This window comes from Natrinema limicola JCM 13563, from assembly GCF_000337475.1.
Taxonomy (GTDB): Archaea; Halobacteriota; Halobacteria; order Halobacteriales; family Natrialbaceae; genus Natrinema; species Natrinema limicola.
Genome location: NZ_AOIT01000017.1, coordinates 56,692 through 114,362, shown reverse-complemented (window position 1 = coordinate 114,362; position 57,671 = coordinate 56,692). Strand labels below are relative to the sequence as shown.

The 57,671-nt window shown below is 63.0% G+C and carries 50 protein-coding genes, 1 tRNA gene and 1 pseudogene (2 of these 52 only partly in view); 31 read left to right on the top strand and 21 right to left on the bottom strand.

All coding sequences use genetic code 11. The features are described 5' to 3' along the window. The 3 genes from C476_RS03925 to C476_RS03910 form a co-directional block, all read right to left on the bottom strand. Positions 1-672: the 5' portion of an RNase P subunit p30 family protein gene (locus C476_RS03925; protein ID WP_008010074.1), read on the bottom strand. Its footprint begins 33 nt before the window's first position; 672 of the gene's 705 nt are visible here — the first part of the coding sequence; the start codon lies at positions 670-672; its stop codon lies beyond the left edge, outside the window. 292 nt (positions 673-964) lie between these two features. Further along, the gene (gene tbsP / locus C476_RS03920) at positions 965-1,783 is read right to left on the bottom strand and encodes a transcriptional regulator TbsP (protein ID WP_008010071.1); all 819 of its coding nucleotides are present in this window, start codon (positions 1,781-1,783) and stop codon (positions 965-967) included. Positions 1,784-2,492: 709 nt separating this feature from the next. Next, positions 2,493-4,640, bottom strand: coding sequence for a hypothetical protein (locus tag C476_RS03910; RefSeq protein ID WP_008010069.1), 2,148 nt, complete (start codon positions 4,638-4,640; stop codon positions 2,493-2,495). Between the two features lie 282 nt (positions 4,641-4,922). Here C476_RS03910 and glyA point away from each other — a divergent pair, with 282 nt between their 5' ends. Then, positions 4,923-6,170: a serine hydroxymethyltransferase gene (glyA, locus tag C476_RS03905; protein WP_008010066.1), complete on the top strand. Its 1,248-nt coding sequence runs from the start codon at positions 4,923-4,925 to the stop codon at positions 6,168-6,170. 199 nt (positions 6,171-6,369) lie between these two features. Continuing rightward, complete coding sequence (locus C476_RS03900; protein WP_008010063.1) at positions 6,370-7,263, top strand: bifunctional methylenetetrahydrofolate dehydrogenase/methenyltetrahydrofolate cyclohydrolase; 894 nt, start codon at positions 6,370-6,372, stop codon at positions 7,261-7,263. Here the strand turns inward: C476_RS03900 and C476_RS03895 are convergent. Then, entirely contained in the window at positions 7,260-7,982 is a 723-nt protein-coding gene (locus C476_RS03895) for a DUF7117 family protein (RefSeq protein WP_008010062.1), read from the bottom strand. The genes C476_RS03900 and C476_RS03895 overlap by 4 nt on opposite strands. 401 nt (positions 7,983-8,383) lie before the next feature. On the opposite strand from C476_RS03895, the gene C476_RS18860 reads away from it, so the two are divergent. The 4 genes from C476_RS18860 to C476_RS03880 all read left to right on the top strand — a co-directional run bounded on the left by C476_RS18860 (position 8,384) and on the right by C476_RS03880 (position 12,055). Continuing rightward, positions 8,384-8,530, top strand: a complete 147-nt coding sequence (locus C476_RS18860) for a hypothetical protein (protein ID WP_008010059.1) — start codon at positions 8,384-8,386, stop codon at positions 8,528-8,530. Between the two features lie 449 nt (positions 8,531-8,979). Next, positions 8,980-9,255: a PadR family transcriptional regulator gene (locus C476_RS03890; RefSeq protein WP_008010057.1), complete on the top strand. Its 276-nt coding sequence runs from the start codon at positions 8,980-8,982 to the stop codon at positions 9,253-9,255. 103 nt (positions 9,256-9,358) lie between these two features. Next, positions 9,359-10,657, top strand: a complete 1,299-nt coding sequence (locus C476_RS03885; protein ID WP_008010056.1) for an MgtC/SapB family protein — start codon at positions 9,359-9,361, stop codon at positions 10,655-10,657. 39 nt (positions 10,658-10,696) lie between these two features. Continuing rightward, positions 10,697-12,055, top strand: a complete 1,359-nt coding sequence (locus C476_RS03880; RefSeq protein WP_008010053.1) for an aminotransferase class III-fold pyridoxal phosphate-dependent enzyme — start codon at positions 10,697-10,699, stop codon at positions 12,053-12,055. Positions 12,056-12,075: 20 nt separating this feature from the next. On the opposite strand, the gene purD is transcribed toward C476_RS03880, so the two are convergent. Beyond that, on the bottom strand, positions 12,076-13,368 hold the full coding sequence (purD, locus tag C476_RS03875) for a phosphoribosylamine--glycine ligase (protein WP_008010052.1): 1,293 nt from the start codon (positions 13,366-13,368) through the stop codon (positions 12,076-12,078). Positions 13,369-13,641: 273 nt separating this feature from the next. Here purD and C476_RS03870 point away from each other — a divergent pair, with 273 nt between their 5' ends. The 7 genes from C476_RS03870 (at position 13,642) to C476_RS03840 (ending at position 23,852) form a co-directional block, all read left to right on the top strand. After that, the gene (locus C476_RS03870; protein ID WP_008010050.1) at positions 13,642-14,484 is read left to right on the top strand and encodes a hypothetical protein; all 843 of its coding nucleotides are present in this window, start codon (positions 13,642-13,644) and stop codon (positions 14,482-14,484) included. 62 nt (positions 14,485-14,546) lie between these two features. Beyond that, positions 14,547-15,563 carry a thymidylate synthase gene (gene thyA, locus C476_RS03865; RefSeq protein WP_008010048.1) on the top strand — a complete coding sequence of 339 codons (1,017 nt, stop codon included), beginning with the start codon at positions 14,547-14,549 and terminating at the stop codon, positions 15,561-15,563. Next, on the top strand, positions 15,560-16,102 hold the full coding sequence (locus C476_RS03860) for a dihydrofolate reductase (RefSeq protein WP_008010046.1): 543 nt from the start codon (positions 15,560-15,562) through the stop codon (positions 16,100-16,102). The genes thyA and C476_RS03860 overlap by 4 nt, the downstream gene beginning before the upstream one ends. Positions 16,103-16,790: 688 nt before the next feature. Next, on the top strand, positions 16,791-17,225 hold the full coding sequence (locus C476_RS03855) for a hypothetical protein (RefSeq protein ID WP_008010043.1): 435 nt from the start codon (positions 16,791-16,793) through the stop codon (positions 17,223-17,225). 738 nt (positions 17,226-17,963) lie between these two features. Continuing rightward, positions 17,964-18,563, top strand: a complete 600-nt coding sequence (locus C476_RS03850) for a twin-arginine translocation signal domain-containing protein (protein ID WP_008010041.1) — start codon at positions 17,964-17,966, stop codon at positions 18,561-18,563. A 246-nt stretch (positions 18,564-18,809) separates the two neighbouring features. Further along, positions 18,810-21,545 (top strand): aconitate hydratase AcnA, encoded by a 2,736-nt coding sequence (gene acnA, locus C476_RS03845; RefSeq protein WP_008010040.1) that lies wholly within the window; start codon positions 18,810-18,812, stop codon positions 21,543-21,545. Between the two features lie 111 nt (positions 21,546-21,656). After that, entirely contained in the window at positions 21,657-23,852 is a 2,196-nt protein-coding gene (locus C476_RS03840; protein WP_008010038.1) for a thioredoxin domain-containing protein, read from the top strand. Positions 23,853-23,885: 33 nt separating this feature from the next. On the opposite strand, the gene C476_RS03835 is transcribed toward C476_RS03840, so the two are convergent. Next, positions 23,886-24,272 carry a TlpA family protein disulfide reductase gene (locus tag C476_RS03835; protein WP_008010036.1) on the bottom strand — a complete coding sequence of 129 codons (387 nt, stop codon included), beginning with the start codon at positions 24,270-24,272 and terminating at the stop codon, positions 23,886-23,888. An 83-nt stretch (positions 24,273-24,355) separates the two neighbouring features. Next, positions 24,356-25,984, bottom strand: a complete 1,629-nt coding sequence (locus C476_RS03830; RefSeq protein WP_008010034.1) for a globin-coupled sensor protein — start codon at positions 25,982-25,984, stop codon at positions 24,356-24,358. Between the two features lie 271 nt (positions 25,985-26,255). On the opposite strand from C476_RS03830, the gene C476_RS03825 reads away from it, so the two are divergent. Together C476_RS03825 and C476_RS03820 are read left to right on the top strand one after the other, a co-directional pair. Next, positions 26,256-27,239, top strand: a complete 984-nt coding sequence (locus C476_RS03825) for a PLP-dependent cysteine synthase family protein (protein ID WP_008010032.1) — start codon at positions 26,256-26,258, stop codon at positions 27,237-27,239. 101 nt (positions 27,240-27,340) lie between these two features. Next, positions 27,341-28,099 (top strand): hypothetical protein, encoded by a 759-nt coding sequence (locus tag C476_RS03820; protein ID WP_008010030.1) that lies wholly within the window; start codon positions 27,341-27,343, stop codon positions 28,097-28,099. Between the two features lie 35 nt (positions 28,100-28,134). Here the strand turns inward: C476_RS03820 and C476_RS03815 are convergent, their stop codons facing one another. From C476_RS03815 to C476_RS03805, 3 genes are all read right to left on the bottom strand, one after another. Beyond that, the gene (locus tag C476_RS03815) at positions 28,135-28,650 is read right to left on the bottom strand and encodes a DUF5804 family protein (protein ID WP_008010029.1); all 516 of its coding nucleotides are present in this window, start codon (positions 28,648-28,650) and stop codon (positions 28,135-28,137) included. Positions 28,651-28,966: 316 nt separating this feature from the next. Continuing rightward, positions 28,967-29,050: transfer RNA gene (locus tag C476_RS03810), tRNA-Ser, on the bottom strand. Between the two features lie 41 nt (positions 29,051-29,091). Then, the gene (locus C476_RS03805) at positions 29,092-29,832 is read right to left on the bottom strand and encodes a hypothetical protein (protein WP_008010027.1); all 741 of its coding nucleotides are present in this window, start codon (positions 29,830-29,832) and stop codon (positions 29,092-29,094) included. 110 nt (positions 29,833-29,942) lie between these two features. On the opposite strand from C476_RS03805, the gene C476_RS03800 reads away from it, so the two are divergent. After that, positions 29,943-30,161 (top strand): hypothetical protein, encoded by a 219-nt coding sequence (locus C476_RS03800; protein WP_008010025.1) that lies wholly within the window; start codon positions 29,943-29,945, stop codon positions 30,159-30,161. Positions 30,162-30,183: 22 nt separating this feature from the next. On the opposite strand, the gene C476_RS03795 is transcribed toward C476_RS03800, so the two are convergent. The 3 genes from C476_RS03795 to C476_RS03785 form a co-directional block, all read right to left on the bottom strand. Continuing rightward, positions 30,184-30,786 carry a uracil-DNA glycosylase gene (locus C476_RS03795; protein WP_008010023.1) on the bottom strand — a complete coding sequence of 201 codons (603 nt, stop codon included), beginning with the start codon at positions 30,784-30,786 and terminating at the stop codon, positions 30,184-30,186. Between the two features lie 129 nt (positions 30,787-30,915). Next, a complete protein-coding gene (locus C476_RS03790) occupies positions 30,916-31,989 on the bottom strand; it encodes an Mrp/NBP35 family ATP-binding protein (RefSeq protein WP_008010022.1) in 1,074 nt (357 codons plus the stop codon). Positions 31,990-32,162: 173 nt separating this feature from the next. Next, the gene (locus C476_RS03785) at positions 32,163-32,483 is read right to left on the bottom strand and encodes a hypothetical protein (protein ID WP_008010020.1); all 321 of its coding nucleotides are present in this window, start codon (positions 32,481-32,483) and stop codon (positions 32,163-32,165) included. Between the two features lie 115 nt (positions 32,484-32,598). Between C476_RS03785 and C476_RS03780 the strand changes: the two genes are divergently transcribed. Then, entirely contained in the window at positions 32,599-32,922 is a 324-nt protein-coding gene (locus tag C476_RS03780) for a DUF5783 family protein (protein ID WP_008010018.1), read from the top strand. 81 nt (positions 32,923-33,003) lie between these two features. Continuing rightward, complete coding sequence (locus tag C476_RS03775; protein WP_008010016.1) at positions 33,004-33,855, top strand: translation initiation factor eIF-2B; 852 nt, start codon at positions 33,004-33,006, stop codon at positions 33,853-33,855. On the opposite strand, the gene C476_RS03770 is transcribed toward C476_RS03775, so the two are convergent. Then, positions 33,852-34,547 carry a ThuA domain-containing protein gene (locus tag C476_RS03770; RefSeq protein ID WP_008010014.1) on the bottom strand — a complete coding sequence of 232 codons (696 nt, stop codon included), beginning with the start codon at positions 34,545-34,547 and terminating at the stop codon, positions 33,852-33,854. The two genes, C476_RS03775 and C476_RS03770, sit on opposite strands and share 4 nt — an antisense overlap. A gap of 289 nt (positions 34,548-34,836) precedes the next feature. On the opposite strand from C476_RS03770, the gene C476_RS03765 reads away from it, so the two are divergent. Continuing rightward, positions 34,837-35,961: a Gfo/Idh/MocA family protein gene (locus C476_RS03765; RefSeq protein ID WP_008010012.1), complete on the top strand. Its 1,125-nt coding sequence runs from the start codon at positions 34,837-34,839 to the stop codon at positions 35,959-35,961. A gap of 146 nt (positions 35,962-36,107) precedes the next feature. Here C476_RS03765 and psmB read toward each other — a convergent pair whose 3' ends face one another. Both psmB and C476_RS18855 read right to left on the bottom strand, forming a co-directional pair. Then, positions 36,108-36,839 (bottom strand): archaeal proteasome endopeptidase complex subunit beta, encoded by a 732-nt coding sequence (psmB, locus tag C476_RS03760; RefSeq protein ID WP_008010010.1) that lies wholly within the window; start codon positions 36,837-36,839, stop codon positions 36,108-36,110. Between the two features lie 161 nt (positions 36,840-37,000). Further along, on the bottom strand, positions 37,001-37,171 hold the full coding sequence (locus tag C476_RS18855) for a hypothetical protein (protein ID WP_169319053.1): 171 nt from the start codon (positions 37,169-37,171) through the stop codon (positions 37,001-37,003). A gap of 307 nt (positions 37,172-37,478) precedes the next feature. Between C476_RS18855 and C476_RS03755 the strand changes: the two genes are divergently transcribed. The 4 genes from C476_RS03755 to C476_RS03740 all read left to right on the top strand — a co-directional run bounded on the left by C476_RS03755 (position 37,479) and on the right by C476_RS03740 (position 39,744). After that, the gene (locus tag C476_RS03755; RefSeq protein ID WP_008010006.1) at positions 37,479-37,832 is read left to right on the top strand and encodes a DUF555 domain-containing protein; all 354 of its coding nucleotides are present in this window, start codon (positions 37,479-37,481) and stop codon (positions 37,830-37,832) included. Positions 37,833-37,899: 67 nt separating this feature from the next. Then, entirely contained in the window at positions 37,900-38,439 is a 540-nt protein-coding gene (locus C476_RS03750; RefSeq protein ID WP_008010004.1) for a CBS domain-containing protein, read from the top strand. 90 nt (positions 38,440-38,529) lie between these two features. Continuing rightward, positions 38,530-38,772 (top strand): hypothetical protein, encoded by a 243-nt coding sequence (locus C476_RS03745; protein ID WP_008010003.1) that lies wholly within the window; start codon positions 38,530-38,532, stop codon positions 38,770-38,772. 75 nt (positions 38,773-38,847) lie between these two features. Then, positions 38,848-39,744, top strand: a complete 897-nt coding sequence (locus tag C476_RS03740; protein ID WP_008010002.1) for a universal stress protein — start codon at positions 38,848-38,850, stop codon at positions 39,742-39,744. A 30-nt stretch (positions 39,745-39,774) separates the two neighbouring features. Here C476_RS03740 and C476_RS03735 read toward each other — a convergent pair whose 3' ends face one another. Then, the gene (locus C476_RS03735) at positions 39,775-40,749 is read right to left on the bottom strand and encodes an aldo/keto reductase (protein WP_008010001.1); all 975 of its coding nucleotides are present in this window, start codon (positions 40,747-40,749) and stop codon (positions 39,775-39,777) included. A 289-nt stretch (positions 40,750-41,038) separates the two neighbouring features. Next, positions 41,039-42,880 carry a formate/nitrite transporter family protein gene (locus C476_RS03730; RefSeq protein WP_008010000.1) on the bottom strand — a complete coding sequence of 614 codons (1,842 nt, stop codon included), beginning with the start codon at positions 42,878-42,880 and terminating at the stop codon, positions 41,039-41,041. 195 nt (positions 42,881-43,075) lie between these two features. Here C476_RS03730 and C476_RS03725 point away from each other — a divergent pair, with 195 nt between their 5' ends. Next, on the top strand, positions 43,076-43,498 hold the full coding sequence (locus C476_RS03725) for an SRPBCC family protein (protein WP_008009999.1): 423 nt from the start codon (positions 43,076-43,078) through the stop codon (positions 43,496-43,498). 313 nt (positions 43,499-43,811) lie between these two features. On the opposite strand, the gene C476_RS03720 is transcribed toward C476_RS03725, so the two are convergent. Genes C476_RS03720 through cobN form a run of 3 tightly spaced genes read right to left on the bottom strand, consistent with a single transcriptional unit; the run spans position 43,812 to position 49,280 of the window. Beyond that, entirely contained in the window at positions 43,812-44,651 is an 840-nt protein-coding gene (locus tag C476_RS03720; RefSeq protein WP_008009998.1) for a cobalt-precorrin-7 (C(5))-methyltransferase, read from the bottom strand. Next, the gene (locus tag C476_RS03715) at positions 44,648-45,397 is read right to left on the bottom strand and encodes a precorrin-8X methylmutase (protein WP_008009997.1); all 750 of its coding nucleotides are present in this window, start codon (positions 45,395-45,397) and stop codon (positions 44,648-44,650) included. Before C476_RS03715 ends, C476_RS03720 begins: the two co-directional genes overlap by 4 nt. After that, positions 45,390-49,280: a cobaltochelatase subunit CobN gene (gene cobN, locus C476_RS03710; protein WP_008009996.1), complete on the bottom strand. Its 3,891-nt coding sequence runs from the start codon at positions 49,278-49,280 to the stop codon at positions 45,390-45,392. The genes C476_RS03715 and cobN overlap by 8 nt, the downstream gene beginning before the upstream one ends. A gap of 34 nt (positions 49,281-49,314) precedes the next feature. Between cobN and C476_RS03705 the strand changes: the two genes are divergently transcribed. The 7 genes and pseudogenes from C476_RS03705 to C476_RS03680 form a co-directional block, all read left to right on the top strand. Then, on the top strand, positions 49,315-51,510 hold the full coding sequence (locus tag C476_RS03705) for a VWA domain-containing protein (protein WP_008009995.1): 2,196 nt from the start codon (positions 49,315-49,317) through the stop codon (positions 51,508-51,510). 80 nt (positions 51,511-51,590) lie between these two features. Further along, positions 51,591-53,168, top strand: coding sequence for a uracil-xanthine permease family protein (locus C476_RS03700; RefSeq protein ID WP_008009994.1), 1,578 nt, complete (start codon positions 51,591-51,593; stop codon positions 53,166-53,168). A 178-nt stretch (positions 53,169-53,346) separates the two neighbouring features. After that, positions 53,347-54,192, top strand: coding sequence for an alpha/beta fold hydrolase (locus C476_RS03695; RefSeq protein ID WP_008009992.1), 846 nt, complete (start codon positions 53,347-53,349; stop codon positions 54,190-54,192). Beyond that, a pseudogene (locus C476_RS19745) lies at positions 54,164-54,322 on the top strand (hypothetical protein); the annotation flags it as partial. The gene C476_RS03695 and the pseudogene C476_RS19745, both read left to right, overlap by 29 nt. Positions 54,323-54,849: 527 nt before the next feature. Beyond that, positions 54,850-55,869 carry a carboxypeptidase regulatory-like domain-containing protein gene (locus C476_RS03690; RefSeq protein WP_008009990.1) on the top strand — a complete coding sequence of 340 codons (1,020 nt, stop codon included), beginning with the start codon at positions 54,850-54,852 and terminating at the stop codon, positions 55,867-55,869. Between the two features lie 665 nt (positions 55,870-56,534). Next, positions 56,535-57,572: an alpha/beta hydrolase family protein gene (locus C476_RS19330; protein ID WP_049911575.1), complete on the top strand. Its 1,038-nt coding sequence runs from the start codon at positions 56,535-56,537 to the stop codon at positions 57,570-57,572. A gap of 68 nt (positions 57,573-57,640) precedes the next feature. Next, positions 57,641-57,671: the beginning of an ArsR/SmtB family transcription factor gene (locus tag C476_RS03680; RefSeq protein ID WP_008009986.1), read on the top strand. The gene runs 260 nt beyond the window's last position; only the first 31 of its 291 coding nucleotides appear in the window; its start codon is at positions 57,641-57,643; the stop codon falls past the right edge of the window.

The following is a 57,671-nucleotide window of genomic DNA, read 5'->3' as shown; positions in this document are numbered from 1 at the left end:
GCCGGGCTCAATGAACGACTCGGAGTGGATGTGGCGGTTTCGCTCGGCGAGCCGTCCCCACTCTGCGAGCCCGTCTTCGATGAACTCGCGTGTGAAACCGATCTCTTCGCCGAGTGCCTTGAGTTCGCGGGGGGCCCGCACCTCGAGATGTGAGGTCGGCTCGGCGCTGACGACATACGGCGCGTCGTAGTGGTCGACGATCTCCCGGAGCTTTCGCAGTGACTGGAGGGTTCGGACGCGGCGACCGCCGCTTTGCCGGAGGGCTCCCGAGAGGTCGAACTCGAGGCGGACGCCGTTTTCGACCGCGGCTTTCACGAGGACGTGATTGATATCGCCGTCACCGGCCATCGGGTGGGCGAGCACGTCGACTTTCGCCTGTTCGACCGCAAACCGGTTCATGGCGTTCGTCCCGCCGTGGACCGCGACGATTGTTTCGGTGGTCCGGTAGTTCCCCACCGCACCGCTGGCTGATTGTCGATCGTCGGTCCGAATCTCGACACCCTCGACGACATCGATCCCGTACTCGTCGCGAATTCGCTCGGGGTCATAGTCGGCTCGAGCGTCGGAATGATTGCGCACGACCACGCCCTCGAAGCCGTAGTCGGCCGCCGTTTTCGCGAGCCTGGCGACCGTACTCTGTCCGTCGGGGTGGGCGTGGACGGCCTCGTACATACTCGAACCGTCTCACGGGGTCGACTTGGGGTTTGCGCCATGCGGTAGCGCAAACGAACAGCCGAATTCAGAACGCCGTGGCCGGGAGCGTGTCCGAGTGAACGCGAGGACGCGCGACCCGGGGAAGGGCAGGCTGTTACCCGACCTCACCGCGAGCGAAGCCGAAGGCTGAGCGAGCGGGCCGACGACCGACCCGTAGGGGAGGGAGGAGTGCTTTTGATCGAAATTTTACCGAGGGACATCGCGGTCGCGACGGTATTGCGACCGCGATAGACCGCAGCGTAAAATTTCGTTAGTTGAGAATCGACTGCGCCACCGTCGCGAGCTGACCGTTGTCGGCCTCTTTGAGACGGTCGTCGCCGATCTTGAGTCGGAGCCGCGGGCGGCCAACGTCGATCGGGACCTTCTCGGTGTCGATCAGGCCCATGTCCTCGAGTTTGGTCTTCGTCCGCGAGAAGGTCGCCTTGGAGGCAATGCCGACGTCTTCGCCCCACTTGCTGATATCGTAGAGCAGGGCCTCGTTTTTGGCGGCAACGAGCAAGGAGATCGTGACCTCGTCTAAGCCATCGCCGTCGCCGCGGGCGGTCTCGAGCGAGTCGAGGATCGCCGTGAAGTCGCCTTCGGCGTCGGGGCTGATCTCGTCGGCGAGCGTTTCGCGGACGTCCGTGATCGGCGGCGTCCGAAGATTGAATTCAGATGCGTCGGCCCAGCGGTCCTCGTAGGTCGCGTAGGTATCGGCGACGAAATCCTGATCGTCGGTGACGAGGCCGCCGACACGGTCGCCGGCGTGGACAACGGCGACGACCCGGTCCTCGGTGATCAAAAGCGAGTTTTCGGGGGCCTGCTCGAGCGTTCGCAAGGCGAGTGCGCCCTCGCTGATAAGGTCGGCGGCGTTCGAGGCGACGATGAAATCGTCCATGATGTCTTTCAGCGTTCGCTCGTCGGCGAGCATCTGTACTGCGGGAAGGTCGCCGTCGAACGTGGTGGCGACGGAGACGAACTCTTCGATGGCATCATGCGATGGATTTACCATGAAGATATCACCGCTTGCATCCTCGAGCACTGACTCGAGAATATCGTCAATCTGATGGTTGAGTAAATTCGAGGTCATGCCTATACAGAAGTAATTGAGAGCACAGTACTTAATTTTGGCGGCCATCTGGGCAGCAGAACTTCTCGTACCGTACCGAAACGGTAATTTTTGTCCAAGAACACGTTAGTTCGCCAACGAAACATCGCTATCTCTTATACAGATATGGGTTGATAGAGGTGCAATTGGAAACGGGGATTGGTAATAGAGCGGCTGAGGGTAGGTTTTCGTTACTAGTACCAATAACTATAAACAACAAACGTGTTACTCTGCTATCGTATGTGCGTTCGACAGAACCTATGGTGGGGCGTTCGAGCGGTCATTGCTCGAGGGAATCTCGAGTCTGACCAGACTCGATCGTCACGTAGTACTGTGCGGACAGAACGGGTCAGCACGTACGGCGGTCCTTGAGATCCGTCCGCGCCGAAAGTCACGGGAATCCCGACCGTGTTGGGATAGTATCGGTCGCGGTTGACGACCTGTTCGCGTCCAGTCAAGACAAGTGGCCTCGCGAGATGAGGGACCACTACACTTCAGCTTCTGTTTTGCGAAGTGGGATTCGTCCGCTTTGCGTGTGCCGCCGGATCCAACACGGATTCACCACCGACCGAGACGGCGGCGAAGTTGCAACTCCCGAGATCGACACCAGCTACTTCGTCTTCCGGTGGTTCCGAGTCGAGAGTGGTTCGACAGGCGAACTGAAGCTGTCACTCATCGTCCGCGTCGACGGTTACCGATCGAATCGTGGCCAGAGTGCGTCCGACCAGTACACGTCCCCGTCGTAGATCACGGCTGCATCCGTCTCTTTGAGCATCGTCACCAGTTCCGATCGTGTCAACGTAAACGTCGAGTCGTTCCCGCAGAGATAGGCGTACTCGTTGGTCTCGGTGTGTGGGAAGTAGTATGAGCCGGCTGCTCGCATCGAGTAACAGTCGAGACACAAGAGATATTGCGTTTCACGGCCGTCGGCTTCGAGTTCCTCGAGTCGCGCAGTAGTCGGTGGCTGGTCGCCCTGCGTGAGCGAGTGGGTGCCGTCGCCGACGACAGTGTAGTCTTTACCCATCATGATGCGCCGGCGGGCGAGATCTATCGCTCGCTCGATGCTGAAGCCGTGAACCAGCAGTTTGGCGAACGTCGAGCCGACCTTGATGGCGTGGTCGTTCAGGACTTGGGTGAACGTCACCGCGCCGGCGACGCTGCCTTTCTCGATCAGGGTCTGTCCCTCATGGAAGGAGCCACACGCGTTGAGAAAGAAGGTCTGGACATTACAGCACTCGAGGCTCGAGGCTGCGAGCGTGCCATCGGGACAGCACAGCCCGCCGGTTTCGCAGTGGCCGATGTAGTGGACGAAGTCGTGGTCGCTCTCGAAGACGCGGGCGAGTGTGGCCGTCTCGAGTGATTCCGCGACGGAGAGGTCGATCGTCAGTTCTTCAGAGCGCTGGCGGTAGATCTCGGCAACGCGGTCGTGTTCGCCGGCCATCTCCGGATCGTTGAGGACGACATAAATCGAGATCGCGTCGTTCGCTCGCTCGAGATAGTCGAGGCGGTTGTCGTAGGCCTCGGGTGCGGATTTGAAGGCGTCGATCGGGACGCCGTCGGCCAGCCAGCCATGGGTCCGGCCACTCCGGAGGTCGGGTTTGAGGATGTCGACTGAGGCGACCTGCCCGGTGGTAGCTCTGGTCGCAGACGGAGCGCACGGCTGCTCGGTCCAGCCGTGGCCGGAATCGGGGCCACGATAGAAATCCTCGAGCGAGCGTTCGACCAGTTCTCGTCCCTCGAGCTCGGAGCTGCGCGGGGTATAGATCATGCTCAGCCGGTCGAGCAGGAACGGCAGCGTTTCGACGCTCTCGTACGCGGGTGTGACGTACGTCGAGAGGTGCCACTCGGGGAGTCGGTGTTTGATAGCCGCGTCGGGCACGTCGAGATAGGCTGCAAGGCGATCCTGCGGTGAGGCGTCGTACAGCGTGTCAGCGTCGAGGTCGAGGGACTCGAGCAGACTGTATTCGGCGAGGGTCGTCCCGTAAGGGCCGGCATTGCGGACGAGACAGTCGAGGAAGAACGTTTTCCGGAGCAGCCGTGCGACGTCGTGCTCTAACTCGGGCATCGGTGAGAGCGCCACGTCGTGCCCCCGGTCGATGAGTCGGAGTCGTGGACGGTCTGGACCCGAACTGGATGAGACGTGACGGCAGTCGTCGGTCGTCCGGACCGTTGCCTGAAGATAGTAGGCAAGCGGCGCAGTGACGAACAGCGACTCGTAGTTGGGTGGCACGACGAGTTCGATCCCGTGGTCAGGGGTCCCAGACCGGATGCAGTCAGTGATCTCGAGGGAGTCACCGTGCTCGATCAGTGCCGGATGACCCCGGAGTGTGGGATACGAACGATCGGGGCCGTCGGTCTTGTGTGAGGCAGCCATATGTGTGATGGCGTCGGCGATCGCAGACGGGCGGTCGGGAACGGTAATCGTTCCCACAGGGAACTCGTGTCGACACCGGAGGCCGAGGACGACACGCGTTCGCGTCGGAAAGGAGATGATGACCTCCTCGTAATCGGGCGTCCGTTCGATCGTCGCTGCGCCGGAAAACCGGAGGTAGGACTTGATCTCGGTGTCGACGTCGACGATGTACTCGCCGGGCGGCAGTGACAGCGGCTCGCCACCAGGGTCGAGTTCGCGGTGATCATCGCATTGGAGTGAGAACGCGTACACGACCGCATGCGGGAAACGAAGTTCACTAGTCGTTACGGCGACAGTCTCGTCAGCGGGACGCGGGATGTCGACGCTAGCGCTATCGACGGCGATATCAACCCCCTCGACTGTCAACTCGGCGTTGTCAGCGTCGGTGACGTGGAGGACGTCGCCATCTACCTCCCACCAAATCATTTAGTTAGCTGAATGTCACTCGAATAAGTTAGTTGTATCGGGTTGTTATGAGTATATAAATCCGTCAGTGGGGCTGGTCCCTCCAGCAGCCGGACTCTAACGCCCGGCGCTGTCTGCGTCTCCGCGGGTCCGACGACGAGCCGTGCGCTCCACTCGAGTGAGCGGTGCCTATCGGCTGACAGTTGCTCGGCCGCCGGGTCGGCCTCGTCGTGATGGAGCCAGTAGTGGCTCGACTTGCCGGGGAAGGGTACACTTATACAGCCGCCAGACCGCAATTCGGATATGGACCACGACAAGGTACGGGACGTCGATCCCGCCGTCGCCGACGCCCTCGAGGGCGAGGTACAGCGCCAGCGCGAGACGCTCCAGATGATCGCCAGCGAGAACCACGTCAGCGAGGCCGTCCTCGACGCACAGGGCAGCGCCCTGACGAACAAGTACGCCGAGGGCTACCCCGGCGAGCGCTACTACGGCGGCTGTGAGTACGCCGACGAGGTCGAGCAACTCGCAATCGACCGTGCCACGGAGCTGTTCGGCGCAGAGCACGTCAACGTCCAGCCCCACTCGGGTACGCAGGCCAACCAGGCCGTCTACTTCGCGATGCTCGAGCCGGGCGACAAGATCCTCTCGCTGGATCTGACCCACGGCGGCCACCTCAGTCACGGCCATCCGGCGAACTTCACGGGCCAGCTCTACGAGGTCGAACAGTACGAGGTCGACGCCGAGACGGGCTATCTCGACTACGACGGCCTCGCCGAGCACGCGGCCGAATTCGAGCCAGACATTATCGTTTCGGGCTACTCCGCGTACCCGCGTGAGGTCGAATGGGAGCGGATTCAGGACGTCGCCGACGACGTCGACGCGCTCCACCTCGCTGACATCGCTCACATCACGGGGCTCGTCGCTGCCGGCGTCCACCCCTCGCCGGTCGGTGTCGCCGACTTCGTCACCGGCAGCACGCACAAGACGATCCGCTCGGGCCGGGGCGGCATCGTCATGTGTGACGAGGAGTACGCCGACGACATCGACGCCGCCGTCTTCCCTGGCGGCCAGGGCGGCCCGCTCATGCACAACGTCGCCGGCAAGGCCGTCGGCTTCAAAGAGGCGCTCCAGCCCGAATTCGAGGAGTACGCCGAACAGACAGTCGCGAACGCGAAAGCGCTCGGCGACCGGCTCTCGGAACACGGCTTCTCGCTGGTCTCTGAGGGCACCGATAACCACCTCGTGCTTGTCGACCTCCGCGAGAGCCACCCCGACACGAGCGGTGGCGACGCCGAAGAAGCGCTCGAGGAAGCCGGCATCGTCCTCAACGGGAACACGGTGCCCGGCGAAACGCGCTCGGCGTTCGATCCCAGCGGCATCCGTGCCGGCACACCGGCACTGACCACGCGTGGCTTCGACGAGGACGACTGCCGACAGGTCGCCGACTTGATCGCCCGCGTCATCGACAGTCCCGACGACGAGAGCGTCCTCGAGGAGGTTCGCGAGGAAGTCGCGACGCTGTGTGACGAGAACCCACTGTACGAATAGCTGACGACCGACCCGTTTTCGCTGCTGACGGTTCGCTGCCAGTCCTCGCAAGCGGTAGGTACTCCTGCCGACACGACCGACTGAGTCGACGGGCAGTCCGGCGACGAGTATTCACAAACGTGTACATTCGGGCCAAATTGAGGGCGATTCTACGCACGAATCCGGGGATTAATGAGTCTCGCGGTCGCCCACTCGAGTAATGACCGAGATCATCGACGGCAACGCGGTTGCGAGTAACATTCGAGACGAGTTGACCGAGGCGATCGAGACACTCGCTGATGCGGGTGCACGGCCGGGACTGGCGACGGTTCTCATGGGCGACGACCCTGCAAGCCAGACGTACGTGAACATGAAACAGCGCGACTGTGAGGAGGTCGGCATCGAGAGCCACCACGTCGACGTCGACGGCGACGCCCCAGCCGAGGAACTGTTCGACACTATCGCGGACCTCAACGACAACGACGACGTCCACGGCTACATCGTCCAGGCACCCGTCCCGGACCACGTCGACTACCGCGACGTGATCCGCCGAGTCGATCCCGCAAAGGACGTCGACGGCTTCCATCCCGAGAACGTCGGCCGACTCGTCGCCGGTGACGCTCGCTTCCGACCCTGTACGCCCCACGGCGTCCAGAAGTTACTCGAGTCGGCCGGCGTCGACACCGAAGGCAAGGACGTAACGATCGTCGGCCGCTCGGACATCGTCGGCAAGCCGCTGGCAAATCTGCTGATCCAGAAGGCCGACGACGGCAATGCGACGGTGACGGTCTGTCACTCCCGGACCGAGAACCTCGCCGAAAAGACCCAGCGTGCGGACATCGTCGTCGCTGCCGCCGGCGTCCCGGAACTCGTCGACGGCTCGATGATTTCGGAGGGAACGGTCGTGATCGACGTGGGCGTCAACCGCGTCGACGCGGACACTGAGAAGGGGTACGAACTCGTCGGCGACGTCGAGTTCGAGAGCGCAAAGGAGAAAGCGAGCGCAATTACGCCGGTTCCCGGCGGCGTCGGCCCGATGACGCGCGCGATGCTGTTATACAATACTGTCAAAGCTGCGAGCCTGCAGGAAGACGTCGCCGTGGATCTGCCCTAAGTTTCGCCGAACTCGAGGCTCGCCAGTCGCTCTTGGGCCTGCGAGAACGCCATTTCGTCGCCACGCAGGCCGTTCGCCAAGTCGCGAGTCGCCGTGATCAGCTGTTCGGCGGCCCGTGGTTCGATGTCACCGTCGAGCATTCGGGCCCGCGTGACGTGTTCGCCGAGGGTCTCGAGCGCCCCTCGTTCGCTCGCGGTTAGTTCTCGATCCTCGGCCCACGTGCGGATGTCGCGGCGGTATTCGCGGACGGCGTTTGCGTAGGCGAGACCGCGAGCGGCGCGGAGCGATTTCGGAACGTCTTCGACGGGCGGGCGCTCGCCCTGATCGGCATCGCGGAGCAGGGCAAGGAAGTACAGCTCTTCGCGTTCGTCGAGATGAATTTCACGGGCAACGATGTCGGCGACGTGGAGCAGTTCGATCGCGGCCAGATAGGTATCGTCGAGTTCACGGAGGGTACCGGCGTTGACGAATCCACGGCGGCGAACGTACTCGCGACACCGGTCGCGCGCTCGCTCGGCGAGGTCGTCGGATTCGACCTCGTCGATCGCGTTTCGGACAGGGGTCAGATCGAACGCGACCTGCATGTCGGTGTGTTCGGTCCGTTCGTCGACACCAACGCTCTGGAGGCTGCCACAGGCCGGACACCCGACGCTCCCAGTTTCGTAGTACGACCAGCGGGTCCCACACTCCGTACATTCGCGCTCGCCCCGGATTTTCATGGGTCTCGCTACGGACGGCGCACAAAAAATCTCACCGGACCCAGTTCGCGACCGTCACCGTCACCGTCACCGTCACTGACAGTCCGTGGGACAGAAGAGACAGTTCAAGGCGGTGTTCGGGCAGCCGAACGCGATAAGGCGACCGTCGCTCAACAGCCAATTAACGGCAGCAACGACAAGTCCCGTCAACCCAATCCGAGCTGGTGGCTGTGGATGCTGTTCAAACGGACCGTTCAGCGATCGGCCAGGGTAGACAGAGACACACGCTGTCGTTCCACATCGTTTCGCCCCGAAAGACAGGTGTTTCCGTGTGAAACGGTGTTCGGGTTCGCCCGTCGTGACGCGAGGACGATTGATACGGTGTAGCGGCGTTTTTCCGTTCTCACCTGATAGTGACGAGTATGCGAGACGAAGCCGAAATCCGCGAACAGTACGAGTTCCTCAAAGAGCACTTAGAGAGCGACGAGATGCGCCACGACGGCGTCGAAGAGATGTTTACCTACTACAAGCGAGCACTCGGCTGGGTACTCGAGGAGGAACACATCTAGGCGAGGCCCGGCTCAGTGGCCGCGTCTGCTGTCAGCACTGCCGTTACATTTAAGTATACACAACGTAGTCTTCTACGTGACGCTTCGCTTGGAGGGCCGAAGCGTCAGCGGGGACCAATTCAGGGCGGCAAGCGGTCGCGTGACATTTTTCCGTCACGCGATCTGCTTTCCTGTTTCACTGTGATACTGCCAGTTAGTGAGACTTGTTTGTACTCGCTCGAGTCGAAGTCTCTAGTGATGGATCATCCTATATAATTGTGTCGAAATAAAATATCTGGACTGTAAACATGAACCGCACATTATGGGACCATCACTGACCAATTCGTCATAGGCATTATGGGTCTCTCGCAGCCGAAACGACACGTCTCGCTGGTAATACCCCTCTTTCGATCGAAACAACCCGATAGCCTTATTAAAATTCGACAGTAAGTGCGATTGGTACTTTCCCAATGTACGACCTGACAGGATTCCAGCGTGACTTGCTCTACGTCATCGCTGGCGAGGAGGAGCCCCACGGACTGGCGATCAAAGACGAACTCGAACAATACTACGAGAAAGAGATTCACCACGGTCGGCTCTACCCCAACCTCGACACCCTTGTCGATAAGGGACTCGTCGAAAAGGGCCGACGCGACCGCCGAACGAACTTCTATACGCTCACTCGCCGTGGCCGGCGTGAACTCGAGGCTCGCCGCGAGTGGGAAGAACAGTACGTCGACCTCTAGTCTGGGTCCGTGTTTCATCGAGTGCCCGCGATAGCGGCGCTCGAGGCCAGGTCGCGTTACCCTCGGCGGGTTGCTTATATACGATCATGGTGAACGGTCGGGGGTGAACGAGGTCGCGCTGCAGGTCGCTGAGACGCCGCTCGAGGAGACGGTCGTGCGGATCGCACTAGCTGGCGCACTGGGCATGTTTCTCGGACTCGAACGCGAGTGGTCCCAGAAGTCTGCTGGCATTCGAACGTTCTCGCTGATTAGTTTGCTCGCTGCCGTCTTTACCGTCCTTGCCGTCGAGGCTGAGACGCCTATCGGTGAGGGTCTGCTGGTCCTCGGTGGCGTCCTCGTAATCGTTCAAGGGGTATTGCTCGCAGTCCAGGGGCTCATGAGCGAGGACGAAGCGGGCCTCTCATTGACGACGTCGGTGTCGATGCTCGTCGCCTACGGGGTCGGCGCACTGGTCGCCGTCGGCTTCATTCTCGAGGGAGTCACCGTCGCCGTGCTCTCGTCGCTGTTGCTGGTCTTGAAGCGCGAACTCCACGAGTTCGCGTGGGGGCTGTCCCACGAGGAGATGCGCTCGACCATCGAGTTCGCCATCCTCGCGTTCGTCATCTATCCGATCCTGCCCGCGGAAACGACCGTCGAGTTCGCCGGACTGGCAATTCCTCTCGAGCCGCAGGTCATCTGGCTGATGGTCGTTGCCGTCGCGGGGATCGGCATCGCCAACTACGCGATCGTTACGACGTATGGCGGTCGCGGGATCGCAATCACGGGCTTTTTCGGCGGGCTGGCGTCCTCGACGGCCGTCGTCGGGACGATGCTCGATCACGTCAGGCAACGGCCCGAGGCGGCCTCGTATGCCGTCGCCGCGATCTTGCTCGCAAACGCCGCGATGGCGACACGCAACCTCGCGATCGCGGTCGGCTTTACGGCTGGTAGCGACTCCGAAATCCTCGTCGAGGCGATCGTGCCGCTGGGAGCCGTCATCGTCCTTGCGTTCGCCGTCGCCGCGCTCACTGCCGACTGGGACGAGTCCGGCCCGATGGAACTCGAGAGCCCGTTCTCGCTGCGAAACGCGCTCGGGTTCGGCGTCGTCTTCCTCGGCGTGCTCGTCTTCGGCTCGCTGGCCGAGACGTGGTTTGGCACCCTGGGCTTCTACGCGACGGCCGTCGCCAGCGGCTTCGTCTCGAGTGCCGGCGCGACCACCTCCGCGGTCGTCCTCTACCGTGGCGGCCAACTTGGCGGGCCGGAGGCCACCATCGCTATTTTGCTTGCGACCGTCTCAAGCATCGTGGTCAAGGCCCTGTTAGCGTCGACGTCGACGAACACCGACTTCCGGAACCGGGTCGCAGCCTACAGCGCAGTCCTCCTGATCGGCGGCGCGCTCGCGTCGGTGCTCGTCGTCGTGTAGGCATTAGTACCTTTATCGGTCCATGCCTAATGGTACCATATGGATCGCGCAACGGTCGAACCGGCGGTAAACGACCTCCCCGGCGAACGGGCACGCGAGTGGGTCAACTACCACCACCGGTTTGCTGCCCCGAGTACGTACGTCTACGAGTTCGTCTGGGACGTCAGCCGTGAGGCAGTCGGCCCGTTCTGTACCGACGTCGACGGTAACGTCTTACTCGACTTTACGAGCCACGTCGCCGCCGCGCCGCTTGGCTACAACAATCCCGCCATCCGCGAGCGCCTCGAGGCGTTCGACCTCGTCGATCCGCTGAAGATCGCCGGCCAGGACTTCTACGTAAGCGGCGGTGGACCACCCGACGACCCGGCGTTCCCCGGCCCAACGCAACTGATGGATCGGCTGGTCGCGATGACGGACCAGTACGACATGGATCGGGTCTTTCTCTCGAACTCCGGGGCCGAGGCCGTCGAGAACGCCATCAAGATCTGCTACGCTGCTGGCGGCCACCGAGCGTTTACCTTCGAGGGCGCGTTCCATGGCCGAACGCTGGGGGCACTCTCGCTCAACCGCTCGAAAGCCGTCCATCGAATCGGCTTTCCGGAAATTCCGGGCGTCGTCAGCCTCCCTTACCCGACCACTGACGAGGAATACGACACCCGCTGGCGAACCGACGGCCCCGGTGGCAACGTCATCGCGGACGCACTCCATCCCGACCGCGGCGTGATCGACCCGGACGAAGTCGCCTACGTGATCCTCGAGCCGATTCAGGGCGAAGGCGGGTATCGCGTCGCTCAGCCCCAGTTCGCCCGCGACCTCGAGGCGCTTCGCGAGCGCTACGGCCTCCGGATCATCGCCGACGAGATCCAGTCAGGGCTGGGTCGCACCGGCGAACTGTGGGCCGTCGATCACCTCGAGCTCACGCCGGACGTCATCGCGAGCGGGAAGGGGCTCCGTGTGGGCGCGACGATCTCGCGGACGGACGTCTTCCCGACCGAACAGAGTCGGCTCTCCTCGACGTGGGGCGCGGGCGACGTCATCGCCGCCATGCAGGGCGTGTGCACGATCGATGTCATCCACAAGGAGGGGCTGCTCGCGAACGTCCGCGAACGCGGGAGTCAACTCCGGGCGATACTCACAGACGCCGTTGTAGACGGCGACGCCCCAGGCGTGATCGACGTCCGCGGCCGCGGCCTGATGCTCGCCGTCGAGTTCGATACCAAAGCACGCCGGGATGCGGTCCTCGAGACGGCGTTCTCACGTGGACTGCTGATGCTTGGCTGTGGCTTCAAGACGCTGCGATTGCTGCCGCCACTCGACGTGACCGAACGGGAGATCGAACTCGGGGTAGAGCTGTTGCTCGAGGCGATCGACGCTGTTGCAGACGGCACTGACCGCTAGGATAGAACGAGAGTGCGGTCTTACTCGTCGCGGAGTTCGTTCATGTGGTCGATCCGGCGCTGAACGAGGTCGGCCTTGCCGATGTCGTGGCGCATGTGCAGCCCTTCGTCGCCGGCAACCGCGAGGGCGTCTTCGGCGATCTCCTCGGCCTCGTCGATCGAGTCGGCGACGCCGACGACGGCGAACGATCGAGAGGTCGTCGTGTAGATACCGTCGTCGCGCTCGTCGACGCTGGCGTAATAGAGCAAGGCATCGCCCGCGCTCTCCTCGTCGACCTGCACCTTCGCGCCGGCCTCGGGGTCCGTCGGGTAGCCCTCCGGAACGGCGTACTTACAGACCGTCGCCTGATCGGCGAACTCGAGTTCGGGCGGGGCCTCGCCGTCACGTGCCGCAGTGAGCACGTCGAGGAAGTCAGTCTCGAGGACCGGCAGCGTGTTCATCGCCTCGGGGTCGCCAAAGCGGGCGTTGAACTCGACGACACGGGGACCAGTCTCGGTCAGCATGAACTGGCCGTAGAGGATGCCCCGATAGTCCTCTAAGGCGTCGACGGTGGCCTCGATGATCGAGACGGCCTCCTCGTAGTCCTCGTCGGTCATGAACGGGAGTTCGTTCGTCGCAGCGGAGTAGCTCCCCATGCCGCCCGTGTTCGGTCCTTCGTCGCCCTCGTAGGCGCGCTTGTGGTCCTGCACTGCGGGTGCGGTCTCGAACGCGCCGTTAGCGACGAACGCCTGGATCGTCACTTCCTCGCCAATTAGCCGTTCCTCGAGGACGATCCGGTCGTAGTCGGACTCGCGGATGTATTCTTTGCCCTCCTCGGGGGTGACCTGGTCGCCGATGACCTTGACGCCCTTGCCGCCCGTGAGGCCGGCAGGCTTGATCGCCAGGTCGCCGTCGTACTCGTCGATAAAGTCACAGGCCGCGTCCATGTCGTCGAACGTCTCGAAGTCCGGGCAACCCGGAATGTCGTTGTCGGCCATGAACCGGCGCTGGAAGGCCTTGTCAGTCTCGATGCGGGCGTCGGCTTCCTTTGGCCCGAAGGCGTAGATGCCTGCGTCCTCGAGTGCGTCCACGACGCCAGCCTCGAGATACGATTCCGGGCCGACGACGGCCAGCGTCGCGTCGATCTCTTCGGCGTAGTCGACGACGGCGTCGGGATCGGTCGTCTCGAGCGTCTCGAACCCGGCTGCGATACGGGCGATGCCGGGGTTTTTGTTGCCGGCACAGGCATAGAGGTCGGCCTCGCTATCCTCGAGTGCGCGGGCGATGGCGTGCTCGCGGCCACCGCCACCGATCAGGAGTACGTTCTCTCGCATGGTCGATAGCGGAACGCACGAACCTGTAAGCGTTGCTCTTTGTACGAGGTGCGGATATGCACGATCGTGCTACGAGCGTGGGCTGTGAGCGCCGAACCCCGACCGTCGATTCCCAGTCTCAGCAGTGTCGCGCTGTGAGACGGATGACTGTCAGTCGGTTCCGGTATGGTCCCGCGACCGTCTTGCGGTTACACCGGAACATCGTGACAGCAGACCGTCTGAGCGTATCGAACAGACAGAAACGCATTTAGTACCATATTATGACATGTGTGTATGGATCGCCGCCCATTCCTCCAGACACTCGCGACAGGTGGTGTACTCGCTTCTGCCGGCTGTGTCGACTGGCTTTCGCACACTCGAGATGGTCCGGATGCGTCCGATGTCTTCGAGGATTACTGGTACGAGAAAACGGATTTGGTCGTCCAGTTTCGCGACGATATCGATGTACAACGGGTAACGCTCTTCGACCCATTTGTCGACGAGACATACGAGACGATCGAACAGCCGGGGGATCTCGTCCGGTTTCCCGTGGTGTTCCCGGATCGGCTGGAAACGTACGTCTCAAAATCGCTTCGCGTCGAGGCTGAAACACCGGCTGGGACGGTCGACGAACGAATCTGGGAAGCAGTCCACGCGGCCACGAGCTCCGTCGGGTCGCTTCCAAATGGCCGTGCCCGGTTCGACATCGAGAATCAGGCCACTGCGCCGTTGCTCGTCCGGTTCGTTGGCATCTACGGTGACGTTCCGAACCCGACTATCGATCCGCAACGCGACTCGTTCGATCCGTCCACGGTCAACCTCAATCCCGGTGTCGTCGGGGTCGATGACAACCGGCCGCTCTCTCCCTCGAGAACGGATCTCGTCGTCCCGCCAGCAGAAACGAAGTCGTTCGAGACGACGTACGCGCCGTTTGCGTTCCCCGAGGGTGCGGGCAGCGACGCCTGTGCCGGCGACGAGCGAACCGGCACGATCGCGGTCGTCCACGCCTCCGGCGGCAGTGCCGCGTATTCGTTCACGTACCGTCTCGATGGCGAACCGACACTGCTCGAGGGGCAAGAGCCGGCAGCCGTCTGTGGCGGGACGGGATCGGATGGGAGTGCGGGAATCAATCAGTGACGCTGACAATCTGAGCGTAGAGATGAAACGCGTTTTAGTCGGGGGCTTCCAATAGCGCGACAATGCAACAGTACCTCGAGTTAGTCGACATGGTCCTCTCCGATGGCACCTACAAACCCAATCGGACCGGTGTCGACACGATTTCGTCGTTTAGCGAGCACTACGAGGTCGATCTTCAGGAGGGGTACCCGCTGTTGACGACCAAAGAGATGGACGGCTACCGCTGGAATTCGATGCTCCACGAGGTCTGCTGGTATCTCTCCGGCGAGGAACACATTCGAAATCTTCGCGAGGAGACCAAGATCTGGGACGCGTGGGCCGACGATGAGGGCCGACTGGATACGGCCTACGGTCGCTTCTGGCGGCGGTATCCGATTCCCGAGGACGACGCCCAGCTCGAGGGCGAGACCTGGCCCGACGCGGCCCACCAGTGGGTCACCGAGGAGGCTGACGGCCGACGGACGTTCGATCAGTTGCAGTACGTGATCGATACGCTTGCCGAGTCGCCGAACTCCCGTCGGCTCGTGGTCAACGCCTGGCATCCCGCGAACGCGGCCGTCTCGACGCTGCCGCCGTGTCATTACTCCTTTGTCTTCAACGTCCAGGGTGACCGGCTCAACTGCCATCTCACCCAGCGCTCCGGAGACACCGCGCTCGGGATCCCGTTCAATATCGCGGCCTATTCGTTGCTCACGAAGGTAATCGCCCAGCAGACCGGCTTCGAACCCGGCACGTTCGCCCACACCGTCGTCGACGCACACGTCTACTGCGGGCGCGGCGCGCGCGGGGAGTGGTACGCCGACAACCTCGAGACGCTGCAATCGAAGCTTGCGGCAGTCGACGACCGCGAGGAGTACCTCGAGATCAAAGCATGGCTCGAATCGGAAGCCCCACCCGAGGCGGACGGTGACGAACGCCTCGATCACGTCCCCGGCCTGCTCGAGCAGCTCTCGCGGGAGCCACTCGAGCGCCCGACGCTCGAGGTCGCGGATGTCTCGATCGACGAGTTGAGCTACGACGATGTCGAGCTTCGAGGCTACGAATCCCACGACGGGATCGAATTTTCGGTGGCCGAATGAGCGGGGATCGAGACGGATCGCCACTGGAGACCGACCGCGAACTCGTCGCGATCGTCGCCGTCGCCGACAACGGCGTCATCGGCAAAGACGGCGACATGCCCTGGCACATCCCTGCCGACCTCAAACACTTCAAGGCGACGACGATGGACCATCCGGTCATCATGGGCCGAGTGACCTACGAGGGGATTCTCGAGGCGCTCGGCGAACCGTTGCCCGGCCGGACGACGATCGTGCTGACGAGTCGAGACCTCGAGACGCCTGCAAACGCCGTCGCCGCACACGACCTCGCGGATGCGCTCGAAACGGCCGAGGCCGCTGCGCAAGAGCGCCACGGCGACGCCGACCGGATCTTCGTCGCTGGCGGCGCGACGGTGTACGAGCAGTTCCTGCCAGCGGTCGATCGGCTGATCGTCACCGAGGTTCACGACGACCCGGACGGCGATACGTATTTCCCGGATTGGGATCGGAACTCGTTTCGAGAAGTGTCGCGAGACGAACGTGACGGGTTCGCGTTCGTAGAGTATACCCGGCGCGAATGATGATTCACTGATGGTTTCATCCACGTCGGTCACAACAGTCGGTGGCTGCTCCACCGAGAGGAACGGACACGGTGGAAACGAGATCGAACCACTGTGGTGCGTTTACGACGACACAATCGCCCATTTTGAGCGCTGACCTACACCGTCTTACGCAGCTCAAGCCCGTCGGACAGCAGTCGCCTCGACGGCGGTCAGGAACGGCAGTCACTGCTGATGGGACTGCTGGCTGAGAGCAGTGGTCGATACTTGTCGCTCGAGCCCGTAAACGACTACGACCCGTACTCAGAAGTCCGTATTACCGTTTCAGGTGAATGCCGGAAGAAAGTCATTGTTTCGCTAGATGAATCGGAAGTGCCACCATTGCCGTCGTGTCTCCGTCTGAGTCGGTAACGCGCCGTAATCACGTCTCTCTGGAGGACCATCGTGACCGAGTTGGCCCGAAACGGTGTCCTGCTAGTAATGTGTGTAATCGGTACAACCCCCACGTTCAATGGTTGTTACGTCGATATCTAGTATCGCGTCCGGCTCTCGCTTGGCAGAGCAGTTCCTGCCGGAACCGTCTGACAGAGATCCCTAATAGCCTAGTTCTTCGAGTATAGGTGATCTTAGACAATGAAACAATGGTGATAGCTTATGGAAAATTGAGTCAAGAATCGTCCACCCCGATAGGGGAACACAGGTGAGAGACATGAATGATAACGATACTGAACAAGTAGATAACTCGAGACACCCGCTCGTCAAAAAAGGGGCACTCGCCACGACGGCGCTTGCTATTGGTGCAGGCGCGACGTCGGGGACTGCTGCCGCCCAAGACGACGAGAATGACACGGTGGTAGTGTTCGGAGATCACTATCGACCTGGCGTCGACTTCGATGTCATCTCGGAGTTGAACCCACAAACGAGAGATGAATTGATCGACGATTCCGGGGCGGCAGACGACGTGTTCGACGAACCGGACGACTGGGACGCATATATCATCAACTACGATATTGGTGAAGAAGCCCCGTCGTGGGGAATCCTGCTGACGGAAGAGGTTGACCTCGATGTCGGCGACAGCGAGACGATGGGGGAGAACGGGCAGTTCCGTGACGCTGCACTGGATCTGGTCGAGGCCACTCTGTGATCTCCCGCTGACCTGGTCGAGCGTTTCTTTTTATAGTCGTATATGGGCGCACGACAGCTGTGCGATCGAGTGTGCAGTGACGGTCAGTAGCTACGATAGTGACGCGACGGTCGCTTCCACTGATACGGTCTGCTGTCACGATGTCCCGGCGTATCCGCAGGACGGGTCGCGGAGACGCCTGAAATGACTGACAGTAGTCCATATGATAGAAATTCGATCGGCTCACAGTCGAACGACATCGGGCGCGTCGATAGTTCGTCGGTACTCGAGAGCCACTGCAGAACGCCTGTTGATCGGTGAACACTCATAGACCGTGACCAGTTCTCCATGTTGATTTTCGCACAGACAGTCCACGGAAATCAGTTGTTTTACTATATGAAACGTTGCAGTCAGCTCATCGCCAGTGTCGCAAAGAGCCATGGCAACCGATGCAAGTCCCGGAAGTGCGTCTTGTCATGTGGGACCCATCGTAATCGAGTCGGATCACGTTCGACTTCCATCAGTCACAACCATTACCTGACCGAAGTGGGGGCTTCGACGCCCGTTTCGGTCGATAAACAACCATTGCTGACATCTTTCTCCCGGACTATCGTGAAGTGCCGAAATACGGCTGTATAGGTGCATGGAACGCGTATCTCATGACTTCAATTCGTCTTAGGCAGTGAAACAATGGGGCTGACTTATGCGAAAATTGGGTCAAGGACTGTCCACCCCGAACAGGGGACTTAGGTGAGAGACATGACAGATGACGATAGCGGACTATTCGACGACTCGCGGCGTTCGTTCATGAAGAAAGGAGCGGCCGCCACGACGGCACTCGCCCTTGGCGCAAGCGCAACGGCCGGGACTGTTTCCGCTCAGGAAGCCGACGGCGTTGTGCTCGTGTACGGCGATGACTACCAGCCTGGTACTGACTTCGAGGTCATCTCGGAGCTGAACACCCAGACGAAAGAAGACCTGATTGAAAACTCCGGAGCGGAGGACGATGTGTTCGACGATTCGGACGACTGGGATGCGTACATCATCAGTTACGATACGGGCACTGACGCCCCGGACTGGGGCTTCCTGCTGTCGGAGGAAGTCTCCCTCAGTGCCGGCGACAGCGAGACGATGGGTGAAGACGGTGAATTCCGTGCACCTGCAGTGGACCTGATCGAGGCGACTCCCGGTGAAACCGCCAACGGCGGTAACGGCGGTGACGGTGATAACGGCGATAACGGCGATGACGGCGATGACGGCGGCAACGGCGACATGGGCGCAGACGGTGGCGACGGCGGTGACGGCGGTGGAGCCGGCGGTGGTAGCAACGAAACCGGTGCCGGTGGCGGCGGAAACTAACGCGACACACCGACCTGTTTTTTAGCGCGTGGCCGAACACGCCACTGCTCGAGAGACAACTCGCCGATCGATGTGACAGTTGCCACGTGACGATCGGCAGTGAGTTCTGTTAGTGCAGGCTACATTTGACAATTGATGTCGACCCACAACCACGACACTGTAACACATTCTGATTGGCGGAGGGTATATAATGGTTCTTCAGACAATTCTCGGGAGATTGAAAACCCCCCGGTTCGAAAGCGACGTATGGCAATCGATCAGTTCTCGGATGCGATCCGGGAATTCGAACACGACGGTGAAACGTACAAGATGGCGGATCTTACGGTTCTCGAGGAGCAGGGCCTCTGTGACCTCGATAAGATGCCCGTGAGCATCCGCATTCTGCTCGAGTCGGTGCTGCGAAACGCCGACGGCGAGACGATCGACGCCGACGCCGTCCGCGCGGCGGCGTCCTGGGAACCCGACGTGCCGGACGCCGAGGTTCCGTTTACGGTCTCCCGTGTCGTCCTGCAGGACCTGACGGGTGTGCCGGCGGTCGTCGACCTCGCGGCGCTGCGCTCGGCAGCAGACCGCAAGGGCGTCGACCCGACGGTCGTCGAGCCCGAAGTCCCCTGTGACCTCGTGATTGACCACAGCGTGCAGGTCGACCACTTCGGCAGCGAGGACGCCTACGAGAAGAACGTCGAGATCGAGTACGAGCGCAACGAGGAACGCTACCGCGCGATCAAGTGGGCCCAGCAGGCGTTCGACGAGTTCAACGTCGTCCCGCCGGGAACGGGGATCGTCCACCAGGTCAATCTCGAGCACCTCGGTCGCGTCGTCCACGAGCGCGAAGTCGACGGCGAGCAGTGGCTCGTCCCCGACACGCTCGTTGGCACTGACAGCCACACCCCGATGATCGGCGGCATCGGTGCCGTCGGCTGGGGTGTCGGTGGCATCGAGGCCGAGGCCGCACTGCTCGGCCAGCCGATCAACATGAGCCTGCCGGAAGTCGTCGGTGTCCGCCTCTCGGGCGAACTCCCCGACGGCGCGACCGCGACCGACCTCGTGCTTCACATCACCGAGAAGCTCCGCCAGGTCGGCGTCGTCGACAAGTTCGTCGAGTTCTTCGGCCCCGGCGTCTCCGAACTCTCGGTCGCCGACCGCGCGACCATCTCGAACATGGCCCCCGAACAGGGCTCGACGATCAGCATGTTCCCCGTCGACGAGAAGACCCTCGAGTACCTCGAACTGACGGGTCGCGACCCCGACCACATCGAACTCGTCAAAGAGTACCTCGAGGCACAGGGCCTCTTCGGCGAGCAGGACCCCGAGTTCACCGAGGTCGTCGACTTCGATCTCGGCGAAGTCGAACCCAGCCTCGCGGGCCACAAGAAGCCCCACGCCCGCATCCCGATGGGCAACTTAGACGAGCACTTCCCAACGCTGCTCGAGGAGCAGGGCGTCATCCCCTCGGGTGCCGCCGAAAGCGACGGCGGACTCGTCGCCGAGCAGACGCCTGATCTCGACGAGAAGGTTCCCGTCGAACTCGAGGACGGCACCGAGATCGAGATCGGCCACGGCGACATCCTCGTCAGCGCGATCACGTCCTGTACGAACACCTCGAACCCGTCCGTGATGGTCGCGGCCGGCCTGCTGGCGCGTAACGCAGCCGAGCAGGGACTCGAGGTACCCGACTATGTCAAGACCAGCCTCGCACCCGGGAGCCGCGTCGTCACGGAGTATCTCAAGCGTGCAGACCTGCTCGACGATCTCGAGGAACTGGGCTACCACGTCGTCGGCTACGGCTGTACGACCTGTATCGGTAACGCCGGTCCGCTGCCGGAGCCGGTCGAGGCAGCCATCGACGAACACGACCTCTGGACGACGAGCGTCCTCTCGGGTAACCGTAACTTCGAGGCTCGTATCCACCCGAAGATCAAGGCCAACTACCTCGCCAGTCCGCCGCTGGTCGTCGCCTACGGCCTCGCAGGTCGCATGGACATCGACCTCGAAGAGGAGCCGATCGGCACCAACGACGAGGGCGAGCCTGTGTTCCTCGAGGACATCTGGCCGGACACCGAGGAAGTCCGCCAGACGATCCACGACAGCGTCTCCCCCGAGATGTTCGAGGAGAAGTACTCGAGCATCTACGAGGGCGACGAGCGCTGGGAGGCACTCGACGCGCCGACCGGCGAGGTCTACGACTGGGACCCAGAGTCGACGTACATCCGCGAGCCGCCGTTCTTCCAGGACTTCCCGCTCGAGGAACCCGGCGTCGACAACGTCGAGGACGCCCGCGCGCTGCTAACGCTCGGTGACACCGTCACGACCGACCACATCAGCCCCGCCGGGCCGTTCAGCGAGGACCTGCCCGCCGGCCAGTGGCTCAAAGAGCGCGGCGTCGAACCGTACGAGTTCAACACCTACGGCTCGCGCCGTGGCAACCACGAAGTCATGATGCGTGGCACCTTCGCGAACGTCCGCATCAAAAACGAGCTGCTCGACGGCAAGGAGGGTGGCTACACCATCCACCACCCGACCGGCGAGGAGACCACCGTCTTCGAAGCCTCCGAGCGCTACCGCGAGGAGGACACGCCGCTGATCGTCATGGCCGGCGAGGAGCTCGGGACTGGCTCGAGCCGCGACTGGGCCGCGAAGGGGACCGACCTGCTCGGGATCCGCGCGACCATCGGCAAGAGCTACGAGCGTATCTACCGTGACAACCTCATCGGCATGGGCGTCCTGCCCCTGCAGTTCAAAGACGGCGAGGGCTGGGAGGAACTCGGCCTCGAGGGCGACGAGTACTTCCAGATCGAAGGTCTCGAGGACGGCCTCGAGCCAAACGCCGAGCTGACCGTGATCGCCGAGGACGACGACGGCGAGACGACCGAGTTCGAGGTCACCGCACAGGTCGACACGCCGATGGCGGTCGAATACGTCGAGAACGGCGGCGTGCTCCACCTCGTGCTCCGTCGTCTGCTCAACGAAGAGCTGCAGTAACGGACGCGACACGACTCCACGTCTCATAGCGACTCGATTTTTTGCTGCCGACGACGCCTCGAGAGCGGATCGTACGTCGGGCTTTTAGGACTCACAGCCGTACGCGTTCCTATGACAACCCCGACCGAGCGCAACCGGCTCGACGAGGAGGAGAGCCCGTATCTGCGCCAGCACGCGGACAACCCCGTCAACTGGCAGCCGTGGGACGAGCAAGCGCTCGAGGCCGCAAAGGAACGCGACGTGCCGATCTTCCTCTCGATCGGCTATTCGGCGTGTCACTGGTGTCACGTCATGGAAGCGGAGAGCTTCGCCGACGAGGCGGTCGCCGAGGTACTCAACGAGAACTTCGTCCCGATCAAAGTCGACCGCGAGGAACGGCCTGACATCGACAGCATCTACATGACCGTCTGCCAGCTCGTCTCCGGGCAGGGTGGCTGGCCGCTGTCGGCGTGGCTCACCCCAGAGGGGAAGCCGTTCTTCATTGGAACCTACTTCCCGCGGGAGGGGAAACGGGGCCAGCCTGGCTTTCTCGATCTCTGTGAGCGGATCAGCGACTCCTGGGCAAGCGCCGAGGACCGCCCGGAGATGGAGAGTCGCGCCGAGCAGTGGACCGACGCCGCGAAAGACCGGCTCGAGGAAACGCCCACCGAAGATGCCGACACCGACGCATCCGCAGGGCCACCCTCGAGCGAGGTTCTCGAGACGGCCGCCGACGCGATCGTGCGTAGCGCCGACCGTCGGTGTGGCGGCTTCGGCTCGAGTGGTCCGAAGTTCCCCCAACCCTCGCGCTTGCGCGTGCTCGCGCGGGCACACGATCGAACTGATGACGAGACAGCGTATCGCGAGGTGCTCGAGGAGACTCTCGATGCGATGGCCGCCGGCGGGCTCTACGACCACGTTGGCGGCGGCTTCCATCGCTACTGTGTCGACCGGGACTGGACGGTGCCCCACTTCGAGAAGATGTTGTATGACAACGCTGAGATCCCGCGTGCGTTTCTGGCTGGCTACCAGCTCACTGGCGAGAATCGCTACGCCGAAGTCGTCGGCGACACCCTCGAGTTCGTCGAGCGAGAGCTGACCCACGACGACGGCGGCTTCTTCAGCACCCTCGATGCCCAGAGCGAATCGCCCGAAACCGGCGAGCGAAAAGAGGGCGCGTTCTACGTCTGGACGCCCGATGAGGTCCACGACGTCATCGAGCACGAACCCGACGCCGCCCTCTTTTGCAAACGCTACGACATCACCGAATCGGGCAACTTCGAGGGACGGAGCCAGCCCAACCGCGTGACGCCGGTGTCGGAGCTCGCCGTCGGCTTCGACCTCGAGGAAAGCGAGGTCCTGAAGCGACTCGACGCGATCCGCCAACGGCTGTTCGAGGCCCGCGAGGAGCGGCCACGCCCCAACCGCGACGAGAAGATACTCGCAGGCTGGAACGGGCTGATGATCTCGACCTACGCCGAGGCGGCGCTCGTCCTGGGCGAGGACGACTACGCCGAGACCGCCGTCGACGCCCTCGAGTTCGTCCGCGACCGACTCTGGGACGCGGATGAGCAGCGGCTGTCACGGCGCTACAAGGGCGGAGATGTGGCCATCGACGGCTATCTCGAGGACTACGCCTTCCTCGCACGCGGGGCACTGGACTGCTACCAGGCCACCGGCGAGGTTGACCACCTCGCCTTTGCGCTCGAGCTCGCACGGGTCATCGAGGTCGAGTTCTGGGACGCGGATCACGGGACGCTCTATTTCACGCCCGCAAGCGGCGAGTCGCTGGTCACCCGCCCCCAGGAGTTGAGCGACCAGTCGACGCCCTCTGCGGCCGGCGTGGCGGTCGAGACCCTCCTTTCACTCGACGAGTTCGCAACGGAGGACTTCGAGGAAATCGCCGCGACCGTCCTCGAGACCCACGCGAACACGCTCGAGGCAAACGCACTCGAACACGCGACGCTGTGTCTCGCCGCTGACCGGCTCGAGTCGGGCGCGCTCGAGGTGACGGTCGCCGCGGACGACCTGCCAGCTACGTGGCGCGATCGGTTTACATCGCGATACTTCCCCGACCGGCTGTTCGCGCTGCGGCCCCCGACCGAGGACGGGCTCGAAGCGTGGCTCGATCGATTGGATCTGGCGGACGCACCGCCGATCTGGGCCGGTCGCGAGGCCCGCGACGGAGAGCCGACGCTGTACGTCTGTCGGAATCGAACGTGTTCGCCGCCAACTCACGACGCCGACGAGGCCCTCGCGTGGCTCGACGGCGAGAGCGCTCCCGACGGTGGGAGCACTCAGCGTCAGGAGGGTGACGCGCCGTTTTAGGAAGCCAGTTCGGTCGGCTGCAGACGCGGCGACTTAGGCCGTCTCGGTCTCGAGGGCGGCCTCGAGTTCGTCGGCAAGCCAGACCGCGGGCGGGACCGCTTCGTCCTCGACGAAGCGGGTGAGTTCCTCGCCGTCGTCGTCCTCGACGACGATCGTCGGAATGAGTTCGATGTCGTACGCCTCGACGCCGGGGCCCTGCTTGTCCTGATCGAGGGCGAACTCTTCGATGCGGTCGTCGGACACCTCGGCGGCCTCGAGGGCGGCCCCGAAATCGGGCAGCAGGGCGCGACAGTCCTTACACCAGTCGCCGCCCCAGACCTTGTACACTAGTTCGTCGTTGTGTGCTGCGAGCGTGTCGACCGCGTCCTCGTAGCTAGCCGCATCCCACGTGGGGTTCGGCCGCATGGTCTCGAGACTCATGGGCAGTGCTTGCGGTGGGAGTCGCTTAACTGCCTCGCTCGCGAGACGGAACGCTCACAGTCACTCGGCCCAGCGAGTACCGACTAACGGATGCCGTGCCGTTCTCGGCGTTGGTCGCCCCGCTCGGATAACTCGGTCACGACGGATTCGACCGTCTCGACTTTCGAGAACTGCTCTTCGATTGCGGCGGTGACCCGCTCGAGATCGGTACTGATCGACTGGATTTCGTCGTCAATCGCATCGAGCCGTGCGACCATCTCCTGTGTGTTCGACGCCTGATCGTCGACGAGCGACGAGAGTTCGCGGACGTCGTCTGTAAAGGTAGTTACGCTCTCCCGAACGTCGTCGATTGCCTCGTAGACGGCCGAACTTCGCTCGAGATTGCGCTCGAGCCGTTGCTGATTTTCATCGATCGACCGACGCGTTTCAGCAGTCTGCTCACGGAGGGCCGCGACGCGCTCGTCGGCCGCTTTCGTCTGGCGCTGTATCGTCTCGGAGAGCTGTTGGAACTCGTCGGCGACGACGGTGAAACTATCGTCAGGTCGCGAGCGACTGGCCTCGACGTTCGCGTTGACCGCGAGCGTCTTCGTCTTCTCTGCAGCCTCGCCGATCACGTCGTGAATGTCGTCGAGTTCGTCGAGCGTCTCCTCGAGCGTCTCGAGTTCACGGGAGGCGTGTGCTTCGGCGTCGGTGGCGTCCTCCATCGACTCGAGCAACTGTTCGCAGTGGTCTTCGCCGGTTTCGACGCGATCGAGGAGTCCCTCGCCCTCGAGAATCGACTCCGTGGTCGTTGCGAGTTGCTCGATCGCGACGCTGATCTCTTGCATGTCCGACGACGCCAGTTGCGTCTGCTCGGATTGTCGTTCGACGGAGCGATTGATGTCATCGACGTTCTGTCCGATCGCTTCGCCAGCCGTCGAAATGTCCTGCATCGAGTGTGACACTCTGTTCGTGACGTGCTGTTGATGCTCGAGAAGGTCCTCGACGCTCGAGTAGGAGTCGATGTAGGTGTCGATCGCGACCTGCATGTCGAGATTGATGATCTTCAAAATCGAGTGGAGTTCGTCGATGCGCTCGTCGATGCGATCTGAGAGTTCGTCCTCGAGTTCTTCGATCGTCGTTTCGAACGCCTCGTCGTCATCGGTATCGGTGCCGCCACGACCCAGGAGCGATGACAGTCGACCCGTGCTCTCATCGTCGTCCTGTCGCTGTGCCTGCCGATCGATCGCCGCTCTGATCGCCTCCGAGATGTCCGACTGAATCCGTTCCGAGATAATCGGGAGCAAGAGATTATAATAGACGCCGTACTGGCCGATATAGTGTTTCATCGGCATCTCGAGCATGTCGTGTAGCTTTCCGATCCGGGCGCGGTTCTCGAAGTAGCTCTGGTCGTAGTCCCCCGTCGCGAGAGTCACGAGATACATTTTCTGGGACCACTTGAGTTGCTCGACACTTCGCGGCGACCGATCGAGGATTTCACGGACTTGGGGGTTGTCCTCGATTTTCTCGTAGAACATCTCCGCGACATCGTCGCCACGGAGGTTGAACGTCTCCTCGTATCGGCGGAGTCGCTCGATGTCGTCGTCGGTAAAATCGATGTACTGCTTTCGCCATTCGATTTCGTCCTCGGTGAGCCCGATTCGGTCGACAAGGTCTCCCGCATCGACGTTGCTACTGTATCCAACGGAGCCAAACTGAGGCGTTTCCCCCATAAAAATACAACAGAAAATCATGCATAAATAGATGCTGGCTACACAGATGGACACAACGACAGCAAGCGGAGAGACGACTGTGGTTGGCCTGAGACGTGATACTACCAGACACAATCAGTGAATACTCGATCTCGTCTCGACGGCTGTCGCCGTCGGTGACAGCGTCGTGGGTGCGATCGAGGGATGTACCGTTTTGTCCGGCAGTATGACCACCGGCACGTCCTGCCTGCGTCCAGCATGGGTTTACGTCTCCACTGCTTACGGCCCACCAATGAAAGGGAGTATCCTGGACACCATCGGTTCGCCGCTCGTTCAGGTCGATTCACCGGATGGCGTGACAGTCGCCGCAAAAATCGAATCGTTCAACCCCGGCGGCTCGGCCAAGGACCGGCCGGCCCGCGAGATGATCCGGGCTGCCGAACGCGACGGCCTGATCGAACCCGGCGACTGGCTCGTCGAGCCGACCAGCGGCAACACGGGCATCGGCCTCTCGCTCGTCGCGGCCGCCCGCGATTACGACCTGACGATCGTCATGCCTGCCAACAAGTCCAAGGAGCGCCGCCAGATCATGGCTGCCTACGGGGCCGACCTCGAGTTAGTCGACGGCGATATGTCCGACGCCCGCGAGCGCGCCGACGAACTCGAGACCGAGGGTGCGATCCAGCTGGGGCAGTTCGAGAACCCAGCGAACCCCGAAGCCCACTACAAGACGACCGGCGAGGAGATCATCGAACAGGTCGGCGACCGCGAGATCGACGCCTTCGTCGCCGGCGTCGGCACCGGCGGCACGCTCTCGGGCACCGGCCGGCGGCTCCGCGAGGAGTTCCCCGACATGGAGATCATCGCTGTCGAACCCGAGCGCAACGCTGTCCTCTCGACCGGCGAAGCTGGTAACGACGACTTCCAGGGGATGGGGCCCGGGTTCGTCAGCGACAACCTCGATCGCGATCTGATCGACCGCGTCGAGACAGTGCGACTCGAGAACGCCGAAGACGAGTGTCGCCGCCTCGCTCGCGAGGAAGGCGTCCTCGTGGGCCAATCCAGCGGCGCGACGAGTCTTGTCTCCCAGCGGATCGCCAGCGAGATCGCCGACCCAGACGTCGAGTGCCCACAAGTGCCGACGGCTTTCGACGACGTCGGCGAGTCGGCGGCGTCCGAAACCGACGGCGGACGGTCGGCGGAGGACTGCCCACTGGTCGTCACCGTCTTCTGGGATAGCGGCGAACGGTATCTCTCGACCGGACTCTTCGACTGAGACCGTTCAAGCAAACGAAAAGAACTGTTTTATCTAGCCGAACCGCCTTTAGGTCGCTCAGCATACCAACAGTCACGATGACACGTCTCTCCAGGCGGACTATGCTGTGTACTACGACGGCAGCAATCGGCCTCTCGGCCGGCTGTCTCGCCGACGACGCGTCACAGCCAGCCGATGACGATGGCGACGACGCGACCGACGACGACAACGGCTCACCGACGGACGGCTCTGAAGACGACCCCGACCCCGTCGGCGACGCGATCGAAGACTTGCCGGACGGACTGGCCGATGTCCGGACGCTGACGTACCAGTCGCCCGCCTCGAGTGAGCCCGACATAACGGTCCTGCGGGATGCCGAGAGAGCGGCGGAGTGGCTCGACGAACGAGAGGCACTACACAACGCCGACGCGGTTGCCACGTTCATTGATGCAACCGACTTCGAGACGTCGATACTGGTGTCTCTCTCAGACGAGGCACCTACCCCGTGTTACGAGGTGGTCATCGAGGCGATCACCATTGAGGCGGGCGAGAGCAGCGACAGCGACAGTTCTGCCGGTGAAACCGAGACGAGCGACAGTGACGAGCACAGTGTCGCCGAAGACGAGACACTCGTCCTCGAGGCGGCCGTCCATGAGACCGCCGAAGATCAGGTCTGTGCGCAGTCGATTACGACCGTCGGTCGACTCGTTCGCGTGACCTTCGAGTCGGAGCCGCTGACGACGGTTTCGGCCACGCTCGTCGGTCACGATGGGTCAACGTATGATACCACGATGGGCAGCGACAGTGGCTCCGCGTCCGCGAGTTCGACCGTCGAGTCCGAATGGGACTCCGGCAGTGAAAGCCAGTCGTCCGACTCGTGACGGCGCGCTCGAGCGACACCAGACCCCGACCGAGATCACGTGAATTCGGCTTCGGTCACTCGGACGACGAGCGTGTCTGCGACGTCCCTGAGATCATAGGTAGGGAGGTCGCCGTCAGTCCGGCGGACGTACAGCGGTTCGACGAGCCGATAAGTCGGCCCGCCAGCGGTTTCGCCGTCGTCGCTCGAGTCTGTATCAGCATCGTCGTCCGCGTCGATCCGCTCGAGGCCATAGACCTTGCAGAATTCGGCCGTCTCGGCGGGGTCGACATCGCCGTTTCGAAGCTGGGTTGCCAGCGGCCGTGACAGCCACTCCGTGTCGCTGACGCTTGGTTCTTGGACGAGCGCCTCGGCGACGAACCGCGTGAGATACCAGTCGAGGTCGTTCAGCAGCGAGACCGCAGCACCGACACTGACCGTCCGCAGCGCGATGGCGTTCTCGAATGGACGCGTTAAGTCGTAGGTCGCGAGCGCCTCTCGAGCCGTTTCCCGGGAGAGCAGTTCGTACTGAAGGGTGCTCTCGGCCTCGCCGAGCAGACAGACGCGGGTCACTACGCTGTGGTGTGTGCGACGGTGTAATGTCGGTTTCGGCTTTCCGACGGGCTGTGTCGGTCTCGAGGCATTGCTGTTCGTTCATTGTTGGGTTGCCGTTCGCTCGAGCGTTCACGAGCGACACGAGCAAGCACGCCGAATCAATGGAGGGGATGGGATTTGACCACGCCCAGACGTGCTCGTGGTTCGAGAGAGCGAAGCTCTCTCGTCATCACGAAAGACGCGAAGCGTCTTTCGAACGACTTCGCTGCGCACGACTGGTCTCGTTCAAATCCATCGACCTCGCTGTCGCTCACGGAGTTGTTCGCGGCAGCAACGGTGGGGATGGGATTTGAACCCATGAGGCTTGACAGCCACCTGCTCTCAAGGCAGGCGCGTTAGGCCGCTCTGCCACCCCACCTCACTCTCTGATTCAGCACACGTTCAAAAAGAGTTGTCGGTCTAAACGCGCTCGAAGTCACCATCAGCACCCACCGCGATCCCCAGGTCGTCGATCAGGGCCGCCGTTGCCTCTGCCCCCGACCGGTCGGCAGCCTGCCGAGCCTCGAGTCCGGCGATGGTCGCCTGCAACCCGGTCGGGGTAGCCACGGTCGGGAGCATGGGCGCGAATCCGACGCCGAGACTGTCGTCAGTTGCCTGCTGGGCTAACGTCGACAGTTCGGGTGTCGCGTACGCATCGGTGAAATCGATCGGCTCGGCGAAGCCAGCGAAGTAGGTTCGACCCCGCTCAGCCGGGCCTAACACGACGTCGTGGCGACGGAGCGACATTGCTGCGCCGTCGATTTCCGTGCGGGCCACCAGCGGGGCTATCGGCTCGAGTACGCCCACGCTATCGGCCCCCTCGCGCTCGAGCAGGTGCGTGACGGTGTTGCCGACGCGCGCGGCGCGACTCGAGCCGACTTGGCGTTCGAATCGAACCTCCGCATCCTCGCCAAGCGCGTCGAGGACGAGCGCGCGGACCTCGGCTTCGGGGTCGCCATCAGCGTAGGCGTCGGGCAGCGTGTCGGCGTCACGGTAGTTGACCAGCAGGTCGCCGCCACTGGAGGCGACGGCCCACAACACGTCGGCGACGGTGACCTCGTAAAGCGAGACCGCCTCGGCGGCCGACAGCGGTGACTGCTCGACGAGCGACGAGAGCACGAGTCCGTCCCGCGGGGGCGCGACTGGAACGACGACGATCATACCAGCTACTCGGGGCGCGCAGTCCTTGAACGCGGCGCTTCCGGGGATCGAGCGCCCGACCATGAGCCGCGATCGTGACAAATTATAGTGGCGGAGCGCCTTCGGCCGGTATGGACAAGCTATCGATCGCCGGCCTGCTCGGGACGCTCGTCGTCGCGGCGCTGGCAGCTATCGGTGTCTTCGGATTCGCAGACGGCACGCTCATCGCCGCATCCGGCGAGTACGTCACAGCGACGCTCGGCGTCCTCGTCGTCGCGGTCGTCGCCGTCGGGGCACTGATCGCACTCGGTGTGGGATCGAAACGCTGGCGGGCAAACCCCTACTGGTAATCGACCGCATCCGGTTCGACCGCTACCGTTCCTGCCGTCCTTTCGTCTGGCGATAATCCGTCGCCATCAGTTCCGCGAAGGCCTCGAGCCACATCTGTGTCTGCTCGTCGGTCCCTTCTCGAGGGTCGATCATGGGGACCAGTTCGAACCCACGGCCACGGATTCGAGTGGCATGTTCGTCGGACAACGAGAGGTCGTCGGCCGGGGTCGTCGTATATTCCGTTCCGAGTTCCGCGAGCGCACGCTCGCCGATCGGGACGAGGATTTCGGGGTTGATCATCCGGATCTCGGCGTTGAGATAGGGCTCGCAGGTGACAACCACCTCGTCGGTTGGCTCCCGGTCTGGATCGCGACAGCGAGTGAGGTGTGTCAGGTACACGTTCTCGAGGACCGGCTCGTCTGCCGGGGCGGTCACGTCACAGAGGCCGAGTCGCTCAAGAACTCGTCGGAGGCCACCGTCGCCGTCGCTGCCACCCTCACCGGCAAACGGAACGCCCGTTTCGTCCGCCCGAGCCGTCGGCCGCTCGCCGACGAACAGGAAGTCTGCGTCTACGTCGCCGTAGCCGTGGACGACCTGGCTGCGCGTCTCACAGAGTGCCGGACAGTTCTGGCACTCCTCGTCCATGCCGAAGGGGTTCGCTCGAGACTGTTGATTCGCGTCCACACTCGCCTCTCGAGTGGAAGGATCAAAAGCGACGCGCCCGGCGACGCCAAAGCCGAGACCGGCGGCCCCGGTCCATGCCGGTGGCGGGTATCAGTCGGACGAGGCGGCCTCGCTGCGTCGGTACTGGGAGATGCCCTGCCGGTGGACGATGCCCGTATTGTTCGCGACGTTTTCAGTGATCGTCCGCAAGGCATCGCTAGTTCCGTCTTCCTCTTTCAGCACTGTCGGCTTCCCGCCGTCGCCGCCCTCCCGGACGGCCGGATCGAGCGGGATCGAGCCCAAGAAGGGCAGATCGTGTTCGTCGGCGAACTCCTCGCCGCCGCCAGAGCCGAAGATGTCGTGTTCGCCGCCACAATCGGGACAGGCAAAGGTCGACATGTTCTCGGCGATTCCGAGCACCACGGTATCGTGTTTGGCGAACATCTCGAGACCTTTGCGGGCATCATCGAGGGCGACCTCCTGTGGCGTCGTGACGATAACCGCACCGGTGACGGGCATGGTCTGGAGCATCGTCAGCTGGGTGTCGCCAGTCCCCGGCGGGAGGTCGACGACGAGATAGTCGAGATGGCCCCACTCGACGTCTTCCGTAAGCTGAGTGATGACCTTGTGGACCATCGGGCCGCGCCAGATGACCGGGTCGTCCTCGCCGGTGAGGAAGGCCATGCTCATCAGCTTCACGCCGTACTTTTCCGGCGGGACGAGCGTTTCGTCTTCGGTGGCCATCGGCGGCTCGTCGGCGTCGACCATCCGCGGGACGTTCGGCCCGTAGACGTCGGCGTCGAAGAGGCCGACGCGGGCCCCGAGTTGCGAGAGGCCAGCGGCGAGGTTGACCGCGACGGTCGATTTGCCGACGCCGCCTTTCCCGGAGGCGACGGCGATGACGTTCTTGACGTTCGGCAGCACCTGTTCCTCGCTCGAGAGGTCGTCACGATCGGGAATGCTCGCGGTCAGGTTCGGGTCGATCCCCTCGGCGGTCAGGACCTCGCGAATCTCGGCAGCGATGTTGCTCTCGGCCGGGGAGTAGGGCGCACCCAGCGCGAGATCGATGTCGACCTCGTCGCCGTCGACGCTGATGTCGTTGACGAGTCCGAGCGACACGATATCGTCGCCGAGTTCGGGATCGTCGACCGTCCGGAGGCGGTCGCGTACGGCGGCTTCGTCCATGTCCGTAGGTACTGCCCGGCGTCGAAAAGGGTTGTGTTCGATTGAGGTGTCGCCGGACAGTCGCTCGAGACGAGAGAATTGTCCACGGAAAACATAGCTGCCTATCGCCGGGCGCTCACTGGCGTGTGACCGGTCGTTGCTGCCCTGTTATGACCAGTCGTGGACGATCCCGATCAGCCCTTGAAATCGAACCGCGGCCCACCGTAGGTCGGCGGGTCCGGCTCGAGTTCGACACCCTGCTCGTAGCGCACGAAGTTCAGATAGAACGGCCGGCCACAGCCCTCGACGGGTTCGCCCTCGAGGTCGGTAACTGGGCCGTCCTCGCCACAGAGGAACTCGATTCCATCCGCGTCCGCGAAGTCTTCGTCCGGACTTGCGTACTCCCAGCCCGGCTGGGGGATCGTGGTCACGGATCGATCCGCGAGATCCGGCTGGCGCTCGACGCTTACCACGGCTCCGCAGTGTGGACAGGTGTACCGGACGGTGACGGTCATCGACAGCACTAGGGACCTCGAGACCGTAAGCCTGCGGGCGGCAGTGGTCGTTTGGCCGGGTGAGACGGCGTGTTCGTTCCAAACTGTTTACCCGATCGCGGATCCAGAAACGGCAATGACCGAGTTCGACCCCGAGAAGTTCGAGGAGAAATACGTCTACTACTTCGAGGAACTCGAGGCAGCGTACTCGAGTGCGTACCAACACCTCCACGGCCAGTACGATTCGACGGTGCTTCGCGCGATCGATCGGCAGATCTTGAGCGAAAGCGAGCCGTTCTACGAGGGAGACGGCGAGTTCCGCGTCGAACTGCCCGAAAATCCGCGCGAGCGGGTCGGCGCAGTGGCCGATCACGAACAGTTCGAGTCCGTCCTCGAGGCGTTCGTCGACCGAATCGAAACCGAGTTGCGGCAGAGATTCGGATTCGACCGAGGGCAATAACGTCTCGTGTCGAACACCACGTGACGGCAGCGGATGGCACCACCCGGAACACCTTTGCCGCTGACGGAAAACCATCACAGTATGATCGACGAGACGGCCGAGGAAATCCAGGAGATGCAGACGCACAGCTCCTCGGTGGTTGCGGTCCGCGCAGCGCAGGCCCTCGAGGAGCTGACCGACCGAGAGTTCGCCACTGTCGAGGAGTACACGCGGGCGCTCGAGCGAAACGGCACCGTCTTGCGGCGGGCGAACCCCTCGCACGCTTCCCTACAGAATGCCATCCGGGAGATCGTCGGCGACGTGGCCGACGCCGATCCCGACAGCGTCGCGGATGCAAAACGGCTCACGAGCGAGACGATCGAGGAAGTCGTCGCACGGATCGAATCCGGCAAGCGCTTAGCGGCCGAAAACGCCGTCGACGTCCTCGAGGACGGCACGACGCTGCTGACCCACGACTACTCCTCGACGGTCCTCGAGGCGATCGAGCAGGCAGTCGAGGCCGGCAAGACGTTCGACATCTACGTCACTGAAGCCCGCCCGCGGTACATCGGGCGCAAGACCGCTCGGGCGCTGTCCGACCTCGAGGGGGTCAACACCACGCTGATCACCGACAGCGCTCACGGCCTCTCTCTCGAGGAGTGCGACCGGGTCGTCGTCGGCATGGACTGTATCGTCGACGACACTCTTTACAACCGCGTCGGCACGTTCCCGATCGCGTCGACGGCCGACCGACTGGACGTCCCGGTGACCGTCCTCGGCTCGGCCTCGAAGCTCGTCGACGAGGGATTCGTCTTCGAAAACGAGTTCCGATCGGCCAGCGAGGTCATGGCCGAACCCGCCGAGGGGTTCGAGGTGGAAAACCCCGCCTACGACGCGACGCCGGTCGACTTGCTCGAGAGCGTCATTACGGACGAAGGCCGACAGACGTTCTAGTCTCGCTCCCCAAACGTCCGCGGTGAGCCTTTAGTCGGGGCAGCCCACACGACCGCATTGCGGAGTACCCGCTGGACCGCGTCGTTCTCGTAGATTGGATACGTTTCGTGGCCCGGCCTGAAATAAAAGATCCGTCCCTTTCCGCGCCGGTAACAGCAGCCGCTCCGGAATACCTCGCCGCCCTCGAACCAGCTGACGAACACTAACCGGTCGGGTTCGGGAACGTCGAACGGCTCACCGTACATCTCCGTCTTCGGGAGTTCGATGGCTTCCTCAAGGCCGTCGGCGATCGGATGGCCGGGATCGACCACCCAGAGGCGCTCGGTGCCGCCGTCCTCGCGATACTGCAGGCTACAGGTCGTCCCCATGAGCTGCTTGAAGGGCTTCGAGTAGTGACTCGAGTGAAGCGGAACGAATCCCATACCCTCGAGGACGCGCTCCTGGACGCGATCGACGACCGCGTCGTCGACGTCGTCGTGGGCGTCGTGGCCCCACCACAACAAGACATCAGTCGATGCGAGGACGTCGTCGGTGAGTCCGTGGGCTGGCTCCTCGAGCGTCGCGGTTCGAACCTCGTGGTCCGTGGCAAGCGCATCGGCAAGTGTCGCGTGGATCCCGTCGGGGTAGACGGCAGCGACCGCGTCGTCCGCTCGTTCGTGACGGAACTCGTTCCAGATAGTGACTGCGACCATGGCCACCCTGTCACTCTCCGACGGCTTATACTGTCGTCGAGTGACGGTCGATCGGCGACCAGAAACGCCGAGTAGGAAACCATATTCGTCCAATAGAGAAAGCAGTAAGACTACAGTAATATCATAATACATGAGATACAATATGTCTGTATAGATTAATCGGTCATAACCCTTATTTCGGTCGCCAACTGCCACTCCCTATGGAACGGGATCGAACACAACTGACAGCGAAATCGATGGTTTCTCATGACACGTTTTGCTTCGCTGTGGCGACCGCGGAGGGGTGGCGATGATCGGTGCCGACATCGGTGTCGGTATCGTCGGCCTCGGCGGGATGGGGACGCTCCACGCACGAAGCGTTCGCGAACTCGGTGCGGAAGTCGTCGCCGGCGTCGATCTCGTCCCGGAGCAACGCGAGCGGTTCGCTGCCGAGTTCGACGCACGGACCTACGAGACACACGAGGAACTCGTCGCAGACGAGGCAGTCGACGCCGTCATCGTGACGACGCCCAACCGCTTTCACGAACCGATCGCCGTCGCAGCCCTCGAGGCGGGGCTGGACGTCCTCGTCGAAAAGCCCCTCGCTCACTCCTTGGAGAGCGCCGAACGGATCGCCGAGGCGGCGGCTCGATCGGCGGGTATCTGCATGGTCGGCTTCCACAACCGCCACGCGGCATCGATGGCGATGTTCGAGGAACAACGGGCCCGCGACCGCTTTGGCGAGATCACCCACGTCGAAGCCAACTACGTCCGCCGGCGTGGTGTTCCCGGCCCTGGCTCATGGTTTACCGATCCCGAACTCGCCGGCGGCGGTGCCTTAGTCGACATCGGCGTTCACGCCCTCGATCTCGCGCTCTACGCGCTCGATTTCCCTGCGATCGTCGAAGTCAGCGGCGTCACGCGGACCACGTTCGGCACGCGCGAGGAAGTCGCCGATCCCGAGGGCTTCGGTGACAACTGGGATGCCGACGCCGAACGCTACGAGGTCGACGACTCCGTCAGTGCCTTCATCCGCTGTGCCGGTGGCAAGACAATCTCACTCGAGGCCGCGTGGGCGACCAACCGTGAAGAAAGCATGGACTTCCACATCCGCGGTACGAAGGCGGGTGCCCAGTTCGACATCGGCGACACGGAGCTGCGGATTCTCGAGGCCGGCACAGTCGGCCGCGACCACTACGCCGATGTCAACATGAGCGCCGACGACACGCTGACCGGCTACGCCGAACAGGACGAGGCGTTCCTCGAGACCATCGTGACAGGCGTCCCACCGGAGACCAATACGATCGACGAAGCGCTGACCGTCCAGCGCGTCATCGACGCTATCTACCGCTCGAGCGAGGCCGAACGGTCGGTGACGCTCGCCGACACCCATGTCAGCGACGCCCAGCTCGAGGAAGCGACGCGGCTCGATTAAGACTCGTTCTCGCGGTGCCGTTTTGGCGACTCGAGTTCCCAGCAAGCGCTATCGGATGCAATCCAACTCGAGACGACCCGAACCGATCGAAGAGAGCGGTCGCTGGCCGTCGGTTAAAACCGAAAAATTCGCCCGTTTCGACCGGGTTACAGTACTTCGTCGAAGTCGTGGTGGCCGTGGATGTCGACGCCCTCGTCGGTGATCTCACAGAGGAACACGCCGTTTCCGGAGCCGGTGTCACGCTCGACGGCGGATTTGATGCCGCGGGCGGCGACCGTTTTGGCTTCCTCGTTGGACATGTCGTCCTCGTAGGCCTGCTCTAAGTGCCCGTAGGCCAGTTGCATCCCGCTGCCGGTGACAGTGTAGTCGTCTTCCATGACGCCGCCGGCGGGGTCGATGCTGTAGACGTGGCTGCCTTCGTCGTCGACACCGCCAAGGATCGGGTGGATAGCGAAGAACGGGCCGCCGCGGGCGAAGTTCCCTGCGAGGGTTGCGAGCGCGTCGATGCTCATCCCCTCGCCGCGTCGGGCCTCGTAGAGGTTGACCTCAGCGCGGAGACTCGAGATGAACGACTGAGCGCCACCGACGCTGCCGACGAGGGTGAGTGCGCCGGTCGGGTGGATCTGTTCGACCTTCTGGACGTTCTTGTTCGAGACGAACCGGCCGCCGAGGCTGGCGCGCATGTCCGTCGCGATGACGACGCCGTCAGCAGTCGAGATACCGATCGTCGTCGTGCCGGTCTTGTTGACGTTGTCCAGATCGGCCTGCGTCAGGTCGTTCTGGGGCAGGGATCCGAGCTCCGGCTCGTAGGGGTTCGGATCGTCGGCCAACTGGTCGACCGTCCGGGAGAAATCGGAGTCGTGTGTGGGCGTACGCATTACCCGAAGCGTACGCCGGGGCGGTATAAAACACCGGCGGTCACCACTGTCGTTTCCGCTTCCGGCCGCCGAGCAGAGCGGCCGCTCGAGCGCCGAGTCGGCGTGTGTCTGTGGGGGCAGTGGCTCGTCGATCGGCGAGTCCGAAAATCAGTCGGCGTCGATCAGCGCTGCGTGGCTTCGTACGCGTCCTCGACGGTGGCGAGAGCGCGGTGGATCGGCAGGGTGAACCCAGCCTGTCGGGCGGCGATCGCAAGCGGCATCGCCGCGATGCCGATCACGATACAGAGCTGGTACAGTGCGAACAGCGTCGCGTGGTACACGCGGGATATCATCAGCGTTCAGTCGTGCTCAGACGGAGGCCATATATAAGTGTTGCTGAAACATGGAATATACAATGATTGTTAATTAACTATTAGGTCGACGCCTGCTTGCGATTCAACTACGGTTGCGGTGGGCACAACTCGAGTCACACTCGCGCCGATGTACGGGTATGTCGGTGGCAATTGATCCGATGATTTCTCGTAACGTATGGGAATCATCCGGCTGACGTGCGCAGCCCCGAATCAGTGGCGCGCGTCTCGAGGGGTGACAGCGCCGACGAACCGCAAGACAGGAAACCCCCCGGACCGACTACACTGTATGGGCAACTATCTCGTCGCGATGGAAGCGGCATGGCTCGTTCGTGACGTCGAGGAGATCGACGACGCGATCGGCGTCGCCGTCAGCGAAGCCGGGAAGCGACTCAACAGCGAAGACATGGACTACGTCGAAGTCGAGGTCGGTGCGACGGGCTGTCCGGCCTGTGGCGAGCCGTTCGACTCCGCCTTTATCGCAGCCGATACCGCGCTCGTCGGGCTCGCGCTCGAGATGGAGGTTTTCAACGCCGACAGTGAGGAGCACGCCTCACGGATCGCGAAAAGCGAGGTCGGTGGCGCGCTGCGGGACGTTCCGCTGTCGGTCGTCGAGGTCGTCGAAGTCCCCGACGACGAGTAAGACGCGGCTGGGTGTCGGCAACTGAACCACCCAAAACTCTTTCTATAACTACGGGTTATTGTCCGGTATGGAGCTTCCGACGCCTGCGGACCTTCGGCAACGCCGTACCGAACTCGGACTCACTCAGAGCGAACTCGCGGAGACTGCCGACGTCTCCCAGCCGTTGATCGCCCGGATCGAAGGCGGCGACGTCGATCCGCGTCTCTCGACGCTTCGGCGGATCGTCAACGCCTTGGAGAAGGCCGAAAGCGACGTCATCCGCGCCGAAGACCTGATGAACGAGGCCGTCGTTAACGTCGCCCCCGACGATCCCGTCAGCGAGGCCGCCCGGAAGATGGAAGACGAAGCCTACTCTCAGCTTGCGGTCATTCAAGACGGGATTCCGGTCGGCTCGATCAGTCAAACCGATCTCGTCCACCTCGATTCAGAGGCTCGTGACGAGCCGGTCGAAGACCACATGAGCGAGAGTTTCCCGACCGTCTCGAAAGACGCCACCCTCGACGAGATCAGCAACTTACTCGAGCACTACAAGGCTGTGATGATCACCGAGGCCGGCGAAACCGTCGGTATCATCACCGAAGCCGACATCGCTGCGCGGCTGTCCTGACCGACCTGGTTGCCGCCGCGTGGCTTGCCAGCCAGCGACTGGCAATTGGGCGATTCCTTTTCAGTCTCGAGTGAGTACTGGATGAGACCGATGGAGTACTATGATCGTCTCCTTGGGGGGATGCTCGCATCACTGCTCGTCGGAGCCGCTGTTGGGCTCCATCCCGCGGTGCGGTTCAACGTCGGACTGCTTGGCGGCGCGGTAGTCGCAACGGTGTTTCTATGGGATGCGATCGTCCGTCGACCACCGATCCCGACATCCGAACCGGGATATGCGGCAGCCGCCGTGATCTGGCACGTCGTGATTATCGCCTTTCTCATCGCTGGGCTGTGAGACATACTTGCAGCAATCGGGAACGGCGAACCGCCTTTATGCGGTTGCGAAGCGAACCGTGAGTACGTTCGTTCCATGTACGATACAATCCTCGTTCCGACTGATGGGAGCGACCACGCCGCTCGAGCGGCCGAGCAAGCCCTGACACTTGCAGACTGGTTCGACGCCACGGTTCATGCGATCAGCGTCGTCGACACGAACGCCGCGAGTGGCCTGCTCAGTTCCGGCAGCGTCCGTCGAGAGTTCATGAGCCAACTCGAGGACGGTGCCGAACACGCCGTCGAGACGGTCGAGACGATGGCCGATGGCTCGAGTGCGGTTCAGACGGCGGTTCTCCGGGGCGAGCCGAAAAAGAAGATCCTCGCGTACGCGACTGATATCGATGCCGAACTGATCGTGATGGGGACCCACGGCCGAAGCGGTGTGAGCCGCTTCGTGGCCGGCAGCGTCACTGAACACGTCGTTCGTCGCGCGGAGATTCCCGTCCTGACCGTTCGAGCGAACGAGCGAACAGAACCGGCTGACGGCTACGACGAGATCCTCGTGCCGACCGATGGCAGCGACGCTGCAGGGGCCGCAGTCGACCACGGCCTCGAACTCGCACGCGCGGCGGATGCGCGCGTCCACGCCGTCACTGTCCTCGACACCGGTGACATGGCGGCCAGTCCCACGCTCACGCCACCGACAGAGGTGCTGAAACAACTCGAGACCGAGCGCCAGAACGCGACGGACGAGATCGCAGCGCGGGCTCGAGAGGACGGGCTGGCGGCCACATCTACCGTTCTCGAGGGACAGCCCGAACGCGAACTGCTCGAATACATCGACGACCACGAGATCGACCTGGTCGTGATGGGGACCCACGGTCGAAGCGGCATCGATCGGCTGTTACTCGGGAGTACGACCGAGCGGCTGCTCAGACACGCGTCGACTCCAATTCTCGCGGTCACCCCGTCCGAAGAGGGCGACAACTAGGGACACTCCCGGACTCAGCCCCCAATCGAGTTAGCTGTGACCGGACACCGGCACCGGCTCGTAGGGCTCTTCGAGATACGCCATGTCCGACGCCGACAGGTCGATCTCGAGGGCTTCGACGGCCTGCTCTAAGTGTTCGACGCTGGTCGTCCCGACGATGGGGGCGTCGACCCAGTCTTTGTGGAGCAACCATGCGAGAGCGAGCTGAGCCATCGTCACGCCTTTCTCGGCGGCCAGTTCGGTGACTCGCTCGTTGATCTCCGGCCCACCGCCGTCGCGATAGGGGTGGTCGTACAGATGTTCCTCGGTCTCGCCGCGGGTCGTCGCGTCGATCTCCTCGTGGGGCCGCGTGAGGTAGCCACGGGCCAGCGGCGACCACGGGATGACGCCGACGTCTTCTTTCCCACAGAGCGGCAGCATCTCGCGTTCTTCTTCGCGATAAACGAGGTTGTAGTGGTTCTGCATCGTGACGAACCGCTCGAGGCCGAGCCGGTCGCTCGTGTGTAGCGCCTCGGCGAACTGGTGGGCCCACATCGAGGACGCACCGATGTAGCGGACGTGACCGCGGCGAACGGCGTCGTCGAGTGCGCGCAGCGTCGTCTCGATCGGTGTCTCGTCGTCCCAGCGGTGAATCTGGTAGAGGTCGATCGTCTCCATCCCCAGTCGCTCGCGGCTGGCCGCGAGTTCCTGTTCGATCGCCTTTCGGGAGAGGCCACCCGAGTTCGGATCGTCCTCGCGCATCTGGAAGTAGCCCTTGGTGGCGACGACCGACTCCTCGCGGTAGCCCTCGAGGGCCTCGCCCAGGATCCGCTCGGATTCTCCCTTCGAGTACATGTTCGCGGTGTCGAAGAAGTTGATCCCCAGGTCGATCGCCCGGTCGATGATTTCCTTGCTCTTTTCGTCCTCGAGGACCCACTCGCGCCAGTCGCTCGAGCCGAAGCTCATACAGCCAAGGCAGAGACGGCTGACTTCCATGCCGGTCGAGCCGAGGGTCGTATACTCCATACCGGTCGTACGCGGACGGCCGAAAAAACAGTACGTGGTGTGGCAATCGACGGCAGGTATCTACCCGCCGTCATTTTTTAGTAGGACGGAATTGTACGCTCGCGTGCCTATGGCGGACGAACACGACGAGCGAGAGACGAAACGCACCGACGACAGCGATATCGTCTCGCGTATCAAGAACGTGTTCAGCCGCAACTGATCGGACGGCATCGGGAGATCGGTCACCAACGTCCGAATGCCGTGTCCGTTTTTTGGGACTCGAAAAGGGTGCCGAGACGCGTCCTCGAGATTACCAGTGGCCGAACAGTCGCTGGAGCACGGTGCGCTCGCTCGGCCGCTCGGCGAGCAACACCGAACTGTCGACCTCGTTGACGACATCCATGTGCAGCGAGTCGGTCATCAGCCGCGAGATCACACCCTCCTCGGTCGCGCCGATGAGAATAAGCGAGTGATCCTCGGCCTGTCGACAGATCGCCCGCTCGACATCGCCGGAATCGTCGACGACGAGGTCGGCGTCCTCGAGGTCGCGTTCTGTGGCCCACTCGGTGAGGAACTGTTCGCCGCGCTCGCGGTCGTCCGGGCTAGCGACGACGTGCTGGATCGTGATCTCCGCGTCGGCGTGGTCGCGAAGCGTCCGCGCGACCTCGGCGCTCAGATCCGAATCCGGCCCGCCAGCGGTCGGGAGGAGGATACGCGAGGTGTCCAGGTCCCGATCCTTGAGGATGAGGAAGTCACAGGGGAGGTTGCTGGTCAGTTCGTCCATCCGGCCTTCGGCACGCCCCTCGCCCCACGGTCGGTCGTCTCCCCAGCCGAGGACCACGAGGTCGGCGCGTTCGCGTTCCGCGGTGTGGAGGACGTCCTCGAACGAGCGGTGGGAGACGACGGTCGACGTCTCGTAGTCGACGTCGTAGGATCGCGCTCGCTGCCGGACGGTTTCCATCCGCTGTTCGGACTCGGAGACGATCCGGTCGGTCTGTCCAGCTCCGTAGCGCATCGAGGCGCGACCCGGCATCTGGACGATGTGGACGGCGTGAACGGTCGCGTTCTCGTGGCCACTGGCCAGGGTACAGGCGAGGTCGACGATCGTCGACTCGGTCCGCGGATTCGAGATCGGGACGAGCACGCGATAGTCACCGTTGCCGGTCCCGTGGGTTTCGGCGGTGTCGATCAGCGGCACGTACGACCGGCCCACGTAGTTCCCGAACAGCCACTCCCGGATCGAGAGTTGGCGGTCGGAGCCCTCGAAGCGGGCCGACTCGAGACGGCGTTCGCTGGTCTGGAAGTAGTTGACGACGGTGACCAGCACGATGCCGCCGATGGTGTTGCCGAGCAAGACCGGGAGGACGAACTCGGTCACGCCGACGACGAGGGCGAGTTCACCGGCCAGGACGATGTAGACCATCTCGGTAAAGGAGACGACGACGTGAAACAGGTTTCCGAGCGGGATCGCGAGGAAAGCCATATAAACGACGACGAGCCGCGAGATGGTGTCCTGTGAGGCGTAGACGATCCAAACGACGCCGGCGACGATCAGGCCCGCAAACGCCGCCTTGGAGAACAGCGACCACCACGGCGTTGCGACGCCCTTTTCAGCGAGTTCCATCGCTGCGGTGGCCGCTGGCTCGTCGAAGACCCCACCCCACGACAGCGCGACTGCACCGAGGGCACCGCCCGTGAAGTTGCCCGCGAGAACGATCGTCCAGTGGCGCAACAGGGCGGGGATGCTGGCCAGTCGTTCCAGGGTCAGCGCGACGGGCGGTACCGTGTTCTCGGTGTAGAGCTGGTAGCCGCCGATAATGATGTAGATGAAGCCAAGCGGGTACAGGAGTTTGCTCAGGATCGGATGGCCGTCGGTCGACGCCGTCAGCGACGCATAGAGCAGAAACGTGATCGTGATCGAGAAGCCGGCGGCGAGACCGCTGAAGAACAGTTCGCGGCTCCCGGAGGTGACCTCCTCGTCGGCCGCGGCGACGATCCGCTGGAAGATTTCGTCGGACGAGAAACGATCGCGGACGACTGCACCGACCGCCGGTGCGCCGCTCCGTGAGCGCTCGACTGCCTCACGGACCTGTTCCTGTTCGGGGGGATCGCGGTCGGGTCGCGTCTGATCGGGCGGGCCAGGATTACTCATTGTCAGTTACGCGCCTCTAGAGGAACTAAGCGTTTAGCATCTAGCGTCGTGACACATCATCGATTGTTAACGTTATCGGCCGGTCGATCGACACCGAACGGATCGTCGAGGCGACGATCGCTCCGGCTCGAGGCGGCTATCGAACGCCCTGCGCTCGCAGCAACCCACATACGTCAGGGCCGCGTAGAATAGGCTATGACTCGAGTTCGGACCACGCGAACGCCGGACGGCCGACGGCTCGAGGTCTCGCACGTTCTATCCGTCCCCGCAGCGGACGCGTGGGACGCCCTCATCGACACGACGACGTGGCCAGACTGGTCGCCGATCGTTCACGGCGTCGAGTCGACAGACCGGCGAATCCAAACGGGAACGACCGGTCGGGTCAGGCTGCCCGGCGTCTGGGTCCCCTTCGAGATTACCGGCTGTACGGAGCGACGATGGACCTGGCGCGTCACCGGGATTCCGGCCGCCGGCCACCGCGTCGACGAACTCAGTGACGAGCGCTGCCGGGTCGCGTTCGAACTCCCGCTCCATCAGGCGGGATACACGCCGGTCAGCCTCCGAGCCTTGGAGAACCTCGAGGCGTTGCTCGAGGACAAGGACGTGGCTGTGCAATAGGCACGCGTCTCTGACTGGTGTCACAGTATCTCGTAACGATCGCAATAGCAACCGCTCGTGAGTTGTTGGAAAGACGGGGTAGGTCAGCAGGTGAACGCACGTGGAAACCACGGGCGCTGAAAGGTAACTGTCTAACCGTGCCGTCTACCTGCACCTCTCTCGTCTCATCATAAAACACCTCCGGTACACCGATCTGATCGGTGGCAACTCCGTCACGTGAGTTCGCGCTGCGGTCGCCGTGGGCCATCCGTCCCGTTCACTCGTCGACCACCGTGGAGAAGGTGGTGGCGCGAGCTGCCCACGACAGCGACGATTACACCGGCTGTCGAACCGCGAGCACGACCAGATCGGAAAACGGCGTGTCGTCTGGTCCGTTCCCGCCGGCGTGTTCCGAGAGCTCCCCCAGCGTGAACCGATGGATCTCCTCCGCGTCGTGCGTCAGCTTCTCGAGCACCAGCGCCTCGAGGTCGGGATCGGCACCCGCCTCGAGTAAGGTAGCAGCGATGTCGCCAGGCATTCGGTCGTAGGGCCGGGGCAACGTGAGCAGATGGCGCTCGTCGTCCGTGACGGCAGCGACGAGGCGATCCATGTCGGACTCGAGGTCGCCGCTTTTGTGCAGCGTGACGAACTCGGTGTCCTCCATCGGGGTCCGGGCGCGGCTGGCGGCCATCTGGATCGCCGAAATCCCTGGAATTACGCGCACCGGAATCTCGGACGCTTCGCGCTCGACTGCATCCTGACGAGCTTGCGAGTCAGGGCTTGTAGAAGCTTGTTCTACAGCGTCCTGTACCTTCCCGACGAACTGATACCCCGAGTGGTTGGGATCGCCCATCGCGACCGCAGTACCCGATTCGCCGGCAGCGACGCGCTCGCCGAATTCCTCGAGCGCTTCGGCTTCGTCTTTATAGCCACAGGTTAGCAGGTCGGCGTCGGTCAGGTCTTCGACGAACTCTACAACCGTCGTGAAGCCGACGACGACGTCGGCCTCGCGGATCGCGCGTTCGCCCCGTGGGGTGAGATACTCCTGATTCCCCGGGCCGACGCCGACGGCGTAGACCGGGTCGTCGGTCTCCTCGTCGATGTCCGGCTCTGCCGTCGCGGCCGCGAACGTCGCCGGGTCCGGCCCCGCATCGAGGTCGTATTCGTCGCTCATTCGTCCTCCTGCGATACCCGTTGGGCAGCCGTCAGGTTCAACTCGAGGTCGTCCGTTCGCACGTCTTTGGCGACGTGGATCAGTTCGTTCGTCAGCGCGGCGGCGAGGCCGCTGCCGCCGCGGCGGCCGACGTTCGTGATCGCCGGCACGTCGTATTCTTCGCTGACCTCGCGGATGCGCTGGCGGCTCTCTTCTGCCTTGACGAAGCCGACCGGCGTCGCGACGATGGCGGCCGGTCGAGTGCCGTTTTCGATGCAGTCGGCCAGCGCGAACGCGGCCGTCGGCGCGTTACCGATCGTCGCGATCGCGCCGTCGTAGACGCCCTGTTTGTCGAGTTCGAGCACCGAGGCCGCGGTTCGAGTCATTCCCGTCTCCTTCGCGAGTTCGGCCCCGTTACCGATCGCCTTGCGCTTCTCGCAGTTGTGGCCGCGGCCGGTGATCCCGGCTTTCGACATCGTGATGTCGGTGACGATGGTCGCCTCCTCGAGCACTGCCTGCGCACCGGCACGGACTGGCGCGTCTTCGTCGTCGCCGAGGTCGTCGCCCCCGGTGAACTCGATCAGATGCTGGAACTCGATATCGCCCATCGAGTGGACCGACTTCTGTCGAATTCGGTCGGCCAGCGTCTCGTCCGGCACGAACTGCCGAACGATGTCCATGCTCGTCTCCGCGATGTCCATCGCGTTCTGCGTCGTTGCGCCCAGATCCGCGTACTCCTTCTCGAATTCTTGTTGGCCGTCAGTCATCGTTTGCCACCCCCACGGCTTCGTTGGTCGTCTGTGCCTCGAGATCGCCTTCGACCTCGAGATTGAGATCGCGCAGTCGATCGATCGTCTCGTCGTCGGCGTCCCAGAGGTCGCGCTCGATCGCCTCGAGCAAGGTGTCCGTGATCGACTCGAGCGCCCACGGGTTCACGTCGCGCATCCACTCTTGGCGGTCCTCGTCGAAGGCGAACTTCTCGGCGACCTCCTCCCAGAGGGTGTCCGAGACGACACCGGTGGTGGCGTCCCAGCCAAGCGTCACGTCGACCGTCGTCGAGAGGTCGCCCGCGCCCTTGTAGCCGTGTTCCTCCATGGACTCGAGCCAATCAGGGTTGAGCACGCGCGAGCGCATGGCCTTGCGGACCTTCTCCTCGTTCGTGTAGACGTCGACGTTGTCCGGGTCGGAGGAGTCCCCGACGTAGGAAGCCGGTTCCTCGCCCGAGATTTCGGAGACGGCGGAAATGAAGCCGCCGTGGAAGGCGTACCAGTCCGAGGAGTCGAACTCGTCCTGTTCCATCGTGTCCTCGAGTTTGACCGTCGCGTCGACGTTCGAGAGTCGGCGCTCGAAGGCGTCGTGAGCGTCCGAGACGCGGCCGCGAGAGCCCATGGCGTAGCCGCCCCACTGGACGTAGACGGAAGCGAGGTCGCTGCGGTCGTCCCAGTTGCCCTCGTCGACGGCCTTGTTCGTTCCGGCACCGTAGCCGCCGGGCGTGGTCGTGAAGACGCGGTGTTTCGCCGCTTTTCGGGCCTCCTTCTCGTCGAGGCCTTCCTCGTCTTCGAGTTCGGCTTGCTCTTCCTCGACGTGTTTCTTCACGTAGTTCATCTCGTGGGGCTCGTCGAGGTCGATGACCGCGTCCACGGCGTCGTGGATGACGCCCGCCGCCGCGGGGAACGCGTCGCGGAACAGCCCGGAGACGCGCGTCGTCACGTCGATTCGGGGCCGGTCGAGGTCCTCGAGCGGGATCGGCTCGACGTCGTCGATGCGACCGGCGTCGGTCCACTGCGGTTCGACGCCCATCATCGCGAGCACCTGGGCGATCGTCTCGCCACGCGTGCGCACGGTGGGAGTCCCCCATGCCACGACGCCGATCTCCTCGGGGTACTCGCCGTTTTCGTCGTGGTGACGCTCGAGGACCCCCTCCGCCACTTCCTTCCCGACCTGCCAGGCGGCCTTCGCTGGCACCTTGCGCGGGTCGAGCGTGTAGAAATTCCGGGCCGTGGGCAGCAGGTCGACGCCGCCGCGGGTGGGTGCGCCCGAGCCGCCCGGCGGCACGTACTCGCCTGAGAGGGCATCCGCGGTGCGGGGAATCTCGTCTTCGGCACCCTGCACGCGCGGCTGAGCCTCCTCGCAGACGTACGCCAGCACTTCGCGCAGATCGTCGTGGGCACCCGGTTTGGCCTTCGCGTCGCCGATCGTCTCGAGGTCGACGATCATGAGATTGATGTTGACTTCGTCGTCCGGGCCGCCCTCGAGTTCGGACACGGGGACGTCGAAGTCGTGGTCGGCCAGCGTCTCGAGCAGGTCGACGCTCGTTTCGTAGACAATGTCGGCGGCCTCGGCGTAGGTCATGCCGAGGGCCTCGTCGTACTCGCCGGGCGAGTCGAGCATTTTCTCGTAGTCGACACCGAGCGTGCCGGCCACGCTCTCGCGCAGGCTCGGCGAGCCGGGATTCTCGAGACGCGTGAGTGCGACGAGATACTCCACAAGGCGCTCACCTTCCGGTGGCTCGGACATCGTGTGCAGCCCCAGCCGGATCTGGGTCGTCTTGACGTCGGTGAGGTACTCGTGGACGCGTTCGACGAGTTCGTCGATCGCGAGATCGTCACCCTCGACCTCGCCTTCTGCGAGCGTCGAGCCGGCTTCGTCGGGTCCGCGGACATCGGCCTTCTCGTCGATCGTGCCCGTAATACCTAATTCGACCGCAAGGTCGAGCTCCTCGACTTTCTCCCGGATCAGCGTCTCGAGGTGCTCACCGTCGTCGGCGCGGGCGTCTTCCATTCCTGCCTCGCGGTACTGGTTGGCGAGTTCCTCGAGTTCCGAGAGTTCGTCGTAGGTGCCTGCCGATCGCATGACCGGCGTGAGGTAGTCGACGATGGCGGCGTAGGAGCGCCGTTTGGCCTGCGTCCCCTCGCCGGGATTGTTCACGATGTAGGGGTAGACGTTCGGGATGTCGTCGATCAGCTGGTCCGGCGCGCTCGCGCCGTTCAGGCCGACCGTTTTGCCGGGGAGCCACTCGAGGCTGCCGTGGGTTCCGAGATGCACGACGCCGTCGGCCTCGAACGTGTTCCGGAGCCAGCCGTAGAAGGCGTAGTAATCGTGTGGCGGCTGCAGGTCCGAATCGTGGTAGACCTTCGAGGGGTCCATCCCGAACCCGCGCGGGGGCTGGACGGTGACGAGCACGTTGCCGAACTCGACGCCCGGAATCGCGAACGGGCGGTCGGGGACCTCGCCCCACTCCTCGATAACGTTCTCCTGGAAGCGCTCGTCAGCGTTGCTGAACCAGTCCGCGTAGGTGTCCGGCGAGACCACGTCGACCGAGAGGTCCCGGACGTCTTCCGGCGCGACCCAGCGATCCTCGAGCGTGAGCTGTGCGGTCAGTTTTTCAACGAGCGTCTGCCCGTCCTCGGGCATGTCGTCGCCTAAATCGTAGCCGCGAGCCTCGAGTTCCTCGAGCAGATTCACGGTCGACTCCGGCGAGTCGAGGCCGAACGCGGTCCCGATCCCGTCGTCGCTCGGCGGGTAGTTGTGCAGGACAACGGCGACCTGCTTGTTCTCGTTTGGTGTGTGGCGCAGTTTGGCCCAGTTGACCGCAAGCCGCGTCGCGTGGTCGATCCGATCCTCGATCGGGAAGTGGTGTTTCGGCGCGGAGCCGATACCGGCCTCGTCGTCGGTGCGCTCCTTGCCAGAAATCGGGTGCGTAATCACGTTCCCGTCGAACTCCGGCAGCGCGACCGAGAGGGCAAGTTCGAAGCCCATCACGCCCGTGTCGCTGGATTCGTAGCGCGACCGGGAACGCATCGTGGTGACCGTCTGCAGAACTGGGACACCGAGTCGGTCGAGGAAGACGTCCTCCGCAGAACTGCCTTCGTCATCGGCACTGCGGCCGCGCTCGTCCATCGACAGCGAGAACATAAAGGAGGAGAGCACGGCGTCGACGACCGGCTGACCCGCATCGTCTAGCAGCCAGTTGTCGGTCACCCACTCGGCGTCTTCCTGTTCGTCCGTGTCCGTTGCAGGGTTGCAGAAGATCGGCAAGGCGTTGGCTCCCTGTTCCTCGAGCGCGCGGACCTGCGCGTCGACATAGCGGGTGTTCTCGTGGGTCCAGTGGGACTCGTAGAACCAGACCGCGACCGTCGGCTTGTCCGGGTCGTGGGTCGCGAGCAGCTCCTCGTACTCGATCCCCGGATGATCGGGGTGGTAGACGCCCTCCGTCGGGAGTTCGGCGGGCTCGTCGTAGTCGATATCCCGACCCTCGTACTCGGCGGCGAGGAACCGACACAGGTTCGCGACGTTGATCGTGCCGCCCTTCTCGAGGTAGTCGTAGGCCAGCTCGCGGTGTTCAGTAGCGACCGTCGTGTCCTCGACGGCGTAGGCGTCACCGGTCGCCTTGACGATCAGCGGGACGCCCGCGTCCTCAAGCGCGCCCGTCGCGTAGTCGTACCCCGGCATGCTGTCTTCGGCCCCGTGCAGCCAGAAGATCGCTGCCGCGGCGTCGCGCAATTCCTCGACGAACTCCTCGACGTCGGCTTCCTCGTCGAGGTCGCTCTCAGAGCGGACGACCAGCTCGATCCCCTCGAGGCGCTCGGCGGCCTGGCCGATCGAGCCGAGTTCGTTTTCCGTCGCAGTATAGATCCCGATCCGTGTCATCGTACTTTTAAACCTCTGTTGTATTAGCGCAAGTATGGTTGCAAACGCCGGGGGCAAAAAGCTATCGTCACTCCCCTTTCCGGCGATCGTCGGACAGGAGGAGCTGAAACGGGTGTTGCTCGCCGTCGCGGCCAACGACGGTCTCGACGGGGCCCTGATAACCGGGGAAAAAGGAACCGCAAAATCCACCGCGGTACGGGCGCTCGTCGATCTCCTGCCCGAGCAGCGGGCCGTCGCCGACTGTCCATATGGCTGTTCGCCCGACGACTCGAGCCAGCAGTGTGACGACTGCCGCGAACGCGACCCCGCAGACCTCCCGGTCGAGACGCGGCCCGTGCCGCTCGTGACTCTGCCGTTAGGTGCAACACGGGACCGGGTCGTCGGCACCCTCTCGGTCGAAGATGCGCTGGCCGGCGAGGCCGACTTCGATCCCGGCCTGCTTGCCCGCGCCAACCGCGGCATCCTCTACGTCGACGAGGTCAACCTGCTGGACGACCACCTCGTCGACGTCATTCTCGATGCGGCCGCAAGCGGCGTCAACACCGTCGAACGCGACGGGATTAGCGTCTCCCATCCGGCTGACTTCACCCTGATCGGGACGATGAACCCCGAAGAGGGCGACCTCCGGCCCCAGCTACGGGATCGCTTCGCGCTCCAAGCCACCGTCGAGGGCTGTCGCGAGATCGACGACCGCGTCGAGATCATCGACCGAGCACTCGATGCCGAGAGTGATCCAGACCCCGCAACGGCGTACGCCGACGAGGTCGACACCTTGCGCGAGGAGTTGGCCGCGGCTCGCGAGCGGCTCTCGAACGTCGACCTTCCCGCCGAGTTCAAAGCCGAAATCGCCGACCTCTGTCTCGCAGCTGGCGTCGACGGCCACCGCGGCGACGTCGCGACGGCCCGCACCGCCATGACGCTGGCCGCACTCGAGGGTCGCGAGACGGTCATCGAGTCGGACGTCCACGAGGCCGCGACGTACACGCTCCCCCACCGGCTCCGGAGCACCCCCTTCGAAGACGAACCGGACCTTGACGAGCTACTCGAGGACCGGTTCGACGAGGACTCACCCGACGACACCGACGGAGAAGACGACGACGATGAGGGTGACGCGGACGACGGCGACGAGGCCGATCCGGAACCCGAACCGGGGGATGGAGACGAGGGCGGCGATAGCGAGGGTTCAGGCGACGGCAGCGACGGCGACGACGCGAGCGATGGCAGCGATGGCAAGGATAGCGACGACGGCCCTGAACGGCAACCGGAGAACGGCGAACAACCGGCCCCGGCAAACCAATCGCCTGCGGACACCGGCGACGGGAGTTCGGACGACTCGAGCGAGCGCGATTCCGAGTCCGAATCAGACGACTCGTCCGACGACGGGGACGGCGAGGACGAAACCGCCCAGCCGCTCGTCCCCGGCCAGCAACGCGCCGAGATCGGCGAGGCGGCAGCACCGGACCTCGAGGCGTCGACCGTCGAGGGCAGCGAGGGCCCGACTGCAACGGGATCACGGGCGAGTACGGCACCGAGCACGGACAACCGTGGTGCGCGCGTCCGCACCGAGCCCGCCTCGGGCGAGGGATCGATCGATGCGGCGGCGTCGGTCCGGTCGGCAGCGGCCCGCGGGGAGTCACGCGTCGAAAAACAGGACCTTCGACAGTCGGTTCGAGCCGGCGAGACATCGGTGACCATCGTCTTCGCCGTCGACGCCAGCGCCTCGATGCGCCCGGCGATGCGGACCGCCAAGGGCGTCGTCCTCGAGCTCCTGCGTGACAGCTACGAACACCGCGATCAGGTCGCGTTCGTCGCCTTCGCCGGCGAGGGCGCCGACGTCCTGCTCCCACCGACCGACAGCGTCTCGCTGGCTGCCCGCCACCTCAAGGACCTCCCCTCGGGCGATCGAACGCCCCTGCCGGCGGGTCTGGAGACCTCGAGACAAGTCCTCGAGCGGGCCGACACCGACGCTGCGGTCGTGGTTCTCGTCACTGACGGCCGGGCGAACGTCGCCGACGGGAGCCCGACAGCGGCGACTCGCAAGGCAGCCCGTGCGCTCGCGGCTGACGATACGCGGGTGGTCGTCGTCGACGCCGGCGACGACTCCCGTGCCGGGCTCTCGGACCTCGTCGCGAGCGAGACCGAGGGGGAAGTAGTCGATCTCTCGAGGCTGTCGGTCGACCGGGTTCGGGCTGCCGCCGAACGAGCGGCCGACGAGAGCCAGCGCTCATAAGACAGGACAACTGCCCGAAACGAAAGGCGGACGGATCAACACCCCTTTGAACTCCCTCGGCTGTTATCCGACGGAAATTGATGACGGGGGATGAGCAAGCCGCCGACGAGTCCGTCGGTGATGCGATCGAATACGGAATCGACGACCAGCCACCGCTGGGTGAATCGATGGTGCTCGGGGTCCAGCACTATCTGACGATGGTTGGTGCGAACATCGCCGTGCCGCTGATTCTGGCCAACGCGATGGGAATGGCGGAGCATCCCGAAGTTACCGCGCGGTTCATCGGGACCTTCTTCGTCGTCTCTGGAATCGCGACGCTCGCCCAGACGACGTTCGGCAACCGGTATCCGATCGTGCAGGGCGCGCCGTTCTCGATGCTCGCACCGGCGCTGGCTATCGTCGGCGTCGTCACCGCCGGCGGTGTTTCGGGCCAGCCAAGCTGGGAGGCTGCGCTGTTGCAGTTACAGGGGGCGATCATCGTCGCTGCGATCGTCGAGGTCGCGATGGGGTACTTCGGACTGGTCGGGAAACTCCGCCGGTTCCTCTCGCCGGTGGTCATCGCGCCGACGATCGCGCTGATCGGGCTCTCGCTGTTCAATGCCTCCCAGATCACGACGGACGAACAGAGTTGGCTCTTGCTCGGACTGACCCTCGGACTTATCCTGCTGTTCTCGCAGTACCTCGATGTCAAGCACAAAGCGTTCCGGCTCTATCCGGTGATTCTCGCGCTGGTCATCGCCTGGGTCGCCGCGGCGTCCCTCTCGGTGGGAGGTGTGATCGGTGACGGGCACCCGGGCTACGTCGATCTTGGCGCGGTCGCGGCCACCCGGCCGCTGCTGCCGATCTATCCCTTCCAGTGGGGGACCCCACAGATCACGACCGCGTTCGTCATCGGGATGTTCGCCGGCGTGTTGGCATCGATCGTCGAGAGCATCGGCGACTACTACGCGGTGGCGAACATCTCGGGGGCGGGCGCGCCAAGCGAGAAGCGGATCAACCACGGCATCGGAATGGAAGGGCTGATGAACATTTTCTCAGGTATGATGGGGACCGCTGGCTCGACCTCCTACTCCGAGAACATCGGCGCGATCGGCCTGACCGGCGTCGCCTCTCGGTACGTCGTCCAGATCGGAGCCGTCGTCATGCTGTTCGTCGGCTTCATCGGCTACTTCGGACAATTGATCGCGACGATCCCCGATCCGATCGTCGGCGGGCTCTTTATCGCCATGTTCGGCCAGATCGTCGCCGTCGGGATCTCGAACCTACGTCACGTCGATCTCGACTCCTCGAGAAACACCTTCATTATCGGCTTCGCCCTCTTCGTCGGGCTGGCGATCCCGGCGTACATGGGCAACTTCGAGAGTCCGATCGCGTTCCGCGAGGCCCTCGGCCTCGAGGCCATGGTCGGTGCGACCGGCTTGGCGAACACGGCCGCCGCAACCGCGATCGAAGCCGCGGCACAGGCCGTCATCGACACGATATACATCATCGGATCGACCGGGATGGCTATCGGCGGACTCGCGGCACTGGTCCTCGACAACACTGTTCCTGGCTCCCGCGAGGAGCGCGGTCTCGCGGCGTGGGATCGCATCTCCGAAGACGACTCCGAATTCGACTCGGTCTGGGACCGCTGGATTCGGACCGAAGCCGATGACTAATACTGCCGGACAACACGGCTCACACATCGATCGAACTCGAGACACGATCGAGCGTTCACTGACTGTTGTCCGACAGTATAAGCGGGGATCGGTCGTATAAACATACTTGCGTAGCCCGGTTTTCAGTCCGTGCTACCGCAACCCGGTGTTCTAAGAGCGAGCAGCCATCAACCACTGTATGGCAGCACTCGAGCTCGACGACGGGACGATCCACTATGAGACGACCGGTGACGGCCAGCCGCTGGTGTTCGTCCACGGCGGGTGGATGGACGGAACGGCCTGGCAGCCACAGGTCGAACACTTCGCCGACGAGTACCGGACTATCACGCTCGACGTTCGCGGGCATGGCAACACCGGCGCGACCGACGCCGAGCAGTACTCGATCGAGCTCTTTACCGACGATCTCGAGGCGCTGCTCTCGCGTCTCGACCTCGAGCGGCCGATCCTCTGTGGGCTCTCGCTCGGGTCGATGGTCGTCCAGGAGTTTTTAGATCGCCATCCAGACAGCGCTTCGGCCGCGATCTTGGGCGGGGCAGTACGGTCGATGCCGCCGATAGAGGTCCCGACGGCGATGAAATCGTTGTGGTCGCCGCTGCCGGCGCTGACGACGTCGCTATCGATGACGGGCTCGGCAGGGACCTTCCAGTCGATGCTTACGTCGATTCAGGCGACGACCGGCCAGCGGTGGCTGTCGGTCGATCCCGAGATCAGAGCCGAGGCGATCGACAGCGCCAGTGACATCCCGTCGGCGGAGTATCGCAAGATCTTCGAGGCACTCTACCAGTACGATCCACCCGCGTTGACCGGCCTCGAGACGCCGACGCTCGTCGTCCACGGCGAACAGGAAGTCCCGCTCGTCAAGCGACAGGGCGCACAGATCGCCACGGCAGTCGCCGACGGCACGCGCCTGGAGCTGTCCGATTCGGGACATCTGGTCAATCTGGATCGACCGCGTGCGTTCAATCGGGTGACGGCCGACTTCCTCGAGAGCGTTACTGCGGCATCGCTCTATAGTAACAACTGACTGGTCGGTCGAAACGGACGACTGGCTCGGTGGCTGTCCCACTGTCTGTAGCGACCGCGTTCTGGTCAGCTCGCGAGGCGACACGTTCTACGCGCTCGAGAAACGCACCGGCGAAATCGTCTGGACGGTCGACGACGAGGGCATCGTCTCGAGTACGCCGCGTGTGATCGAGGGGGCGATCTACCACTACCATGCCGAACGCGGGCCGAACCCACGAAGATGGCGAAGCCCCCTCCGGCGCGGGGATCGATACCGACGGCGGCTACAAGCTCGTGGCCCACGAATGAGACGGACTTCTGTAACTCAGTTTGGGACGCCCGTGACCCGTTCTGCAAGTCTACCGGAAACTCGGTACAGCAGACCGTATGAAACGGATTTATGGACCCTATAGTGAAGCGCCAAACAGTAGAATCGTCGCCTAATGAAGTCTCGCAGACCTGTGTCTGACGCACGGCATAGCCAACAGCGCTCCTCGAGCGGCCGGTCAGATCGGTATCGTCCGGATGGCGTCTCGATTTCGACAGTGACCGAGACCGGGAGTGTGGAGACGACCGACTGGTTGTCCACTGACCGGGTCCCACCGACGGTTCCGTCGGTCGGCGAGCCGATGGGTGTGTAACGTACTGATACTGTCTCTCAAGTCCGAAATTATCCATAATGCGCCGCAATGCCCAACACAGCCGAACGGAGACCCGATCGATTCAGCGTAGCGTCCAGATCCTGCTGACCGTCTGTGGCATCGTGTTCCTGCTGGCTGGCCTGGTACTCGCCGCGAGCGGTGCGTCCGTCAGCAGTGCTGTCGGCTCGGTCAGCGACAGAATCGACGATGCCCGACAGCCGACCAACAGCGGTGGTGATACGGCCGACAGCGACTCGATAGGCGATAGCGGTGGGACCGACACCGACGGGGCCGGCGGGACGAGTAACGAAACGAAAGAAACGGACGGAACCGACAGCACAGACACTCAGACCGGCGGAACTGACAACACGGACGACAGCACAGATACCCAGGGTGATGGATCTGACGACACAGACTCCCAAACCGACGGGTCTGATAACACGGACTCCCAAACGGATGGATCCGACAATACAGACACCGAGAACGGCGGCGATGAGACCAATACGGACGAATCGCACGTGCTAACGGCGGTCATCGAATCGCAGGCTGGAGCTCCGATCGACAACGCCACCGTCACCGTCGAACTCGGATCCGGCTCGAACGTCTCGAAATCGGTCGACGGGACCGGCGAGGCGGAATTCATGCTCGAGGACGGTGAGTACGCAGTTACTGCGAACGCGGACGGATACAACCCCGCGGAAACGACCGTCCCGGTCGATGGTACAGACAAGACGATCACGTTGACGCTCGAGCAACAGACCCAAGCCGGCGACGACACCGACGATAGCAATAGGACGCATACGCTTGCGGTGACCGTCGAAGACGCGAACGGCACCGCGATCGAGAACGCAACCGTCGACGTCGCGGAAGACACCGTCATCTTGGGCTCGAGCGAGGAGAAACCGGTCGGCGACGATGGCAAGGCAACGTTCGAACGCGGCGACGGGACATACATGGTCACCGCGAAGGCTGACGGATACACGTCCGCGGAGACGACCGTCACGATCGACGGTGCGGACGAGGCGATCACGCTGGCGCTCACGCCGGCAGACAACTAACTCCTGTCGCTGCCAGCCGCGGTATTCAGCGGCTGTCCGTGCCGAGAAGAGCGATTCCGTTTGCATGCTGGCGTCCTCATTGACCATCGAGATGGGCTCGACGCTATCCACTCTCTTCTTCTGATTTTCATCCGCTCTTTCCCACCACCCGCCGTTCGCGCCGGCACTTTCCACCCGCTCGAGCGCACAGAACAGTCGTGTCGCGAACGGACTGCACATCGGATGTAGAACCGGTGGACTGACGTCGATTCCATCCCGACCGGTAGCAGAACCCGAAAGCCGTGGCTCGGTACCTGTATCCGTCATGGACGCCGCCACGTGTCCCCTGCTGATTCTCGACCAACATCTGCCTCGTTTGTGAGACGATCCACGGTCTGCCGAACTGCACCGTCAGCGAGACCGTTGTGTCCCTCGGCCGCATTGAGCTCCCCCTCGGAGCTGGCGGCCGAGCCGACAGCTGCGAGTCGAGCGACGGACGTCTCCGCCGCCTCAGAAGTTGAGACTGGCGTTCTCAATGCATACGGTCTGAGCGACACAGTGTTTTATTCTGAATTGTTGTCTTTTATCAATATCAAGGGTTCTGCATGAGCTGGGATGAATTTGTGCCTAACCTGTGGCCGATTTCGGCAATCGACTAAGTCCGTTCGCTGGCCAGTACGATCTATATGTCATCAGGCATCTCTCGGAAAGCGTTTCTTCGTGCAACCGGAGTCGCACTTGCTGCAACTATCGCAGGGTGTAATAGCATAGCTGACAACGGCGGATCGAACACAGATACACAGCTCTCTCCACAATCTGAACAACAGAATGAGGACTCTCCGACGTTCGGAAATTTCTACGTCGGCAACACAGATACAAGCAGTAGTACGGTCATTGATGGGCGTGCTGAAGTCGTATATACACGGCCTGATACGGCGACCGACAAGTCACCCGTCGTAATGGTGCCCGGCCTCGGGTTGTCACCGTACATTTACCGGACGACACCTGACGGCCGACGCGGCTGGATGGAGTACTTCGCCGAAGCTGGCCACCCAGTGTATGTATTCAATCCCCCTCGAAACGTTGATTCAGGCGGGTTAGATACGGGGACACTCCAGAACTCTGACTCTGCGTCACTCTCTCGATGGTCTATCGACCGAGCATGGCCGACGTGGGGGTTCGGACCTGAAGTCGGTGACCCGTACGAGGACGTTCGATACCCGGTTGAATCGGTAGACCAACTCGTTGCGTCATTCCCCGCATACGTCAGCACCGGTGGCGGAGGTGGCGGTAGGAGTCGGTTCGCATCACCTCAGGAGACTGCCGCCTTAGAGGCACTTCTCAATCGCGTTGGTCCGTCAGTGTTGCTCGTCCATTCAGCAGGTGGTGGATCCGGATTCGCAGTCGCACAGGCTGTGCCTGACCTCGTTGAACGGATCGTCGCAGTTGAGCCGGTCGGCGCGCCGACTGACCCCCAAACTGTGGCGGAGATGGGTGGTGATGCACCGTTTATGGGTGTTTATGGCGATTATGTCGACGAGCGTGGACAGGCTGGTCGCAAGGAAGCGACCCAGACAACTGCAGATCTCGCAGAAGAGACAAATCCTGCATCGACGCTGCTTAGCCTTCCAGACGAAGGAATATCCGGAAATACACATCTCATGATGCAGGACGACAATAACGGCGAAATCGCTAATCGAATTATCACCTGGATTGGTGACTAATTCGGGGGAGTGGCATCGTTCGGACCGAGACAGAATGTATTTGCACCGACCAAATGAATACTCGATAGATGCGGCAGTTGCTCTGGTGGCTCATTGGTG

Bases quoted from the DNA above. Each gene is read 5' to 3' on its own strand.
- tbsP (WP_008010071.1), bottom strand. From the start codon at position 1,783: ATGACCTCGAATTTACTCAACCATCAGATTGACGATATTCTCGAGTCA.
- C476_RS03910 (WP_008010069.1), bottom strand. From the start codon at position 4,640: ATGATTTGGTGGGAGGTAGATGGCGACGTCCTCCACGTCACCGACGCT.
- glyA (WP_008010066.1), top strand. From the start codon at position 4,923: ATGGACCACGACAAGGTACGGGACGTCGATCCCGCCGTCGCCGACGCC.
- C476_RS03900 (WP_008010063.1), top strand. From the start codon at position 6,370: ATGACCGAGATCATCGACGGCAACGCGGTTGCGAGTAACATTCGAGAC.
- C476_RS03895 (WP_008010062.1), bottom strand. From the start codon at position 7,982: ATGAAAATCCGGGGCGAGCGCGAATGTACGGAGTGTGGGACCCGCTGG.
- C476_RS18860 (WP_008010059.1), top strand. From the start codon at position 8,384: ATGCGAGACGAAGCCGAAATCCGCGAACAGTACGAGTTCCTCAAAGAG.
- C476_RS03890 (WP_008010057.1), top strand. From the start codon at position 8,980: ATGTACGACCTGACAGGATTCCAGCGTGACTTGCTCTACGTCATCGCT.
- C476_RS03880 (WP_008010053.1), top strand. From the start codon at position 10,697: ATGGATCGCGCAACGGTCGAACCGGCGGTAAACGACCTCCCCGGCGAA.
- purD (WP_008010052.1), bottom strand. From the start codon at position 13,368: ATGCGAGAGAACGTACTCCTGATCGGTGGCGGTGGCCGCGAGCACGCC.
- C476_RS03870 (WP_008010050.1), top strand. From the start codon at position 13,642: ATGGATCGCCGCCCATTCCTCCAGACACTCGCGACAGGTGGTGTACTC.
- thyA (WP_008010048.1), top strand. From the start codon at position 14,547: ATGCAACAGTACCTCGAGTTAGTCGACATGGTCCTCTCCGATGGCACC.
- C476_RS03860 (WP_008010046.1), top strand. From the start codon at position 15,560: ATGAGCGGGGATCGAGACGGATCGCCACTGGAGACCGACCGCGAACTC.
- C476_RS03855 (WP_008010043.1), top strand. From the start codon at position 16,791: ATGAATGATAACGATACTGAACAAGTAGATAACTCGAGACACCCGCTC.
- C476_RS03850 (WP_008010041.1), top strand. From the start codon at position 17,964: ATGACAGATGACGATAGCGGACTATTCGACGACTCGCGGCGTTCGTTC.
- acnA (WP_008010040.1), top strand. From the start codon at position 18,810: ATGGCAATCGATCAGTTCTCGGATGCGATCCGGGAATTCGAACACGAC.
- C476_RS03840 (WP_008010038.1), top strand. From the start codon at position 21,657: ATGACAACCCCGACCGAGCGCAACCGGCTCGACGAGGAGGAGAGCCCG.
- C476_RS03835 (WP_008010036.1), bottom strand. From the start codon at position 24,272: ATGAGTCTCGAGACCATGCGGCCGAACCCCACGTGGGATGCGGCTAGC.
- C476_RS03830 (WP_008010034.1), bottom strand. From the start codon at position 25,984: ATGGGGGAAACGCCTCAGTTTGGCTCCGTTGGATACAGTAGCAACGTC.
- C476_RS03825 (WP_008010032.1), top strand. From the start codon at position 26,256: ATGAAAGGGAGTATCCTGGACACCATCGGTTCGCCGCTCGTTCAGGTC.
- C476_RS03820 (WP_008010030.1), top strand. From the start codon at position 27,341: ATGCTGTGTACTACGACGGCAGCAATCGGCCTCTCGGCCGGCTGTCTC.
- C476_RS03805 (WP_008010027.1), bottom strand. From the start codon at position 29,832: ATGATCGTCGTCGTTCCAGTCGCGCCCCCGCGGGACGGACTCGTGCTC.
- C476_RS03800 (WP_008010025.1), top strand. From the start codon at position 29,943: ATGGACAAGCTATCGATCGCCGGCCTGCTCGGGACGCTCGTCGTCGCG.
- C476_RS03795 (WP_008010023.1), bottom strand. From the start codon at position 30,786: ATGGACGAGGAGTGCCAGAACTGTCCGGCACTCTGTGAGACGCGCAGC.
- C476_RS03790 (WP_008010022.1), bottom strand. From the start codon at position 31,989: ATGGACGAAGCCGCCGTACGCGACCGCCTCCGGACGGTCGACGATCCC.
- C476_RS03785 (WP_008010020.1), bottom strand. From the start codon at position 32,483: ATGACCGTCACCGTCCGGTACACCTGTCCACACTGCGGAGCCGTGGTA.
- C476_RS03780 (WP_008010018.1), top strand. From the start codon at position 32,599: ATGACCGAGTTCGACCCCGAGAAGTTCGAGGAGAAATACGTCTACTAC.
- C476_RS03775 (WP_008010016.1), top strand. From the start codon at position 33,004: ATGATCGACGAGACGGCCGAGGAAATCCAGGAGATGCAGACGCACAGC.
- C476_RS03770 (WP_008010014.1), bottom strand. From the start codon at position 34,547: ATGGTCGCAGTCACTATCTGGAACGAGTTCCGTCACGAACGAGCGGAC.
- C476_RS03765 (WP_008010012.1), top strand. From the start codon at position 34,837: ATGATCGGTGCCGACATCGGTGTCGGTATCGTCGGCCTCGGCGGGATG.
- psmB (WP_008010010.1), bottom strand. From the start codon at position 36,839: ATGCGTACGCCCACACACGACTCCGATTTCTCCCGGACGGTCGACCAG.
- C476_RS18855 (WP_169319053.1), bottom strand. From the start codon at position 37,171: ATGATATCCCGCGTGTACCACGCGACGCTGTTCGCACTGTACCAGCTC.
- C476_RS03755 (WP_008010006.1), top strand. From the start codon at position 37,479: ATGGGCAACTATCTCGTCGCGATGGAAGCGGCATGGCTCGTTCGTGAC.
- C476_RS03750 (WP_008010004.1), top strand. From the start codon at position 37,900: ATGGAGCTTCCGACGCCTGCGGACCTTCGGCAACGCCGTACCGAACTC.
- C476_RS03745 (WP_008010003.1), top strand. From the start codon at position 38,530: ATGGAGTACTATGATCGTCTCCTTGGGGGGATGCTCGCATCACTGCTC.
- C476_RS03740 (WP_008010002.1), top strand. From the start codon at position 38,848: ATGTACGATACAATCCTCGTTCCGACTGATGGGAGCGACCACGCCGCT.
- C476_RS03735 (WP_008010001.1), bottom strand. From the start codon at position 40,749: ATGGAGTATACGACCCTCGGCTCGACCGGCATGGAAGTCAGCCGTCTC.
- C476_RS03730 (WP_008010000.1), bottom strand. From the start codon at position 42,880: ATGAGTAATCCTGGCCCGCCCGATCAGACGCGACCCGACCGCGATCCC.
- C476_RS03725 (WP_008009999.1), top strand. From the start codon at position 43,076: ATGACTCGAGTTCGGACCACGCGAACGCCGGACGGCCGACGGCTCGAG.
- C476_RS03720 (WP_008009998.1), bottom strand. From the start codon at position 44,651: ATGAGCGACGAATACGACCTCGATGCGGGGCCGGACCCGGCGACGTTC.
- C476_RS03715 (WP_008009997.1), bottom strand. From the start codon at position 45,397: ATGACTGACGGCCAACAAGAATTCGAGAAGGAGTACGCGGATCTGGGC.
- cobN (WP_008009996.1), bottom strand. From the start codon at position 49,280: ATGACACGGATCGGGATCTATACTGCGACGGAAAACGAACTCGGCTCG.
- C476_RS03705 (WP_008009995.1), top strand. From the start codon at position 49,315: ATGGTTGCAAACGCCGGGGGCAAAAAGCTATCGTCACTCCCCTTTCCG.
- C476_RS03700 (WP_008009994.1), top strand. From the start codon at position 51,591: ATGACGGGGGATGAGCAAGCCGCCGACGAGTCCGTCGGTGATGCGATC.
- C476_RS03695 (WP_008009992.1), top strand. From the start codon at position 53,347: ATGGCAGCACTCGAGCTCGACGACGGGACGATCCACTATGAGACGACC.
- C476_RS03690 (WP_008009990.1), top strand. From the start codon at position 54,850: ATGCGCCGCAATGCCCAACACAGCCGAACGGAGACCCGATCGATTCAG.
- C476_RS19330 (WP_049911575.1), top strand. From the start codon at position 56,535: ATGTCATCAGGCATCTCTCGGAAAGCGTTTCTTCGTGCAACCGGAGTC.